The organism is Orenia metallireducens (assembly GCF_003001995.1).
Lineage (GTDB): Bacteria > Bacillota > Halanaerobiia > Halobacteroidales > Halobacteroidaceae > Orenia > Orenia metallireducens_B.
The window spans coordinates 1-57,671 of the sequence record NZ_PVNB01000010.1; the positions used below are offsets into that span (position 1 = coordinate 1).

Consider the following 57,671-nt stretch of genomic DNA (forward strand, 5'->3'; position numbering starts at 1 on the left):
AGAGCATAATTAAAATTAATAAGGGCTTATGTTAGATATAGAAAAAATCAGGGATAGGTATATCTATGAGACGTCGTGAAACTCTGATACGTTAAATTAATAAGGGCTTATGTTAGATATAGAAAAAATCAGGGATAGGTATATCTATGAGACGTCGTGAAACTCTGATACGTTATGCGAAATGCTAAGATTTTGATATATTGAGTTAATTAAAGAGGAGGAATATTTTTATGGATGTAATAAGTGAAATTTATTGTTCTATTAAGGAACTTTTTGGTCCTAAAATTAATGTTGAAATTTTAAAGACAGACCAGAAAGAGTTTAGTCATATTATTGGAAAAGAAATTTATCAAACTGTTAAAAATAGAAAGGAGCTTAATGAGAGAGAATTAGCCAAGATACTAGGTGGTGATAATTATAAAGAAGAAGACTTACCTATTAATATAAAAGATATTAAGCCAAATGAAATATTTAAAAATGCTTTAAATTTCAATGATTTTATTTTAATAAATTTAGAACAATTTCCTTCCTTTTCTAGACTTATTAATTTTACTTATAATTCCAATAGATATCTTATAGTATTATCATCACCATTATTGAATCATCAGGAGAATATAGAGTTATTAAAAATTTATATTGCGAAGGTTAAAGATAGAATAAAAAATAGAAATAATAATATAATGATAGAATATTTAAAAACTTTTATTCCATCAAATTTTTGTGATAAATTTGAATTGATATATAATTTATTGATTAAAATGAGTATGCAAAAAATAGAAAATAAAAATGCAGATTTTGGATTAATATTTGTTAATCGATATTTGGATTTTAAAGAGCAATATAGTGATAGATTATTTTTTGATTTAAATGATGATTATGATATAAGAAACATTGAATTAGTAAAACAGCCTTTTATGGAAGTTGCAGGAGGAGAAAAAAGTTTTTTATTGGTTAATAATGAATTTAAAATCAAGGGAATTTTCTTTCCGAATAAATCTTTAAAAGGATTAAAGTTTATAGATAGAGATCCTAAAGAATTACAGAATTGCTTAATTGCTAGAATTAAAGGAATAAATTTAATTAGAATGGTTTGTAATAATAAAGTTGTTTTTGATATGCAGAATGGTTTGACAAGAACAAGAGATTATAATTCATTTCATAGAGCTATTAAAAAGGTATTAATCTCACTAGGATTTAAAAATAATTACAATAATTTCCTTAGCAATCTTATTGAAATTTCAAATTTAAAAAAGGGAACTATATTAGTCATTGGTAAACAAGTAGAAGACAATAAATATTCAAAGTGTATTTCTGGCAATATAAGCTTGGTTAATAATGATGTTTATCGTAAATCTGTGCTTACTCAACTTTCTTTAACTGACGGTGCTGTATTAATAGATAATAGTTTTAATATATACGGTTTTGGAGCTATATTAAATATTTATGAAAAAAATGATGATATTAATAATTCCGGAGGATCAAGAAGTTATATTGCTAGACAATTTGCAAAAGAGAATCAAGAATTAGCAGTTATAAAAATATCAGAAGATGGACCTATATCTGTCTATTATAAAGGAGAATGTAAAATAGAAATTTAGTTTTATTGTAATTGTGCACTTCGCATAACATGAGATTAGCAACATCCCAATTGAGGTGTATAAATGAAGGTTTGGCTGACTTATGTGAGACTTAGAGTTTATATAAGAATATGAGCATTGGCGGGGACGTCGCGAATCTCAGGGACGTTATGCAAAATTAAGGCACTAGGGAGAGTGGTAAAATGAAAGGATTAGAATTAGCTGAGAAATTTTTTAATCAAGTAGTATCAAAATTAATTGAAGATAATTTTCCTTTTTTAAAAAATAATTATGCAGGAGGATTATTAGGGTATGGTTCAGATATATTAGGGCATGATGATGAGTTATCAAAGGATCATGAATGGGGACCAAGATGTAATATATGGCTTAGCAATGATGATTATAATAAGTATGCGGAAGATATAAGCAAGATGTTAGATGAAAAATTGCCAAAAAAGTTTTTAGGGTATTCTACAAGATATGTGCTTGATAAGGAATTGGGAGCGTTTGTTTCAACTGATGATTTAGAAGATTCAATTCATCATGTTGGTATTAGTACTGTTTCTAGATATTTAAAGATTCAGCATGAAATAGAAAAAGACTTTAGTTTATATCAATGGTTATGTATTCCTGAACAAAAACTATTGGAGTTAACTCGAGGTAAAATATTTTATGACCCAGTCGGTGATATAACAAGAGTTAGAAAAGAATTTGAATATTTACCTGATGAAATTTGGAAATTTAAAATGTTGTATGCATGGAGTAGTTTAAATGATCTTGATATAGTTTGGGTTTGCTCAGTAAGAGATGAGATGCTTTCATCAAGGTTAGTAGTGAGTAAAATTATAGAAAGAATTGTAAGATTGACATTTCTACTTAATCGTAAGTATTATCCTGGAACTATGAAATGGTTTTCTAGAGAATTTTATAACCTACCAAAATTAGCAGAAGAAATAGGACCTCAATTAGAAAAGTGTTTAGTTATGTCAAATATGAATAAGGTTATAGAGATACTTGAGAATGTATTTAAAATATTATTAGACGCACATAATGATCTTGAGATAACAGATACTATTAAATTGACAGAAAAAATGTTATCTAGAGGATTTAGAACTTTATCCTTTGATAATATTTTAGAAGCTTTATCTGATAGCCTCCCTACAAAGTTGAAAGAGATGGAGATATGGGGAGGATGTGACCAGTGGATAACAAATAGTGATATTTTAGTATGGTCAGAACAATATATAAAATTTGAAGAAATTTATAAAGCGAAAAGTAATAAAAAAAGAGATGGAGAAGGTGACCGCATTATATAAAGTACGTGCCTTAACTTCGCATAACAGCAGATTAGCTACATCCCAATTGAGAGGATAAATGAAGGTTGGGACTAACTTATGCAAGTCTTAGATTTTATATGAGATTAGGAGTATTAAAGGGGACGTCGCGAATCTGCGGGACGTTATACGAAATCATCAGTCAGATTATATTATTTTTTATGAGAATAATTAAAATTAATGATTTTAAGAGGGGGAGTAGTTTGTGGGTTATTTTAATAAAATAGGTTACTTGTATGTTGATTTACATCTGATGAAAGAATATGTGCAAATGTTTGAAGAAATGTTAGATGAAAAGTTAGAAGAGCTTAATTTGTGGACTGAGAAAGAATTAGCAAAATTAAATAATGATATGGATAGAGAAATTTTTATAGAAAATCATGTGATTGATGAAAAATGGAAGCTAAATAGCGAGTTTCCTAATATGTTTAGAAAATCTTTGTTTGTATCTATATATTCGAGAATAGAGCATGAATTAAATAGAATATGTAGAAAATATGAAGGTGAATATGAAATAGATTTAAAAGATTTTAGAAAAGATAAAGGAATTAAAAGAGCACAAAAATATTTAAAAGAAGTTGTGAATGTAGACTTCCCTGATGAAACTAAAGAATGGAATAAAATAAATCACTATAATTTTATTAGAAATAACATAGTACATAATAAAAGTAAAATAACTAAAATTAAAAAAATACAATCATTTATTAATAGTGAAGCCACTATAGGACTTGATAATTTGAATTATATAAATATAAGAAAAGGATTTTGTTTAAAAGTAATTGAAACAATGAGTAATTTTTTTGAACAGCTAAATAAAAAATTACCCTAACTTATCGGTTTATAAAATTTTATATAATTGTAAAAGAGAAATTAAAGAAGGGGTGCTGAGTGGCTACAATATTATTGTAGGTTCTAGTATTGAATAGTTCTAATTTTTATATGCCTCCTAGAACTCTTTAACAAGACGACAGGCTGAGTCAAAAATGTTTGCATTAGAACCACTCCCCTCTTTGCATTATTATAACATATTAGTAGAAGAAATAAAATTATTTTTATTTAAGATAAGTTAGTTTTTTAATGAGTGGACTAATTTAATGAATATGAAATTGAAAAATATTCTATTATAAAAGATTTATGAAAATCATTTTATTGATATAGAACTTTATAATTGTAATATTAAAAAAATTCAAAGGTAGACTGTTGACTTCGTATAAAAGTTATATTAGAAAATTCAAAGAAAAAATTTATTAACAAAAATTTAATAAGGAGTGATAATTGTGAAGTATATAATTGATGAAGTAGAAGTAGAAGGAATTAAATATAAAAATTATCAAAGAAATAAAAATAGTTTTTATAGCACAATATTTATACAAGTCGATGCAATGGCTGATGAACAACAACGAAAAATATTAAAACAAAATGGACCTATGTCAATATCTTGGACACAAAAATTTGAACAAATTAACTAGCTAACTTTAATTGTTTTTCATACTCATTGGGAGTCATATAATCAATGCTCCCATGAATTCTAGATCTGTTATACCATGCTTCAATGAATTCAAATATAGCTAAATTTGCTTCTTTAAAAGATTTATATAACTTATGATTAACTTCTTCCTTTTTTAAAATGGAATGAAATGATTCTATACATGCATTATCATAAGGGTTTCCTTTACCACTAAATGATTGTACTAAATCTAATTCTTTTACTTTATTTCTGTAAGTATTACTAGTATACTGAGTTCCTCTATCAGAATGAAGAATAACTACTTTGTCGGGTTTGCTATTTGAATAAGCCTTTTCTAGAGCTTTTATAGTTAAATCAGTAGTCATAGATTTATCAAAGGCATAACCAATAATTTTTCGCGTATGAAGATCCATAATTGATGCTAAATAGCACCAACTATCTTTAACAGTATAGATATAGGTAATATCAGATACCCATTTTTGATTGATAGAAGTCGTGGAGAAATCTCTTTTTAAAAGGTTTTCACCACATATGTCTTCAGATTTAGAAGAATAATGTTTAAATTTCTTATGCACAATTGACCTAATATCTAGTTTTTTCATTAATCTTTGTACTCTTTTAATGCTAACATTCCAACCTGTTTTTGAGAGTTTTTTATGAATTTTAATAGCACCATATCGTTTTTTACTATTTAGATATATACCCATAATATCTTTTTCTAATCTTTCATTTTCAAGCTCTCTATTGGACTTGGGTCTTGCCTTACGGTCATAATAAGTACTGCGAGCAACCCCCAGGACTGTGCATAATGATTTAACACCATAATTATCTTTATTATCATCAATAAAAGTATCTAATTGCTTGTCATCTATTTTTTCGCGAATATGGTTAAAGCCTTTTTTAAAATCTCTGCTTCCTGTTTAAGTCTTTGGTTCTCTTTCTTTATAGCTAAAAATTCTTTATAAGTAATAGTATTATTTTCATCAACATCTATTTCTGCATAAAGTTCAATCCAGTTATTTATAGAAGTTCTAGAAACACCATATTCACGAGCAAGCTCTGATTTAGATTTATTATCTGATTGATAAAGTTCTACTATCGTTTGTTTAAAATCTTCTGTATAACTCATATAGACACACCCTTTCTTAATTATATTGTAATATGTTCAATAAAGTGTGTCCATGATTTTATACTAGCATCAAAAACAAATTTTAGGCAGGGAAAAAGGAAGTGAAAAATTTGATTTATTAATTGACATTAAAGTTAACACTTCTGAAAGAGACCTTATTTTTAATCAATCTTCTTATACAAAAAAGAAGGGGGTTACTATGGATATATTAAATGTCGAAAAAATTGATAAATAATTTTAAATTAAACAATATAATAAGGGGGAAATTAATTATGTATTATGAAAAATTTATAGATTTAAAGCCGAAGATTTTTGATGTTGTAAAACTAGCTAAAGAATATATGAGAGATTATGATGCTTTAGAGAAAGAATATGAAAGTAAAAAAGATGTAGATTTTATGGAAGAATTTGATGCTTTTCATGATATAGAATCTAAACAAAAATTGAGAAATTATCTGAAGAGTTTAACTAATGATGAAATAATGATTTTACAGACTGTAATGTATATAGGTAGAGATGAAAGAAGAAAGATTTTAGAATCTAATTTTAATTATATTTTTAAACAAAAATTTGAGGTTTTGGGTTTTGAATTAGGAAAAGAAATTGATAGGTCAGCAGAAATTAGTATGATGATGTCTAAAAGTCCTTTAGCTAGATATTTAATAGAAGGAATTGGAAAATTGAGTTATGAATAATAGCTTCAAAATAGAAAAATTATACAAAATAAGTATTTAATTATGAAATCTGATGACTTCGTATAACATCAGCTTAACGACATCCCAGCTATGAGGATTAATCAAAGTTGGGGCTGACTTATGTAAGATTGTAGCTTTATTAAAGATTGAGGGTATTAACTGGGACGTCGCGAAGCTGAGGGACGTTAGGTGAAATGCTACTTTGCTTGAAAGGAGAGATTATTATGAGTTTAAAAAAATTAAAAAAAGGAGATACAATAGCTTTTTATTCTCCTTCTTCTCCAGCAACTTATACTGCTCCAAAAAGATTTAAAAGAGCTAAGAAATATCTTAAAAATAAAGGGTTTAAGTTATTAGCTGGTAACTTGACTGGGAAAGAAGATTTTTATAGATCGGGTAATATAGAAGAGCGGGCAGAAGAACTAAATCAATTAATTAAAAATCCAGAAATAAAATGTATTATGTCAGTAATCGGAGGAACGAATTCTAATTCAATATTACCTTATATTGATTATCAAGCATTCAAAAAGAATCCTAAGATTATGATAGGTTATTCAGACGTAACTGCTATTTTATTAGCAATATATGCTAAAACAGGAATAATGACTTTTTATGGACCAGCGTTAGTTCCTTCATTTGGAGAATTTCCACCTTTTGTTCATGATACATATAACTACTTTAGTGATATTTTAATAGAAGAGCAAAGGTTACCTTATATTTACAATCGGCCAGAATATTGGACAGATGAATATATAAATTGGGAAGAGAAGGAGAGAGAAAAAACTAAAAATAAAAATGAGTGGATAACAGTTAATAAAGGTAAAGTAGTTGGAAGAGTAATTGGTGGAAATTTAAATGCTATGACAGGAATTTGGAAAAGTGAATATATGCCTGAAATAAAAGAAGGAGATATTTTATTTATAGAAGATACAATGAAAACAGCTGCACATATGGAAAAATTATTTTCATTACTTAAAGTAAGTGGTGTATTTGATAAAATATCTGGAATTATTTTAGGGAAGCATGAGTTGTTTGATGATCAGGGAACTGATAGAGAGCCTTATGAGATATTAAAAGAAGTTCTAAGGGAAAAAAACATACCATTTCTAGCTAAGTTTGATTGTTGCCATACGCATCCAATGTTCACTTTGCCGATTGGTTCAAGAATTGAATTAGATGCTACTAATAAGAAGGTTAGCATATTGGATAGTTGGATAAGGTAGCACTTCACCTAACAGTAGCTTAGCGACATCCAGTTGTAGTGCATAAATAGGTGCTGGGAATTACTTATGAAATTCAGGTTGCATTATTAGGTTACATAGCATTGATGGGACGTCGCGAAGCTGCGGGACGTTAGGCGAAAGACCATAAATATAATACAGGAGCGTGAAAGATATGAGTGAGGGTTCTATAATTTCTGAAACAAAGGAACCAATTACAATAAATAGTTTATACCAAGATTTAATAAAACTTGGGGTTAATCGTGGAGATATCTTATTAGTTCATTCATCCTTATCAAGTTTAGGGTGGGTATGCGGTGGTGCACAATCTGTTATAACTGCAATAATGAATGCCTTAGGAAAAGAAGGGACATTAGTTATGCCAGCTCATAGCGGAGATTGGAGTGATCCAGAAGAATGGGAAAATCCTCCTGTTCCCAAAGAATGGATAGATATGATATATGAAAATATGCCAGCATTTGAACCTGATAAAACACCAACAAGAGGAATGGGATGTATTGCAGAATTATTTAGAACATTTCCTAATACATTAAGGTCAGATCATCCACAAGTATCATTTTCTGCTAATGGTAAGTATGCAAAAGAAATTGTTGAGGAACATCTTTTAACACCACAGTTAGGTATGAAATCACCTCTAGGAAAGATACATGAATTAGGAGCAAAAGTTCTATTGTTGGGAGTGGGATATGATTCGTGCACTAGTTTTCATCTTTCAGAATCATTTATAGAAGAAATGCCAATGAAACGCGTAGGCACTGCAATGTTAGATAAGGGTAAAAAAGTTTGGAAATGGTTTGATGACTATGATTATAATTCAGATGATTTTGAACTAATTGGGCAAAATTTTGAAGAAAATATTATAGTACATAAAGGTAAAGTTGGTAATGCAAACTGTAAGTTATTTGATATAAAAGATGGGGTGGATTATGCAAAATCATGGTTAAGAAAATATAGATTTTCTAAATAGATATTAGATTAAAACTTTTTTATGGATTTTTAATGTGGGCCATGGTCCATCGCCTAACAAAATATTGCCGGTTCCATTCCTCACGTCATTACACCCAAATTCCTCAACCTAAGATAGACATATCTAAGGTTGAGGAACTTCGGCAATACGGTTAAGTTATGTGCAATTGGGCTAGATGCTGTGTTAAAAGATTTTAATGTGATTATAAATTCAAAAAATAAAGTTTTGTTGAGAGGAGTGAGAGGAGAATGAGTTTTATGATAAATGGGGTAAACCATATAACTTTTGCAGTTAGCAATTTAGATATATCTATAGAGTTTTATTCAGAATTATTAGGATTAAAATTAGTAGCACATTGGGATAAAGGAGCATATTTAATGGCAGGGAATATATGGATTGCTTTAAATTTAGACGAAAAAATCATATCAGAACCTAATCAAGATTATACACATATTGCATTTAATGTACTTTCAACAGAATATCCTAAGTTAATAGAAAGACTTAAAAAAGCAGGGGTAAAGACTTTTAAAAATAATACATCAGAAGGTGAATCTTTTTATTTTCTTGACCCTGATGGACATAAGTTAGAATTACATTATAACACTATAGAAGACCGTTTGAAGTGGGCAAGGGAAAATGATTGGTCTTCTTTTGTTATTGGATAATAAAAATTCAAATAACTGGGTGATGATATGTATTCATTAAAAGAAATTGTATGTGTTTATTATCTGGGTTTATCTAGTGGATATTTTGAAAAAGAAGATGTTATAAACTGGGCTGATAATTACATTGAAAATAATGATGTTGAGGAAATTCCTTATAAAATGTTTGAAATATCTTTATCTTTAAGTGAATCTACTGTAGATTTAGCTTCTATGTTAAAAGAAATTTTTATAGGTGATTTTTCAGGTAAACCTCTAATGGTTATTCTAGGATTTTGTTATAAAGATTTAAAAGATAATTTAAAAACATATGATGAGATTTTTAATATAATTTATAAATTGTCTTTACAATCAAGTTATTGTAATAATAATTATGAATTAACAAAATTAAATTATTTGAGCCAGGAGTATTATCTAGCAAAACAACAGATATATGGAAATTTAAAAGAAATAAAAGATAAAACTTTAAGTTTTTTAGAGGAATATGAAAAATATGCTAAAGTTAATTATCTAGAGTAAGACCGCCCAACTGCACATAACAGCACCTTAGCGACATCCCAGTCATGAGCATAAATAAAGAGTCGGGGCTGACTTATCTAAGACTTAAAGTTTATTTGAAATTAGGAGCATTAAAGGGGACGTCGCGAAACTCAGGGACGTTATATGACATAAATAAACTAGTGCTTAGCTTTAATGAAAGGAGCTTGAGAATAATGATAATAAGTGAAGATGTGTTTAGTTTATCTATTCTTGTTGTTATAGGAGCAGGAATGTTAGTATATTATATTTACCAAAAACTAAATGAAATTTCTTCTGCTTCTTTAGAAGGATTTAAATCGAAATATCAAATAATAACCTATTTTAAAGAAACTAAAAAATTAATATTAAAAAAGAAATGGTTATTATTAGGTCCCTTAATGATTTATTTGTTAGAGTATTTAATTAATTCAATATTTTTTATTTATAATATAATATTTCAATATGGAATTGATTTTCTTTTTAATATGAGAACTATTAATTCGGCTGAAAAAGCAAGATCTATTTTTAAGTTTAAGAATATTTTTGGTTATATTAATGATTTGGTTAGCAGACCGATAAATTTCAACTTTCTATATTATGGCAGATTAATTAATAATATATTTTTTATATTTGGAGCGTTATTGTTTGTTATTTTATTTAAAGTAGTTATTAAGAAGATAAAAAAGTATATTACAAGAGAAGATGAAGAGAAGATGAATTTTTTAAGAATGATTTTAAAATACACTTTAGTTTTTGGACTAGTTATTTTGGGGTTTAGGTTGTTTTTAATGAATGCGAGAAATGGAATGAGTTCTATAAGTGAATCTACTAGATATTTTCTTGGTTTAGGGTTGATAATGAATGTAGCCTCTATAATCTTGTTTTCATTTTTGCAAGGGTTGATTTTATTTGAGATAAGGGAGGGAGAGAAGGAATTAGATGGTCTGGATTTAAGAATAAAAAAATCATTAGGGAGTTTTGATCATTTGTTTAAATTTAATTTAATTTTATTTTTAATATTAAATATTCGAATGACTATGTATTTGATTCCTTTATTAGGAAATATAATATTTAATTCTTTACCGTGGCTCAAATATTTATTTATTTTAATTAATTTGATAATAGTTCTATTAACAATGTTTACTCCACATATTATTGTTTTTGAGGATAAAAATGTTGTAAAGGCATTGAAGGGAAGTATAGAATTTATAACCTTTAATTTTTCAAGGTATATTTCCTTGATTATTGTACTTACAATTATTGAGTTTGTTTTTAGAAGTCTTTTAAGTAGTATCAATGTTTCAATTTATGGATATATGTATAGTCATGTTTTAAATGGAATTTTTGGATTTATAAATATTGTCTTTCGTGTTGTTTTCCCTATAATATTGACTAAATTTTATTTTGATTATAAGGATTATGAAAAGAGGATTTGATTTTTCGACGTTTATTTACATCATATAACATGAGATTAGCGGTACGTCCTGGCAGGGTATATATTCTAGTGAGTGTGAATCTCATCAGAGTAAAGGTTAGCCACCAGCTCTGTATCGAGTCTTGGAGGGATTGCGGTAACGTAATCCTTTAAGTGTAGACAGAAAGTTAGCAAGGTAGAATCGACTGAATTGGTTTGTCAGCGGTGGATGGTTTTATCACGAAGTGGTTTTTAAATTTTAAAACCCGTAGGAATTGTATTGAGCTCCGAAAACGATGCAACTGAGAAGGGTCGAAGCTGTCGCTAAAGTGGAAGACAGAATTTAATTATGCGTAAAAGGGCAAGTATAATTAGACATCTCCGGAGTCTAAGGCACTACCTCGCTAAACATTAAGAATATATAGAAACCCAGGGAGATCCTATCTGGTCTCTCCGCAAGGAGAGTATGCCCGATGAGCTGAAGAGGTGAAGAAGGCAAAAGCCAATAGGAAGTCGGATACTCTCATAGTACCAAAGAAACTGGGTAATTCTAGTGGAGGGAAGGAGTAGTAACAGATGAAACTGCAAGCAAGGGACACATCTATCGGACACAGAACCGAAGAAGGGGTGAGAACAAAACTTGTTCGCATAGCACAAAGAGCGAAAAGAGACAAAGCAGCAAAATTTTGCTCATTAAGCCATTTGCTTTACAAGAGCACATTAATAGAAGCCTTTTGGAGACTTTCTCCAAAAGCAGCTCCAGGAGTAGATGGTAAAAGTAAAGAAAGTTATGCAGAAAATTTAGAAGAAAATATTACAGACTTATACAGCAGACTTAAAAGTAACTCTTTTATGCCTAATCCAGTAAAACGTAAATATATAAAGAAGATAGGCAGTAATAAAATGCGACCTCTTGGTATACCTGCAATAGAGGATAAGATAGTCCAGACAGCCTTAGTAATTATCTTAGAAAATATTTATGAACAAGATTTTCTACCATTCTCTTATGGATTTCGTCCTAATAGAAACTGTCATGATGCCTTAAAGAATCTAAGCAGAGACATAGGAACAAAGAAAGTTGGATATATCATAGATGCAGACATCAAAGGATTCTTTGATAACGTAAATCATGAATGGCTGGGAAAATTTCTTCAGCATAGAATAAATGATAGTAAAATATTAAGGCTAGTTAAAAGATTTCTAAAAGCAGGAATATTAGAAGAAGGCAACTATTACGAAAGTAAAAGAGGTGTTCCCCAAGGTGGAACTTTATCTCCATTATTAGCAAATATCTATCTTCACTATACTATCGACTTATGGTTTGATAGAGTAGTTACTAAATCCTGTAAAGGAGAAGCATATATTACAAGATATGCTGATGATATAGTATTCTGCTTCCAATATAAATCCGATGCTCAAAAGTTCTATTCTTCATTAAAAGATAGACTTAATAAATTTGATTTAAAACTATCAGAAGATAAGAGCAAGATGATAGAATTTGGGAGATTTGCTCAAAGAGATGCTAAGCGAAGAGGAGAAACCAAAGCAGAAACCTTTGATTTTTTGGGATTTACCCATTATTGCAGTAAAAGCCGGAGGGGAAGGTTTAAGCTTAAATGGAAGATAGCACGAAAGACATTTACCGTTAAGGTAAATGAATTTGGTGAATGGATTAAGGAAAATAGACACTTAGCAATAGATGAAATATGGAGAAAAGTAAATCAGAAATTAAGAGGACATTATCAATATTATGGAGTAAGTGATAACTGGAAAGGGTTAGAGAACTATAAAAGAGAAGTGATAAAACTACTGTATAAATGGCTTAATAGAAGAAGCCAACGAAACAGCATAACTTGGGAAGAATTAAGACAATTAATTAAAGTCTTCCCATTGGCAGAACCAAAGGTTAAGGTAAATCTTAATTCGGCTTTTGTGTAAAGAGGTTCATTTGGGGAGCCGTATGCTTAAATTGGGCACGTACGGTTCTGAGAGGGGTATACATCAACTTAATAAGGAGCAAATATTGTGACACTCATAGACGAAAGGGTGAGCAAACGGGGAAAACAAAGGGATTCCTAAGTTTAGAAGATGTATATATCTACTTACCACATCACAGCTATGAGGATGAATCAAAGTCGTGGATGACTTATATAGGATTGTATTTTTATTAGAATTGGGAGTATTAACTGGGACGTCGCGAAGCTGAGGGACGTTATCTGACATATGCCAAATGGTAATTTTTTCTAAATCGAGAAGGAGAATAATTAATGGAAAAAACAGAAAAAACAATAACTGCTTACAATAAGAATTCAGAGGATTACACAAATAAGTTTATGAATTTTCCGCTATATGAAAAGAAAATTAAAGAATTTATTTCATTTCTTGATTGTGGGAATGAAGTTTTAGATTTAGGTTGTGGTCCGGGTAATGTATTAAAATGGCTTTGTTCTTCAGGGAAAGAATTTTCGATTACAGGAGTAGACTTTTCGGAGAAAATGTTAAAAATAGCCGAAAAAAATATTCCAGAGGGTAAATTTTACTGTGAAGATATAACAAATATTAGTTTTGATGAAAGTACTTTTGATGTTATAATATTATCTTTTTGTATTGTTCATTTAGATGATAATGAGATGAAAGTTGTTTTAGAGAAAGTATCTAAATATTTAAGAAATAAAGGGAAAATTTATTTAAGTTTTATGGAAGGAAAAGAACCCGGATTTGAAACAACTAGTTTTTCAAAAGAAGAAATTTACTATAATTATTATGAAGCAGATAAAGTTAGAGATTTATTAGCAAATTACGATTTTGAAATACTTAAATTATCTAAGCAAGATTATCCAGAACCAGATGGATCAGTAACAACAGATGTTTTTATTTTTGCAGAAAAGAATGAGTAATAAAAGTTACAGAAGGGAGTTTATTTGATGAAATTAGCAATTTTATATCACAGTAAAACTGGAAATACAAAAGAAGTAGGAGAGATAATTGCCGTAGGAGCAAGAGAAGTAACAGATGTTGAAGTAAAATGTATGAGCATTAATGATATTGATTATGAATATTTAAATGAAGCTAAAACTGTTATTTTTGGTTGCCCGACTTATTATGCAGATTTTTCTTGGCAGATGAAAAAATGGTTTGATGAATCATGGGGTTGTAAACTTGGAGGTAAATTAGGAGCTATGTTTGCTACAGAGGATTATTTGGGTGGAGGAGCAGATTTTACTTTGTTAACTTTAGCTGGACATATGTTAGTTAAAGGAATGTTAGTATATTCGGGAGGTTCAGCTGAAGGACAACCCTATACTCATTATGGAGTTGTATGTATTAAAAATGGTGATTCTGAGCAAAGAGAAAGAGCAAAGATTTTTGGGAAAAGAATAGCTTTAAAGACTATAGAACTTTTTAAATAAAAATATGTTAGTTGATGTAATCACTATGTTAGGTATACGTCAGATAACAGCAGATTAGCTACATCCCAACTGGTGACCATAGATGAAGGTACAGATGAATTATGTTAGACTTAGTTGTTTAGTTTGGAGTTAGGAGCATTAGATGGGGACGTCGTGAATCTGCGGGACGTTAGACGACATTTGAAATAAGTTAATATAAGGAGGTATAAAATATTGAATCCATTTATAGTTAAATATTCTTCTAATTATGAATCTGATGAGAGTAGGGAATTTAATTTATGTAAATTTGATTATGAACGTGATGTAATGACATTAAAAAGTAATGGACAACCTGTTATTTATAGTAATATTTCATTTAAAATGACAGGCTCTAAAGGAACAGCCGCGAAACATGATCCGACTAGTGATGAATCTACAGACAGGGGGGGGATATAATGAAGTTACCTTTTATATTAAATTATAGTGAAGATAATTTGCAAATTGAAAACGGAAATAATGATTTTGTATATCATTATGAGAAAGATGTATTAGTTTGGAATGATAACAAAAAAGAACCTGTTGTGAATGGAGATATACCAATACAATTATCTGGTTCTTATATAACTAAAGCAAAAGAAGATTCAACAAGTGATGAAAGTACTGATAGATAGAATATAAGAAAGGGTGGGTTATTTATAATGGAACCATTTATTTCAAAATATAGTATATCTAAAGAAAAATCTTATGTTGAACAAAATTTATATAAATATGACTATGTTAAGGATATATTAGTTTATAAAAAATCAAATGATCCTGTTATTGAAGGAGTAATACCGTTATATTTGAGTGGGTCTTATATAACAGAGGCAGGAAAAGATTCAACAACTGATGAAAGTACTGATAGATAAAAATATAAATTAAAGGAGACATTAATATGATCCTTATAATTACTAATAAAGAAGATATAACTGCTGATTATGTAGTGTTAGAATTACAAAAAAGGAATATTGAATATATTAGGATAAATACAGAAGATTTTCCTACAAAGAGTTTTAGTAGTGTAATTTTCAATAAGAATACAGAATTGATTTTTAATACCCCAAATAAAAAAATAAATTTAAGTAAAATTAAAAGTGTTTGGTATAGAAGACCTATTAAGCCGAATATAGATTCATCAATAAAAAATGAAGCTGTTAGAGAATTTTGTTTAAATGAAGCTAGAGATTTTTTAAGGGGATTATGGTATTCGCTTGATTGCTTTTGGGTAAGTGATATGGAAGCTATTAGGAAAGCAGAACATAAAATATATCAATTAAAAATTGCTAAAGAGCTTGGTTTAAATATTCCTAAAACTATAATAAGTAATAATCCAGAAAAAGTTGAAAGATTCTATCATAATTGTAATGGCGAAATGATTATAAAACCTTTGTTTGTAGGTTTTATAGATGATGAAAAACCTAAGGCGATATATACAAGCCAAGTAAATTTAATGGATTTACAAGAAAAAGATTCTATCAAGTATATCCCATCAATATTTCAGAAAAAAATAAATAAAAAGTTTGATATTAGAGTTACTATTATAGGAGAAAAAGTTTTTGCAGCTGAAATCCATGTAAATAGAAATAATAAAGAAAAAGTTATTGATTGGAGGAAATTAAAAATAGAACAGTTAGATCATTTTGAACATGATTTACCTATAAATTTAAAAAACAAACTGATTAAATTAGTGAAAAAATTAGGGTTAGAATTTGGAGCGATTGATTTAGCTGTTACTGAAGAAGGAGAATATATTTTTTTCGAAATAAATCCAAATGGGCAATGGGCATGGTTAGAGGAAACTATGGATTGGCCTTTAAGTAAAGAAATTGTAGATTTATTAATTAGAGGAGATAATAAATGATTAATTTTGAAAAAATAAAGGGAAAAGCATTAGATTTCAAGCATAAATTGCCTTTTGAGGGTGATTGGTTATTTGTCACTTTCTCTAATACTAGTGACGATTTAGCCAGAGAAGATGGAGAAAAAGTTAAAGAAAAGATTAGAAATGGTGGGTTAAGAAATAATAACTATAAAATAATAAATCAGCTTAATAAATTTTCAAATGATCGGATGGCTAAAATTGACGGAAGGAGTAAATTAGTTAGAGAAAAAGCTAAATTAATTTGGCAATCTGCAGGAGTTATTTTTACTGTTTTTTTTACTATTACAGGTTTATTAATTAAAAATTTTAATCATCTAGCATTTAGCATAAAAGCAATTATTTTTGTATTGACTATATTTATGATATTTCATTTAAGTAGAGCATTAAAAGTTTCTATAAATGTTATTACCAGAGAAGAAGATATTATTTTCGCTAGTGATAATCTGATAGAAATAGCTGAGGAATCAGAAAATGAATCAGATTATTTAGAAAAGATGACCTTAGAGGAAATAAATAATTCAAATTTTAAAAATAAATTTATTACTAAAAGAGTGAATAAAGTTATCAAAGCTCAAATTTCTCTTGTTTGGGGTATTATATATTTAGCTTCAATTTTAATATTAATTATTGGATGTTTATTTTTTTATGATAATAATCCTAGCGATAGTCACTTCCTTAATAATAAAAAGAATATTTCTGTATTATCTAATAATGAAAAAGAAAAGACTAAAAGTAATATAAAAAAAATAAAACTGAATTTAAAAAAGGATAATATTATAAATAAAACAGATTTTTCTTTAAGTAATTTTAAATTTAGATTTGATGAAGACACTGGAAAGGTTGTAATTATTAAAGAAAGTAAATAACATAAATTACTGTAAATTTCAAACATCGTCTAAACCAGCTAATAAAAGTCAAGAATAAATTAAAAAATATTTACATACCTAAAAATGAGCATGATAAAATAAGCTTACTTTTCAGCAAACTTTGAAAATTTAGCAAAATATTAAACTTTTAATCTAATAGTTATTATTTTATTTTAAACATCTCGTTATTCTTCCAAACCCCATAAATTGTTCTTAAAAGCTTATTGGCAGTAGCGATAATAGCAACTTTATATGGTTTTCCTTGTTCGCGTTTTTGGTTATAATAGTCATATAGGAGTTGATTATTAGGTCTTACTTTAACTTTTCTCACAGCAGCAGTAGTTGCTTGGTAGAGTGACTTCCGAAGGTAAGTTGAGCCTCGTTTAGATATCTTATTATTGGTCGCTTTAAATCTACCTGATTGATAGACGCTGGGGTCTAGACCAGCATAAGCAGTTAACTGTTTAGTAGTAGGAAATCTATGAATATCACCAATCTCTCCTGTAATACTGGCTGCTGTTAACTTTCCTACTCCTGGTATCGACAGGAGTAAAGGAAAGGCATAAGAAAGCTTAGCATACTTTGTAATTTCAGTTTTTAAATCTTTTAAAATAGCTTTCTGGGTCAAGAGTAATTCTATATAATGCTTTAGAACCCGAATACTAGAGCTTTGAGCTACTTTATAGGATAAGCTTTCTTTAGCAGCAGCCATTAATTCTTTAACTTTATTATCTATCCATTTTTGATTATGATTACTTATCTTTAAAATAGATTTAAGCTGATTAATATCAGCATCTAAGATATCTTCAGGTGTAGAAAAAGCAGAGAGAACCTTTAAGGATGTAATACTACATAACTTAGCAAAAACTTCATTATATTGAGGAAAAATTAAGTCAACTAGGCTCATAAATTTAAGTTGAGTCTCTCTGTGAAGTTCATTAAAGCTCTCATATTGGCGAGTAAGATTCTTTAGTTCTGCAGTTTCTTCTGGGATATTGGCTTGTGGTTTAAAGTTATTCAGGTAATAAACCTGTGCAATTCTATGGGTATCAATAGGGTCTGTCTTGATCTTACGGATGTTTCTCTTCTTCTCTTTATGAGTTTGAATAGGATTAAGCTCTATTACTTCATACCCACCTTTCATAAAAGAATATTTAAGGGGTTTAGAGAAGTTCCCTGTGGCTTCTAAAACAACCCTAGGCTGTTTACCACTTGCTTTCTTTAAATCTTTGAGTAATTTAAAAGCAATTACTATTTCTTGGCGAGTATTAGCAAAGGAAATAGGAGAAGTAAAGACCTGTCCATAAGCTAAAAAAGCTGTAGCATAACTATTAGATTTTGATACATCAATACTTAAAATAGGTTGATTCATTTGAGTCCTCCTTGTTAACCAGGTTTCTTAACCAACGACTTTCCACAGGTTCGTGTTGTGATACGAGTTCAAAGACTCAACCAGCTCAATTGTGGTATAAGTGTTGACTAGGAATTGAACAGTTTATGCGACGAAATCAAAGCTCCAACAGCAGATGCGTTCTTTATCCTGGTTTCTATTTACTCTTATTATAATAATAAATAAGAGTACATACCAGATTGAACTGGCTATGTACCCTATTATACGAACAGCACCTTAGTGACATCCTAATTGAGGTTTTGACTTATGTAATACTTAGAGTTTATCTGAGATTAAGAGTATTATCGAGGACGTCGCGAAGCTCAGGGACGTTACACGACATGCTTATTCGCTAATATAGTCTTCACCATAGCAAACGCACTCATTTCTTTTATTTTTGAATATGTTTATAGTAAAATAACTATGTTTATGTTATAATAAACATGGTCATAAAAAAACAAATGAATATATTAATAAGGAGAGTGAGTATATTTATGATGTCTTTTAGAAATGAGAAGTTAAAGAATAAGAATATTCCAATGAATATAGTGAGGTTAGTAGGAAAGATAAATGAATATAAAGGAAAACAAGATTTATATATGAATCAGTCTCCACAAATATTAGAAAAGTTAAAAGAAGTAGCAATTGTTCAAAGTACTAAAGCTTCTAATAGTATAGAAGGAATAGTTGTTACTGATCAAAGATTAAAAAAGATAATGGAAGACGATACAAATATTAAAGATCGTTCTGAAGGAGAAATTGCTGGGTATAAAGGTGTTTTAAATACAATCCATACTTCTTATGATGCTATTCCAATAAATCCTAATATAATTTTGCAATTGCATAGAGATTTATATAAATTTGTTCCCGCAGATGGAGGAAGATGGAAGAATCAAGATAATATTATTGGTGAAATATTACCTAATGGAGAGAGGTATATAAGGTTTAAGCCGTTATCAGCATATCAAACTCCAAAAGCCATGGAGGAATTATGTAATTACTTAAATAAAGAAATGAGAGAGGAAAATATTGACCCTTTAATATTAATAGGAACTTTCATATTGGATTTCTTATGTATTCATCCCTTTAATGATGGAAATGGTAGAATGTCAAGGTTATTAACACTATTATTATTATATAAATATGACTATAAAGTTGGAAGATATATTAGTTTAGAGAAAATAATTGAGGAGAGCAAATCTAGTTATTATAAAACTTTGAATCAATCTTCTACAGGTTGGCATGATAGTAACCATAACATTTTTATTTGGTTAGATTATTTTTTAGGTACTTTACTTGTTGCTTATAAAGAATTTGAAGATAGAGTAGGCTTAGTAAAAAGCAAAAAAGGAAATAAAAGTTTTCGAGTAGAAGAGGCTGTTAAAAGTGTATTAGGAACTTTTACTAAAGAAGACATAAGAAATGCTTGTCCTGATGTTTCTGATTCTACAATTGATAGGGTGTTTAGAAAGTTAAAAAAAGAAGGGATTATAGAAGTACTAGGAAAAGGAAGAAGTGCAGAATGGAAGAGGTTAAAGTAGCTAAGAGTATTCGGCACGTCGTGTAAACAAGAGTTACACGACATGCTAAGTTCTGTGTGTTTTTTGTAAGAGTGTATTACTTTTAATTTCTCTAAAAATACGATATAATATTGTTAAATTGAAGCAATTATAGTAGTTACTGAGGGATATTTAATATGAAAAAAGAAATGTTAGACCCTAAAGTTGATTTTGTATTTAAGAAGATATTTGGTTCTGAAAAACATCCAGAAATATTAATTGCATTTTTGAATAGTGTTTTTGGAACTAAGGGAACAGAAGAAGAAATTATAAGTGTAAAAATAGAAAATTCAGATATAAATAAAGACTGGGAAGATGATAAGTTTAGCCGATTAGATATAAAAGCAACAGCTAATAATAATGCTAAGATAAATATAGAGATTCAATTGAAAAATCAATATAATATGAAGAGAAATTATATTATTGGAGTAAATTATTTGAATCAAAAATGGAAGAAGGAGACTCTTATCGAAAATTACAAAAGACTGTAACAATAAATATTTTGAATTTTAATTATTTAAGGGAGAATAGTAGGTATCATAATACTTATTTATTGAAGGAAAAGAGGCTAATGAGGTATTAACTGATTTGCAAGAAATTCATTTTATAGAGTTGCCAAAACTAAATGCAGATAGGTTTAAAAGTGTTGATGAGGTGGAAAGTAAGAGAGATGAGGATAACTTAATTCCTTGGGCACTATTTTTGAAAAATCCTGATAGCGAGGTGATAAGAATGCTTGAGGAAAGAATAAAAGAGTTGAAAGAAGCAGCGGAAGTATTAGAATTATTAAGTCATGATAAAAAAGCTAGAGAATTATATGAGAGTCGTCAAAAAGCAATTCATGACCAAGTTACTAATATAATAGGTGCCACAGAAGAAGCGAGAGAAGAAGGAATAAAATTAGGCGAAGAAAAAGGAAGAATGAAAGAGAAAATTGAAACTGCTAAAAATTTATTAAGTATGGGATTAGATATAGAAAAAGTAGTTAAGGCAACAGGTTTAAATAAAGAAAAGGTAGAAAAATTGAAATAAAGTTAAATCCCTGAGTAGTTATATTTTAAGCTCAGGGGTTATTTTTTTATCTTGCCAATGGAAATAAAATGTTAAAATTATTAAAAATAGTAACATTGGATTAAATGTTTAAAAAGAGCATGTCGGATAAACCAGCTAATAAAAGTCAAGAATAAATTTTAATTTATTCAAATAATTAAAATAGGCATGACAAAATAAGTTTACCTTTCAGCAAACTTCAAAAAATTAATAAATTATTCAGTTTTTAATCTAATAGGCATTACTTTGTTTTAAAAAATTCATTATTATTCCAAATCCCATAAATTGTTCTTAAAAGATTATTGGCAGTAGCGATAACAGCGACTTTATATTGTTTTCCCTTAACTTTTCTCACAGCAGCTATTAATTATTCAATTTTATTGTCTATCTATTTTTGATTGTGATTACTTATCTTTAAAATAGATTTAAGCTGATTAATATCAGCAACTAAGATAGCTTCAGGTGTAGAAAAAGCTGAGATCATCTTTAAAGATGTAATACTACATAACTTAGCAAAAACTTGATTATATTGAGGAAAAAATTAAGTCAACAATGCTCATGAATTTAAGTTGAGTTTCTCTGTAAAGATCATTAAAACCTTCATATGGGCGAGTAAGATTTTTTAGTTCTGCAGTTTCTTCTGGAATATTGGCTTGTGGTTTAAAGTTATTTACTTAATAATATACGTTCTTCTTATTATAATAATAGGGTACACACCAGATTGAACTGGTACCCTATCATACGAACAGCAGATTAGTAACATCCAAATTCAGGTATATAACTAAGGGATGGGCTGATTTATGCAAGACTTAGAATTTATCTGAGAATAGGAGTAGTATCGACACCTTGGGAAGCTTAAGGACTTTATCCCAAATTTGAGGTCTATATTATAGATATTTTAAGATTAAAGATTTTATTTTAAAAAGAGTAACAGTATAAATATTGTTAATCTTATAGAAGAAGTAGTTAATATTATTAGAAATAAGGAAAACAATTATTAGAAGTTATTTGCTATTTAAATTATAATTTTTCTAAACAATCAAATCTAAGCGATTAGAAAAATTGGATATATTTGTTTTTTATGAGTGGAGGGGTACATAATGGTTGATTATTACTAATCAGTAAGGAGGATCACATTGAAAAAACAACTAGAAAGGAAAGAGATACTTAAGTTATACTTGTGGACATTAAGCTATTTCAAACCAGTTATATTATTAACCCTCTTTTATATATTATGTGGAGGGATTATGATTTGGGGAGAATTAATGATTCCACGTCGGATGGGATATGTAATTGATAATGTACTTCCATTAAAAGAGATGGTACCTCTAAGAAATCAAATTCTGATTTTATGTGGGATTGTTGTACTGATTTTAATTTTAAAAGCAATCTTCTACTTCTTGGAACAGATTATAGCTAATAAAATTACTAAGAATCAACAGACTGATTTAATGGTGAAGTTACAAAAGTTAGGATTTTCTTACTATGAGAAGGTGCCAACAGGACAGATTATATCTTTATTTGAGAATGCAGTAAAAGAGACACAGCAGACTTATACCTTCTTATTCCCACAATTTATTTACAATTTAGCCAAGTTTGTAGTACCTTCGATTGTTCTAATTTTTGGTGAGCCTATATTTTTTATTGCTGCAATGATTGGAAATATCATTTATGTATTTGTTAATCAATTTGCAAATAAAAAAATACATTATTATTTAGGTGTTGAAACAAAAGCTGCCCATGCATCACAGCAGTCTTTATATGATGCTATTGTAGCTAAAACTGAATTAAAAGCAATGGGCAGCAAAGACTGGTTTATAGAAAAGACGATAGAAGATTTTAATCAATTTAGGATTCCACGAATGTGGTCAGTATTTTGGCGACATTTTCGTTATACAACTGTTGGACTGACATTAACAATTTCAATTTTTCTATTTTATTTTTATGGTTTGGATTTAGTAAAAAGTGGTGAGTTATTACTAGGAGAATTTATTGGCTATAGCTTTCTGATGGGACTTGTATCACGAGGCTTTTCAGTCTTTTTTTATATTATTCCTGCTCAATATCATGCCCTAAATTATGCGAAATATCTACATGACTTTTTAAAGTTAGAGCCAGATGTTAGAGAAGATAATAACTGTTTAAAGGTTGAACTTGATCAATTCGATATTGAATTCAAAAATGTCTCCTTTGCTTATAAAGATAGTCAGCCAATTATCAATAATCTCTCTTTGATAATTCCAGCAGGAAAGAAGACTGCCATTGTAGGAGAAAGTGGTAGTGGGAAGTCCACATTATTAAAGCTGATCGGGCGATTTTATGACGTTAATCAGGGTCAAATTTTAATGGGAGGATATGACATTAAAAAGCTTAAATTAGAGCATTTAAGACAGAACTTTGGCTATGTGTTTCAGGATACTTATTTATTTAATATGTCCATTAGAGATAATATTAAGTTTGGCAATCCTGATGCAAGCGATGAAGAAGTCATTAAGGCATCCAAACTTGCCAGTGCCCATCAGTTTATTATGGAGACAGAAGATGGCTATGATACCATAGTTGGTGAAGGTGGTGTGCGTTTATCTGGTGGTCAAAAACAACGGATTTCAATAGCTAGAATGCTGCTTAAAAAACCCCCGATCATTCTATTAGATGAAGCGACATCTGCTCTAGATAATGTCACTGAAGCAGCTGTTAAGCAATCCTTAGAAAAGTTAGCAGTTAATAAAACAGTTGTTACTGTAGCACATCGACTTTCTACAATTATGGACTATGATTCAATTATAGTGCTTAAAGCAGGCAAAATCGTTGAAGAAGGTACATATCAAAGCTTAATGGATCAGAAAGGACTATTTTATCAACTAGTAATTAGAGGTGTTAATGATGAACTCTAGTCTATTATTTATGTTTAAATATATAAAGCAAAAACGCTGGTTTCTGTTAGGATATTTGGCACTAGTTTTAGAAAGTTTAACACCAATTATTGCAATCTTATTACAACGTGACTTGATCGATAAAGTTTTTATCGACAAGCAGTATCAGCAATTTCATAGATTAATCGTTCTGTATGCTATTTTCTTCTTTGGACCTAAATTATGGTTTACTGTTAGAAGAGTGACTTTTTTCCATATCAGTTATCATCTTCAAATGTCTTTAACCAAGGAGTTCTTGTTAAAAATCTATGATCTACCAGCTGTAATTTTTAATAAGGAGCATGTTGGCAAACTATTAAACCATATCAGAACTGATATAGCTGAAGCCAGTGATTTAGCTATTAATAAGCTACTGTCAGATTTGGTAAAAAGTATTGTTACTATTCTATTCTTAGCCTATTTATTAGCACAACTTAGTCTGATAATGTTAGTAGTGGTAATAACAGTAGCAATTATTTATTATCTTTTGCTCAATAAATTTGGTGATAAAACTAAAGAATTTTCACAGCGAGTTAAAGAACAAAAAGCTAAAGTTTCTATTACTATTGAAGAAAGTATTTCAGCAGTTAGAGAGATCGTAGCCTATAATCGTCAGGATTGGCAGCTTAAGAATTATGAGCAAAAGTTTTCAAACTATTTTAAGGCGATTATCAAGGAGGCATTATTTAAAGTCAAAATATTATTTATCAGTGAACCTTTTCTTTATGGAACCAAGCTTGTTGTTATTTTCTTTGGAGCTATGAGTGTGATTTCTAATCAAATTTCACTAGGTGAATTTGTGGTAAGTTTTACTCTAGTTAATCAATTAGTAACAGAGCTTGGACAAGTATTTGAACAGACTTTAATAGGTAGAAGACTAGTGGCTTCTGTTGAATGTATTCAGTCTATAATGGGGCAGGAAAGTACTAAGTTTGGTTTAATTGATTTCAATGGTGAGATTGAGTCAATACAATTTAAAAATGTAACCTTTAGCTATTTGGCTGATTCTGCTCCTGTACTCAATAATCTATCCATTGATTTTCCAATCGGTAAGAAAATTGCTATTGTTGGTGAAAGTGGTAGTGGGAAGTCAACTATTGCCCAGTTATTACTTCGAGTCTATTCACCTAATCAAGGAGAAGTTTGTATTAATGGTCTTCCAGTTACTAGTTATGGCGAGCAATATCCAGATAAAATTTCAGTAGTCTTTCAACAGCCACATTTTATACCTTCATCAATCAAAGAAAATCTGGTATTTGATCAAAAATATGATCAATTGCAGATTGAAAATGCCTGTACTGAAATGTTGTGTCATAATTTTATTGTAGGATTTCCAAGTCAATACGAAACTCAAGTTGGTGAGCGTGGAATTAGCTTATCTGGTGGACAGAAGCAAAGACTTGCACTATCAAGAGCAATTTTAAAAAATACAGAAGTGCTTATTTTAGATGAAGCAACCTCAGCCTTGGATACTGAAACAGAATTTAAAGTTCAACAGAATCTAGATAAATTAAGAAAAGGAAAGACAACAATTATTATAGCTCATAGAATATCAACTATTCAAAATTCAGATCTCATCTATGTTTTAGACAAAGGTAAGGTTGTTGCCCAAGGTACACATGAAAAGTTAATAAATGAATCTCCTATATATAAGAAGCTATATACTGTTCAACTAAGTTGATCATTTTATAAATTTTATGAGATAGAGGATAAAGGAAAGTATAGCTAACTTATGTGAGGTTGTTAGTTTTAATTAGAGGTTGGACGTAGCGAAGTTGCAGAATGCTAGCTGACATGGTCTTATAGCTATGAAAATAAGGGGAGGGAAAACACTATTTATGATTGATAATGCTGTGTTAAAAGAGGTAGTTGATAAATTTGGTGGAAATTATTCAACTTTAAAATTGTTAGGTGGTTTTAATGATAGCGTTTATGAGGTAAAAGTCAATAATGAAAGTTTTATAATAAAATTCTTCTTACCTTCTCAGACTAATAAATCTCTAATTAGAGGAGAGTTAAATTGGATTAATTATTTAGCAGAGAATGGGATGAATGTAGCTAAACCAGTTTTTTCACTTCAAGATAACCTTATTGAGGAAGTTAAAGAGAACAATACTTTATATTATTATGTTATATTTGAAAAAGTAGGAGGAGACTTTATTGATGAAAAAGATTGGGAAAAAGACTTAATTGTGAAGTGGGGACGTGCCATGGGCAAAATGCACAATCTAGCCAAGAGTTATGTAGTATCGACTGTAGGTAAAATCAAAGATTGGAAAACAACTGATATTTTAATTAATCCTCCTAGAGAAGTAAGTGATTCTATTTTAGAAAAGTGGGAGGAGTATGTGGAAAAACTTAAATCTTTTCCTACGTGTAAAGAATGCTATGGAATTATACATAATGATTTACATCAGGGAAATCTTTATTTTGATAATGGAAAAGTTCAACTATTTGATTTTGGAGACTGTGAATATAATTGGTTTATTTATGATATTAGTATTTCTTTATATCATGCAATTCAAGGGATTTCTTTAAATCAGAAAGAAGATAACTTGAACTTTGCTACTAAATTCATGAAAAATTTCATGCAAGGGTATAGACTAGAAAATAATATAGCTGATAAATGGATTGAGAAAATACCATTTTTCTTAGAGTATAGACAGATATATTCTTATCTATATATATTAAAGCACTTAAATAGATATAATGTTGATGAGAGGGTTAAGGAGATATTAGAAGAAATGAAATATCGAATAGAAAATGGTATATCCTATTTACAAGGTTTTGACATCGAGCAGTTTATATAATAATGGATTAGCAACATTCTAGTTGAGGTGCATAAATGATAGTTTGGACTAACTTATGATATATTTTTACATATTTACTTGAAATAAAGAAGGAAATTACTAATTCTATATTAAATATATAGTGTAAGTTCAAAATAAGAAGTGTATAAAAATATGATGGGAGGATTAGTGTAGTATATGGAGAATAAAGAATTGCGGGAACAATTTAAAAAGGCATTAGATAGTACAATTGAAAAATTTCAAGATGAAAAGAAGTGTTTAGCAGGATTTCTTATAGGGAGTATGAGTCATGATTTAATCTGGGAATGGTCTGATCTTGAAATATTATTAATCTTTGATGAGAGTTATCAGGGTTCTTCCTCTTATCATCTTTTGGAACATAATGTTCATGTAGCATTAAATATCAGAACAATTAATGAATTTAAAGAATATCTGGCAAGCACTAATGTTGCTGATTATTGGTTTTGTGCTCTTTCAAAGAGTACTCTTCTTTTTTGTAAAGACATAACTTTGGAAGAAGACTTTGAAGATATCTTTTATTATGGAGAAAAAGATAGAGAGATTGAGATGCTACTGGGCTTTTCTAATGCTGTATATTATTTAAATAAGGCTGAAAAGAATTTTCGGGTGAAAAAGAATAGTGAGAATGCTATTTACTTTATTCCTCAAATAGCAGAGGGGATAGCCTGGTTGGAAGTTGCTCGAAATCGTTCTATTCCGGAAAGAGAAATTATAGCTCAGGCTCGCAAGATAAATCCTGATATATTTAAGAGAATATATGATCTTCTATTTTATGAAGAAGTAACAGCAGAACTAATTGACCAGATTCTTAAAGACTGTTATCAGTATCTTAAGGAGAATACAGAAGAGGTATATCGCCCGATAATATCTTATTTAAACGAACATGGTACATTAAAGGATTTCTCTTTAAAAACAAGAGAACATGGATTTGGGATAAACTATAATTGGTTATATCGAGTGGGTATAGCTGATAGATACATAGAGCCTATAAAGATAAATAATCAAAAAGAAGAGTTCTATCAGATAGGTTATAGATTGAATAAATAATTTGTTTAGAGATTAGTTTCTTTATTATAAAATAAGGAAGGTGTTTTTATATTGGAGAACCATATTAAGATAAATGGAGCTCGAGAGCATAATCTTAAAAACATAGATGTTGAAATACCACATGGCAAGCATACAGTGATAAGTGGTGTCAGTGGTTCGGGAAAATCAACCCTGGCTTATGACATTATATATGCTGCTGGACAAAAACGTCTACTGGATTGTCTTTCCGAGCAGGTAAAAATGTTTAGCAGTCAGCTTAAACAGCCCGATATTAATTATATTAAAGGACTTACCCCAGTAGTCAGTTTGAAGCAATATAAACCGCGGAAAAACCCACGAGCAACAATAGGAACTTTATCAGAGCTCAGCACATATCTTCGCTATTTATATTCTCTCATAGGTCATGGTAGCTGTCCTTACTGCAACAAGAAATTTCCTGTCAGGTCACTAAGCTATCTTATTAAAGAACTACAAAAGCTGCCAGAAATGACTATAGTAGAACTCCAGTTTCCTGTATATAAAAACAAGTCGAAAAAATATGATCAATTTTTTGCTCAGTTACGTGCTAGGGGTTATAAAAAGATAGAGATAGATGGAGAACGAAAAGATCTGCGTGACTGGATTCAGATAGATCAAGATCCAGAATCTATAATGGTAGTTGCCAGTAAAATTCAAATAAAAGAAGAGTTTAATAGAAGTGATATTAAGGCTGTACAAAAGTCCATTGAAGAGGGACATGGTTTTATTAGGATTGTAATACCAGATCTTGAAGAGCGGAGAAAATGTGAATCGTTTTTCCAGAAACATGGATGTCCAGAACACGGAATCTTTGTTGCTGATATCTTACCTTCATTTTTCTCCTTCAATGATTTGAATAGTGCATGTGATGAATGTAATGGAACAGGGATAACCAAGACTGCCTATCCTACTATGGTGGTGAAAGATAAAAAGAAAAGTCTTAAGGATGGAGCTTTATTTCCCGACTTTTGTAACAAAAGACAGGCATTTAAATATCTGCGTATGTATAGTCTAGCTAAACATTATGGTTTTTCTTTTGAGAAACCATTTGACGCCTTACCTGATTATGCCAAAGATTTAATCTTTTATGGAACAAAGAAGGAGACCTTTCCACTCTTGAGACCTGATGACTATACTAAGGAGCTACCTCGATATATTGCACAGCTAGGTGAACAAGTAGAGTTTGAGGGGATAATAAATCAGATAAATCGAGAATATCAAGAGAGTAAGGGCAGAGAACTGAAAAACTGGGAAAAAGATTTTTATGATAGGTTTATGGTTAATGAAAGATGTCAATCCTGTCATGGGACAAGGTTAAAGCCACAGAGACAATACATACATATAAATGACTATAGTTATTACCAGCTGGGGAATATGGAACTTAAGGATTTAAAGAATTTTATTGAAGATATAGAAATCCCAGTAGAGAAGGAAGAGGCTCTTCTACCAGTAATAGATGAGGTGAGATCAAGACTGAATTCTTTAGTAGAGATTGGTCTGGATTATATTAGTTTAAATAGAAGAGCAGATACACTTTCAGGTGGAGAATATCAGAGGGTGCGTATGGCAGGACAGATAGACTCTGATCTGATGGGACTAACTTATATAATTGATGAACCTACTGTTGGTTTACATGGTACAGATAATGAAAAGGTAATTAATTTATTGGAAAAAATGTGTGCACAGGGTAATACTGTTATTACCATAGAGCACGACCTGGATATAATTAAAAGGGCGGATTATCTTATTGAAATGGGTCCTGCTGCAGGTGTGAATGGCGGTCAAATAATAAGTAGTGGAACAGTTGAAGAGGTTATCAAAAACGATAAATCGGTGATAGCTACTTTCTTAAATTCAGAAGATAATAGTATAGATGATAAAAAGTTTTCTTTTGAGAAAAATAATTCTATTAGGATAGTTTGTGCCAAAGAAAATAATCTCAAGAATATAGATGTGTCCATACCTTTAAACAGTCTGGTCTGTTTAACTGGCATTTCAGGGTCAGGTAAGAGTTCATTAGGGATAGAAATTCTGTATAAGGCCCTTTGGTCTAAGTTACATGATCCTAGAGTTATACCAGGTAAACATAAACATATTGAAGGTCTGGAAAAGATAAAGGATGTTTACTGTATTGATCAGTCATCAGTAGGGAACTCTCCAAGATCTACACCAGCTACTTATATTGGTATATTTGATCGAATAAGGGATATTTTTGCTGCTACAGATGATGCCATAAAGTATAATCTCGACCATAAATCATATTACTCTTTTAACTCCAAGGGGGGATGTCCATCATGTAAGGGGATGGGATATCTTGATTCCCATATTCATTACTTAGGAGATTTACAGACAACTTGCCCTGAATGTAAAGGTAATCAATATAGTGAAGAAGTTCTGGAGGTTTTTTATAAGGGTAAGAATATTAAGCAGGTTCTTGAACTTGATTTCGCAGAAGCACTTTCGTTCTTTGAGGATAATGAGTATATACATCATAAGATAAGTTATGTTTGTGATCTTGGTCTTGGATATATGAAACTAGGTCAACCAACCAATACCATATCTGGGGGAGAGGCACATAGGCTATGTCTGGCTAAAGAGATAGGTAAGGTACGCGGGACTAAAAATATGCTATATATTATGGATGAGCCAACGACAGGTTTACATTCCAAAGATATAAAAAGGTTAATCAAAGCTATTCGATCCCTGATAAGAAATGGAAATTCTGTATTAGTTATAGAGCATAATACTGATGTAATCAAAGATGCAGATTACATTATTGATATGGGACCAGGAGCTGGAAAGCATGGAGGAGAGGTGGTAGTTGCTGGAACTCTTCATGATATAATAGCTTGTCCTGAATCTAAGACCGGTCAGTATATAATAACAACATAAATCGATGAAGTAATAACTGGTTTAAGGGGACTGTTTAAAAAGATACTTAGATAAAATGTATTTATTGATTATAATAGTGAGACAAAAAATTAAGTATTTTCTATGATTATCATTACATATACTTAACAAGAAGACTAATTGTTTTTCGATTGGTCTTCTTTTTTATGTTATAAAAGTAATAAAATACAAAATATTTAACACAACATTAATATAAAATATTAAGTTTTGAAGATTTATAGCAATCAATCTAGAATTTATAGTATTAAACATGATTTATTAATTTCACTTTGTATTATGCCTTCGTTAGTAGATGTGGCTGATTGTTATCATACCAAAATAATTACTACTTCTGAAAAAGCAAAGATGCCAGGGGCAGAACATATTGAATTTTGTCCATAGCAGGCAGATGAAATTGCTAGAGAAATTATTAAAACAGCTATTGAAAATTATCCTGTTAGAGTAAAAGATAGGATTAAGGTATCTGACGAAAAAATGGATGGGATTGTAGGCTGTAATAATCCTAAATTAGAGCAAGATAAAGCTCATATTGAAGTTGCTAAAGAATGCACTTATAAAAAAACTGCTAAAACATTATTTAAATAAGTCTGAGTATACTCTGATTATGGATATGGAAGCTGGAATTGAGCATTTAGGTAGAGGAACTACAGAAAATATAGATGTCTTAATCGCGGTTGTAGAACCTAATTTGCGTTCAGTAGAGACAGTAGAACGAATAAATAGATTAGCTCAGGATATAGGGATTAAAAATAATGTAGCTGTATTAAATAAGGTTAAAAGTCTAAGAGAGAAACAAATTATTGAGGAGAAATTAAGTGTCCCTCTTATTTATACTATTCCCTATAGTGATGGTGTTGGTGAAGCAGATATTAAAGGGACTTCTGCCTATGATGAAGATGAAGAATTAATGAAGATGATGCTAGAATTAAAGAAAAAATTATAAGTATAATAAGTATAAGTTGTTGGAATTGATATCTTATAAATTAGCTAATAAGGCTTATATTTATCATAGATCTGATCCGATATTTAGTTTCTTTTTAGTATTAAAAAGTAAATATGAAGGGCTTTATAGCTAAATGATGAAAATAATTATAGTAGTATATTTAATTTTTTATCAGTGCCAGGAGGTCTAATAATGAACAAAACAATCGGAGTTATAGCCCACGTCGATGCAGGTAAGACGACATTTTCAGAAGGGCTGTTATATCATACTAATACAATTAGAGAACTGGGTCGAGTAGATCATCAGAGTTCTTATCTGGATACTCATCAGCTAGAAAAAGAGCGAGGTATCACTATCTTTTCTGAACAGGCTGTGATGGATTATAAAGGAGATACTTATTATTTAATCGATACCCCTGGTCATGTGGATTTTTCCCCGGAGATGGAAAGAACGATCATGGTGATGGATTATGCTATCATCATTGTTAGTGCTGTCGAAGGTGTACAGGGGCATACCGAAACAGTTTGGGAGTTAATAAAGAAGCATCAGATACCAGCCTTCTTCTTTATTAATAAGATTGATAGAATTGGAGCAGATGTAGAAAGAGTTATGGAAGAAATCAGAGTTAATTTGACTGAAGATGTCTGCCTTCTTAACTCTTCTGTAAATGAAGACTTGGAGGAAGAGGTAATAGAGTTTGTAGCAGAGAGAAATAATAAACTCTTAGAACTATATCTTGATGGTGACTATAGTAAAGAAATCTGGTTAAATCAGATAAGAAAAATGATTGAAAAGAACAGATTAGATCTAGCTAGCAGTGGTTCAGCTTTACAGGATCAAGGAGTTATTGAATTTTTTGATAACTTTCATCAGCTGACAGAAACTAACTATACTGACCAAGATTTTAAAGCAAGAATCTATAAAATAGGTCATGATGATCAGGGGAATAGAATCTCATTTATGAAAATATTAGGTGGAAGTATAAATGTTAGAGATGAGCTGAGTTATCTAGCTGGTGATGATGAAATCAGTGAAAAGATAACTCAGCTAAGAGTCTACAATGGAGAAAAATATGAAACAGTAGAATCTGCTAGGGCTGGTCAGCTAGTGGGGGTGATGGGATTATCCAAAAGTAGAGCTGGATTGGGGTTAGGAAATGTTGATCAAGCACCAGCTTATAATATGATAGCTACTTTAAGATCGAAGGTTATTTTTGATGCTTCAACAAATATCAAGGAAGTCCTAAGAGTTTTCAAGGTTTTAAATGATGAAGATCCTTCTCTGCAAGTTGCTTGGCAGGAAGAGCTACAGGAGCTTCAGATTAATGTAATGGGACCGATTCAGCTTGAGATATTAAAGGAAATTGTTAAGGATAGATTTGATTTGAATATAGATTTTGGTGAGCCTGGGATTATCTATAAAGAGACAATCACTGGTGAAGTTTTTGGCTATGGTCACTTTGAGCCTCTGAGACATTATGCTGAGGTTCATCTCAAGATCGAGTCAGAAGAGAGAGGGAGTGGGATAGTTTTTGAAAACTTATGCCATGTCGATGCTTTAAGCAGAGGAAATCAGAATCTGGTTAAGCAGCATATCTTTGAGAAGGGGCACAAAGGCTTACTGACAGGAAGTCCTTTAACTGATCTAAAGATTTCCTTAATAACAGGAAGAGGACATAATAAGCATACTTCGGGAGGAGATTTTAGAGAAGCTACCTATCGAGCTTTACGACAGGGGCTGGAAAAGGCCGATAATATCCTCCTTGAACCTTACTATGGCTTTAAGATAAAAGTAGATTTAGATGATCTGGGCAGGGTTTTAGCGGATATTCAGAAGGCTAGTGGCACTTTTGAACCTCCCAAGATTATAGAAGATAAGGCTATAATTAAAGGGAGAGCCCCTGTAGCTACTTTTATGAATTATCCGACTGAATTATTAGCTTTTACCAGTGGTAAGGGAATGATAAACTTAACATTTAGTGGCTATGATATTTGCCATAATCAAGAGGAGGTTATTAAGAGAATCAACTATAATAAGGATGCAGATAAGGAGTATAGTTCATCCTCTATCTTTTGTTCTAAAGGTCAAGGCTATACAGTGCCATGGTATGAAGCAGAGGAGCAGATGCATTGTGGCTAATGAAAAATTATTCTATAATAATATAGAAATAATCGTAAATATTTAAGTAAAAGATAAAGAGTAGAAATAGAGAGTAGAAATAGAGAGTAGAAATAGAGAGTAGAAATAGAGAGTAGAAATAGAGAGCCGGGGTATTTGCCCCGGCTTTTTTATGTAATAATATATTTTCACAGTTATTTTTGGGATTTTAAAGAACTAAAGTGGAATACTAATTTAAGACTAAAGACTAAAGACTAATCAACTAATAATATCGAATTTATTAAGGAGCTGAAATAAATGATACAACCATCATATATAGGTTTATATAAGTCAGGAGAATTAGAAGAAAGGGTAGAGAAGGCTTATCAAATATTGGAAGATTGTACTCTCTGCCCCCATCACTGCCATGTTGACCGTAGCAAGGGGGAGCTTGGTTATTGTAAAACAGGGGATAAGATTAGGATTGCTAGTTTTGGACCGCATTTTGGAGAAGAAGGACCATTAGTTGGTAGTTATGGGTCAGGTACTATCTTTTTTAGTGGTTGTAACTTAAGGTGTGTTTATTGTCAGAATTATGATATAAGCCAAGTTCCTGCTGGAGATGAGATTGATAAGAAGAAATTAGCTCAAATTATGCTTTCATTACAGAAACAGGGTTGCCATAATATTAACTTTGTTACTCCAAGCCATATGATTCATGCTCTCTTAGCAGCAATCTTAGAAGGAGTAAAGAAAGGTCTTAGGATTCCAATTGTTTATAATTCAGGAGGATATGATGACTTAGAGGTATTACAACTCTTAGATGGGGTGGTTGATATCTATATGCCTGATCTTAAATATGCTGATGAAGAGACTGGGTTAAAGTATTCAAAGGTTGAAAGATACATGACAATTGTTAAGACTGCTTTAAAGGAGATGCATCGACAGGTAGGAGATTTACAGATAAGAGATGGTTTAGCGACCAAAGGATTAATTATTCGTCATTTAATATTACCAGAAAATCTAGCAGGTACTGAAGAGGTTATAAACTTTATTGCTCAAGAATTATCACCAAATACTTATGTGAATATTATGGAACAATACTACCCAGCATATAAAGCTAAAGAGTATAAGGAACTTAGCCGCTCTATTACCTCAACAGAGTTTGATTATGCTATAAAGCTTGCCAAAAATGCTGGGCTTAACTTAATTTAGAATTAAGTATGTTAAGTAAAAAAATTATTAGGAGAAGAGGCTTAGCAGAGCTAGAAGTAGTACCTAATATTGCTTCTGCTGAAAATGATGAAATTTATATTATGTTGACGTGGGTGTTGTTTTAAATGTCTTATGGAATTGAGAAATGTAAGAATCAATTTTAAGAATTCGAATATATTTTACATAAACTTAACACAAAAAGTATTGTTCCAGTATTTTTTAACACAAACTTGACATATAATGATAAAAGTTATATAATTTCTCTTATAGTTAACATGTAGTTCACATTGACGTTTAGTTAATAATTCTTTAAATTTTTAAAATATATTCAAAAGGAGGGAAAGATATGCTCAAGGTTAAAGAAGCTGTCAAAGAATTCAATGGATTTAGAGCGGTTAATCGCTGTTCAATAGATGTTCCAGCCAATAAAATTACTGGTTTAATAGGTCCAAATGGTGCAGGTAAGACTACCTTATTTAATCTGATTTCTGGAGGACTTACGTTAGATACAGGCGAGGTCTGGTTTAATCAAGAACGAATCGATCAATTACCAGCCCATAAGATTGTCCATAAGGGATTATATCGTACCTTTCAAATTCCTAGGGCTTTAGAGAAGATGACAACTATCGAAAATCTAATGCTAGTACCAGCTAATCAGCTAGGGGAGAAGATTTGGAACTCATGGTTTAGAAATAAACAGGTTAAGGCTGAAGAACAAAAGATTAAGGCTAGGGCAGAGGAGGTTTTAGGATTTTTAGAGTTGACCCATGTTAAGTATGAACTTGCTGGAAATTTGTCGGTAGGTCAGAAGAAGCTTTTGGAATTGGGAAGGGCTTTAATGTCTGATCCAGATATGATTCTACTAGATGAACCAGCAGCAGGAGTCAATCCTACTTTGATGAAAAAAATTGCTGAGAATATTCGTAAGCTCCAGCAACAAGGTAAGACCTTCTTGTTAATCGAACATAATATGGATTTAATCATGGATATATGTGATAAGGTGATTGTAATGAATAATGGCGAGCATTTAATTGAGGGAACACCTCAGGAGGTTCGCAATAATAAAGAGGTTTTAGAAGCCTATCTTGGTGTAGAGGAGGGTCACAATGATATTGCAGGTTAAGGATGTAGTCTCTGGCTATGGAGATATGGATATCCTCCATGGAATCTCTATAGAGGTCAATCAAGGGGAGATTGTTTCTATTGTCGGTCCCAATGGCTCAGGTAAATCAACTACCCTGAAGACAATCTTTGGTTTAGTCAATTTAAAGCAAGGAGAGGTTCTTTATTATGGTGATTCAATCAATCAAAATACCCCAGATCAGCTAGTAGGATTAGGATTATCCTTTGTACCCCAAAGTGATAATGTCTTTCCTTCATTGACAGTCCATGAGAATCTGGAGATGGGGGCTTTTATAAGTAAGACCAATAAGAAGTATAGATTTGATTTAATCTATGATCTCTTTCCACCATTAAAGGAGAAGAGAAAGACCCAGGCTGGTAACTTAAGTGGTGGGCAAAGGCAGATGGTAGCCTTTGGGCGAGCCTTGATTATGGAGCCTGAGCTACTCTTATTAGATGAACCAACAGCTGGTTTATCACCACTTTATATCGATATGATCTTAGAAAAGGTGGCTGAGATAAATAAGGAAACTGGAGTATCAGTTCTAATGGTAGAGCAGAATGCTAAGAAGGCTTTAAAGATGTCAGATAGAGGATATGTCTTGGCAGCTGGACAGAAGAAGTATGAAGATACAGGGCAAGCTTTATTAAATAATGAAGAGGTAGCACAACTTTTCCTTGGGGGGTGATGGTATTGTTATTACAATTAATCAGTAATGGGATTATCTTAGGATGTATAATTGCTTTAGGTTCGATTGGTTTATCATTATTATATGGAATTTTAAAGTTTGGTAACTTTGCTCATGGTGATATGATGACTTTAGGGGCATATTTTGCTTTTTTATTTAAGGTACAATTGGGGATGCCAATGTGGGCAGCTTTTGTGCTGGCAATGGCTCTAACAGCATTTGTGGCTATTATTGTAGATCAGATTATCTATAAGTCATTAAGAAAGAGTGACTCGATCATACTCCTAATCGGTTCAGTAGGTATTGCCTTGATTTTAAGGAACTTTATCCAATTAATCTGGGGACCACAGAATCACTTTTATGATAAAGGGATTCAGATGCCTATCAAATTAGGTTTAGGTGTTAGAGTCAAACCAAATCAGATTTTAATCTTAGTGGTGACAGTAGCTTTGGTAATCTTGGCACATTTATTCTTAAGGAAAACTAAGATGGGAAAAGCAATGAGAGCAATGTCTGATAATATGGATTTGGCTAAAGTAACAGGAATCAATACTGAGCAGGTCATCAAATGGACTTGGGTTTTAGGTGCAGTGTTGACAGCTGCAGCAGGAATCTTATTAGGAATCGATACTCATCTATCACCTAGTATGGGGTGGAATTTACTGTTACCTTTATTTGCTGCAACTATCTTAGGAGGGATAGGTAGTCCCTATGGAGCTATGCTAGGTGGTTTAGTGATAGGAGTTTCTCAGGAACTTTCTACATTGATTATTCCTCCAACTTATAAACCAGGTGTTGCCTTTCTGATTATGTTACTGATGTTATTAATCAAGCCAACTGGTCTGATGGGAAGGAGTGTTTAACTATGATATCCTATTTAATCTTCTTTTTAATTATCTGTGGTATTTATGGGATTATGACCTTAGGATTGAACCTACAATGGGGCTATACAGGTCTATTTAATATAGGAGTTGCTGGATTTTGGGCAGTGGGGGCTTATACCTCAGCTATTTTGACTAAACCACCAGTCCCAGAGCATTTAGGAGGCTTTAATCTACCTTTTATTGTTGGGATTTTGGCAGCTGCTGTAGTCAGTGGAATAATAGCCTTTTTAATTGGGATTCCTACCTTACGCTTACGTGAAGATTATTTAGCGATTGCTACAATTGGCATAGCTGAGATCATCCGTTTAATTGTTAAAAATGAAGAGTGGTTGACCAATGGAGTAAGGGGTATCTCAGGTATTCCCAAACCTTTTCACTCACTGTTAGGTAATGCTTATAACTTCTTCTATCTTATCTTGGTAATAGTGGTTTTAGCGATAATCTATTTTATCATTCAACGCGGGATTCAATCTCCCTGGGGTAGAGTCTTGCGGGCTATTCGTGAGGATGAAGAGGTGGCTACAACTGCTGGAAAGGATGTCTTTCGTTATCGTTTAGAATCTTTGATCTTAGGAGCGATGATTATGGGAGTAGGTGGAGCGATCTATGCTCATTTCACTTCTTTTATCAGCCCGGAAGCCTTTAAACCGATGCAAGGAACCTTTCTAGTCTGGGTAATGTTGATTATAGGCGGTAGTGGCAATAGTCTAGGTGCTTTGCTAGGGGCATTAATCACTTGGAGTATCTGGTCAGGTACAGAGATTTTAACTTCATTTCTACCCTCAGCAATTACAACTCAAGCTGCAGCCTTTAGAGTTATTTTAATTGGAGTACTATTAGAGGTAGTCTTGTTGACTAAACCAGAAGGATTATTGGGGGAAGATCCTCATGTTTCATCAGTACTTAAAGAGTAGAGTTTTTTCTATTATTTTAATCTGTGCTGTTAATTGATACTTTTACTTTATTATTGAAAATATTTTTCGGGAAAGCTTATCAGCTTTTTTCCCGAGTGACTTTTAGCATTGCCCTAAAAGTAACCAAAAGGTCTAGAAAAAAATTAAACTCACTCAGCAAGCAATATAATGAATAATATCATTTGTTAGATTCTTTAATAATTAAAATTTGATTTAATCTAAATTTTCTGTTCAATTTTTGCTTCGTTCAAACATTAATTTTTTTCACCTTTAAAAAGCTTAACTATTAATTATCAACTATCAACTGATTTAAAAAGGAGGAGTTTCTAATGTTTAAGAAGAGAAAATTCATTTTATCAATAATATTATCTTTGGTGTTAGCTTTATTATTGACTGCTTGTGGAGGTAATGTAGAGAAGACAGCCAAGAAAGAGGAAGCAACAAGTAAAGAGGTTATTAAAGTAGGTACTTTGGTTCCCTTAACAGGTGGCTTAGCTTCTTATGGTCAGTTCTGTCAGCAAGCGACTATCTTAGCTGAAGAGTTGATCAATGAGCAAGGAGGTTTACTTGATGGTAAGAAGTTAAAGTTAGTACACATGGATACTCAAACTAATCCTCAAGCGGGAGTTGATGCAGCTCAAAAGTTAGTTTCAATCAATAATGTACCAGCCTTTGTAGGTGCTTTATCTAGTGGAGTAAGTATTCCAGTAGCTGAGAGTGTAGCAGTACCTAACCAAGTTGTTCAAATCTCTCCTTCATCTACTTCACCAGTCATTACAGGCTTAGATGATAATGATTTTGTCTTTAGAACTGTACCATCAGATAGCTTACAAGGTATTGTAGCTGGAGATTTAGCAGTTGATCTAGGTTATAAGAAGATGGCGATTATTTATGTTAACAATGACTATGGTAAAGGTTTATCAGAAGCAGTTACAGCAGAGTTTGAACAGAAAAGTGGAACAATAACTTCATCTATTGGATTTGAGCCAAATAAGGCTTCTTATCGTGGGGAATTACAGAAAGCTGCTGAAGGTGATCCAGAAGTCTTATACTTGATTGCTTATACCGATGATGGAGGGACTACTATCATTCGTCAATCCTTAGAAGGAGGATTCTTTGATAAATTCTTATTCTCTGATGGTTTAAAGGCTCCTGAAGTTGCTGAGGGAATTGAAAAGTATTTAGAAGGTACTTATGGAACTGCTCCAACCTCTATGCCAGGTGGAAATGGACCAGAGTTATTTAAGGCAGCTTATAAAAAAGAGTTTGGTAAAATACCTCCAAAACCTTATATGGATACTTCTTATGATGCTACCTTTGTGATAGCTTTAGGGATAGAGAAGGCTGGAAAAGCTGATGGTCCTGCTATTCAAAAGGCACTTAGAGAATTATTATCTTTAGATGGTGTTCCAGTAACAGTTAATGAATGGTCAAAGGCTAAGCAGCTGATTAAAGAAGGAAAGAAGATTAGATATGAAGGGGCTAGTGGACCAGTCTTCTTCAATGAGGCAGGAGATGTACAAGGTGCCATTGGTATCTGGAAGATAAGTAATGGAGATATTGTTAGTGAAGATGTAATAGTAAAATAAACTAACTGCTAAAGACCGAGCAAATGCTCGGTCTTTATTTAGTGGAGATAAAAGGATTTTTATTAAGGTGATTTTAAATAAAGCTATCATTTAATATAATACTTAAATTTACTAATTATCTCTAATTAATGTTTTATAATTAATTAGACATTGTTAGGATATGTTGATATAATTATTTTGTTATGTTAGTATTTTGGTATCGATGGAATTTATTAAAAATTTAAATTTAGCTAGAGATCCTTCTTATCTACTTGTGATTTATAGCTGGATTTAACTTTAATAATTATATTTAAAAATGAAAGGAGAAAATTATGAAGAATTATATCAAGAATTTCGTATTAGTAGTTATGGTAGCTTTAGTTGGACTAGTATCTGTAAATGTAACTGCCTATGGAGAGGGGATAGAGGAGGTTTCTTTACTCGATAAGATAAAAGATATATATATGGTTGATGCCGATGCTGAGAGTAAGAATGTTCCTTTTGTATACTACATAAATGAAGCAGGGTTTATGATAGGTGATTTTTATTATAATACTAACCTATTTGATAATGAAACGAAGCTTACTTCAGTTATCATGTATGCTCCAGGGAGTGATATGATTACTTCCTTTAATGATTTAAGGGATTATCCTTTAACGGAGAAGTTGTCTTTAGGTGCAAAACTTAAGGTGATTAAATATAATGATATTAAAAATGGAGCTATCGGTAATGATAGTTCTAATGAAGAGATTCCTGAGGAGTATATGAATGCTTTGCATAAATTTAAAGGTTTAGAAGGTGGAGAAAGAGATTTTGTGTATGGTGTAGCCACTGGACAAATAACAGAGAAGATGATAAATGATAATCCAACATACCAATATCTATATAATAAAAATAAAGATTTAATAAATACACTAGAAGATGATAGAGATAAATTAGATGGATATCAATTATACCATGGTTGGAATAATAGCTTAGGATTTAATTTAACTTATGATATTAATGAAAATAATGCTATTATTAGTGAGTATAATTATGAGGAATTGACCAGTCAGGTCAGGGATTATAAATCAGATACAATCTCTGTAGCTTGGGAGAATAAAGATGTAGATAATGAGAATAATCCAAGAGAGGGTCATCGAGTTATCACTAGGGTTAAGAAGAGTTTAGACCTATTGGGTCATGATAATGAGAATAACTGGGACTATATGAAGTATACCTTAGATTTTAGAAAGTACTTCCCAGTATTTAAAAATTCAACTCTAGCTGTTAGAATGAGAACTCAATCTACCACTGGCGAGAAGAGAATTGATCAAGAAAGAAGTGCTTTACTAAAGTTCCAGACTGGAGATCCAACAGCTGCAGTCTATACCTATGCTCCTTTCTTTGATATGTCATTATTAGGGGATCTAGATACAATGAAGGGCTACAATTATTATCGCTTTTATGATAATAACTCTGTCTTATACCAGACAGAGTTAAGAATACCAATGGATCATATTCTGACAGGCCTACAAGGTAATATTTACTTTGAAGCAGGTAGGGTAAGTGCTGATTTTGATAAGGAGTTATTTACTAAAGATATGCATTATTCGGGAGGTTTAGGAGTTAGATACTTCTTTAATGAACATGTGATAATCCGAACTGATGTAGGTGTCTCTGAAGAGGGGACACAATTTAGAATGAATATCGGTCAAACTTTCTAGTAAATAATATAAGAGTTATGATAATATATATTATCATAACTCTTTGTTTTTTATTTTTATAGTTTTAACAGTTTGCTTATACTTAAACTAGATAGGAGGATTAACCTAAAAAATAGAGAATTATTATTTGGTATCTAAGTATAGTCAGGAGGACTTATAATGAAGATAAAAGGGATTGCTACATCAATTGTAGATAGATTGGTTGCTAAGACTGTAGAGTTAGGGCAAGGAAGAGTAGCAGGATTGATTGCTTTTGTCAATTCTAAAGGTTATATAGATTCAGCTGCAGAGATGGTCTTTGGAGAAGGTGTTTCTTTGCGGAAGGTCTTATCTAAGATTACTACTGAGCAAGATTTGACTTTATTTGAATTAATCAACCTTTTACCTGAAAATGCAGTCTTGGTCAAGACTGATCCAGGTTCTACAGGGATTATTGAGCATCCAATAGGAGTCGATTTATTGAATACTCCTATTGTGAAGATTGGGGTTAAAATGGGAAGAAAGTCTGGTATAGGAATTGTTTATCCAGATAGTAGAATCTTTGATTTAATCAGTTATGAAGAGGATTTAGAGTTAAAGAAGTTGACAGTTAAGACTATGGAAGAGGAGCATGCTTTAGTAGAGGAGATTTATGATTTGAGTCATGAGTTCTTAAAGTTTTATCAGAAATTAGCTGAAGTAGAGATTTCAGAGGTGGAATTTAATCCAAAGCAGATCAAAGCTTCACTAAAATTAGATACTATAGAGATTAAATCTATTGATAAGGGTCTAGTAGAAGAGCTAGTCAATAAATCTATGGAGATAGAACAGGGTGTAGAGGTAGGTACTATAGCCAAGGTAATAGATGGTCATGTGCTAAGAGCGGGTGAGCTAGTAACTGGTGGAATTGGCTATGTTCCAAGTAGGAAACTCTCTTCTAGCTATACCGATATCACTGGAATATCATCCTTAGAAGTCTATAGTAAGCATATCCCCCTAGATACAGTGATCGTTCATACCCATCCTGGAGGGACTGGGGTGATGCATAGTGGTGATGCTGAGAATGGTCCAGATTTATTTGGTAGACCTATCATTGCTATTGGCCATGACCAAAAGGGTCAGATTAAAGGTGCAACAGTTATTGAGGTAAGTGATAAATTGGCCAAATTAGATGGAGAGTATAGTTATGCCAATGATATGTATAGTGAAGCAGAGACTGTAGATGAGGAGATCAAGTATAGGAATATGATGCATGATATCGATAAAGAGTATACTAAGCTTTCTAAACCTATTAAGATTTTATAAGTCTATTAGGTTATATCCTATTTAAGAATTAATTTAGGAATTGAATAATATTTACCAGAATAATGGTCAAGGTTCTGGATAGAATATTAATGGAGGTGGTTAGATATGACTTCATTATTCCTAAAAGAGAGTCTGTTTTGGAGCAATGCCGAATAGATTTTCAATAGGTCTATAGTGAAGGTTCTATTCTTTAACCATCTAACAGTTGGGTTATTTATAAACAACTCAACCACAGCAGTAGGAGCTGAGAAGTTCCTGCTGTTTTTTTATTATCCATTAGATTTAATTGGAATTCTAGTATTAAGATAGAGGTTTTTCTATAATTATAAAGAAGTAAATTTAGAAATAAGTCAATATTAAGTTGCTCAGCCAATAACTGCTTTTAAAGTAGTAGAAAGTCACTTATTTTAAGTTTGACCAGCTAAAGGATAAAGTAAAATAAGTTTGGTCGTCATTTATAAGGAGGAATAAGGCTTGAAAAGAGAAGAGATGTTAAAGTTGTTTAAACAGTACACAGAGGGATGGAAAGAGTGGAATAAAGCCATGATTCTGGGTTGTTTAGATACTAATTCTATAATTACAGAATTTAATGGGAAATGCTTTAGTGGAATAGAGCAGATAAGAAGATGGTTAAGTGATTGGGAGAAGGAAGGCAATAGGGTAAGCCAATGGGATATCAAGAATGAATATTATGATTTAGACTCTAAGGTAGCAGTATTTGAATGGGAATTTAGTTGTATGATAGGTAGTGATAAGCATCATTTTAAAGGAAGCAGTATAGTTAAGTATCATAAAAATTTAATAAAAGAGATGAGAGAGTATCAAATGGAAGCAGAGTGTTATTATCCATGTGAATAATTAATATTAAAGGTTATTTGGTTGTTTATACTAGAATAATTAAAGAATATTAAATTCAGATTTGAGATAATATTTAAAGTTGAAAAGGTGAGAATGAGTTTATATTAGCAAAATTTGTATCTGTATATCTCATAAATTTGTGGAGCATTATCGGAGAGAGCAGTCTATTTCTCTTAACATTAAAAAATGTCATCATAAAAATATGATTGAAAGGTATGTTAATAATGAAAAAATTTATACTGCTAACATTATTCATAATTTTGTTCTCTACTAGCATTAAAGCTGAAGAAGACTATTTAGGGCAAGATTTATCTTGTTTAAAAGATTCAAATGGTAAAATAGTAGAATTAAATAGTGATATTATCAAGTTAGAAGATTATGATTCTAATATTGACACTAAAAAACGAGTTGAAAATTTATTGGATAAATATAATTTTTATAGAATAAATTATTTAAGTGATGGTTTAAGAGTTGTAGGTTACATGGTTAAACCTAAAAAAGAAGGAAAATACCCTGTTATCATTTGGAATAGAGGAGGGAATAGGGAATTTGCTAAAATAACCAAAAATGAACTGGTTTACTTTTCTCAGTTAGCCTCCAGAGGTTATGTTGTTATAGCTTCTCAATATAGAGGTAATGATGGTGGAGAAGGAAAAGAAGAATTTGGAGGAAAAGATATTAATGATGTATTGAATTTGATACCATTGGTAAAGAGTTTACCTTTTACTGATAATAATAAGATTGTGATGTTTGGAGTTTCTAGAGGAGGAATGATGACCTATTTAGCAATAAAAAAAGGTGCAGATATCAAAGCGGCTGTAATAGATTGTGGACCTACAGATTTAATTCAAACTTATAATGAAAGAAATTATGTAATGAGAAAGGTACTTGAAGAATTAATTGGGGGGAGTCCAAGGGAGATGAAGGATGAATATATAAAACGTTCTGCATATTATTGGCCTGAAAAGATTGAAGTACCCGTATTAATCTTACATGGTAAATTTGATCAAAAGGTTAAAGTAAGTCAAGCAGAAAAATTAGCAAAGAAATTAGAAGAGCTGGATAAAGAATATAAATTAATATTATATAATGACTCTCATGGAATTATTATACCAAGCAATTGGAAAAAATGGAATAAAGAAATGTTTAAATGGTTCGATAAATATTTAAATGATTAAAAACTACTACGATCATATAATATATGATTAAAGAGCATAGATGAAATTTAAGATGACTTATGTAAGATTACAATAAAAGTTTTACCCTAAATTAGCAGAGTTAATTTTCATTATATATTGAATGGCAAATATCCCAGTTGAGAGTATAAATCAAAGTAGTATTGGCTTATCCAAGATTGTAGTTTTAATAAGGGATTGGGAGCACTAGTGGGGATGTCAAAAATTTGCATGATATTATGTAAAACCAGTTTTTAAATTATAGGTAAATAGATTATTATGGAGTGATTAAAAATGATATCAGATATTTATTATCGTAAGAAGATAAATACACCGTATTTGTCATTAATATTTATTTTTACTTGTTTATTAGTATCTATACCAACCTATTTCTTTCCTGAATTATATCAAATTTTTAATGGAAGTAGTCAAGAAATTTATTTATGGCAACATATTACTTTTATTTTTGAACATGGCTCTAATACTTTGCCACTTTTCGTTCATTTACTAACTAATATATCAGTAATAGCCTTTTTTGGAGTTATATCAGAACGTATATTAGGAGTTAAAAGATTTTTGATTTTATCCTTAAGTTCATTTGTAATATACTATATTTATTTTCATATTAACAATTTATCTGGAAATGGGGCTTCTGGAGTGATATGGTCTTATACTTCTGTGAGTTTTTTCTCAATAATTTATATGTATAAATTTAATAAAAATAAATTAAAAGAGGATAGACTTTATTATTTGGCTATATTACTATTAATATTTACTTGGGTAGGTGTTACAATAGCAGATTTTATTATAAATAAAGAACTTTCTTATGGAATTGGGTCTCATATTATCAGCGTACTTGTTGGTTTTGGATTTGTGCTAATTTGGAAAAATCATATAGAAAAACGTATAGATAAAATCATAAGTAAAGATATAGATATTAAATTAGATTTATCTAAATTAGAGAAAATAATTGTTAAAATTAGCTTAGTAGTACCAATAATGATTTTAGTAGTTTTATTAATGTTTTTCAATGGCTTGTTGACCAGTCATATATCTCCTTCTAAAGTCGAAAGTATTAATCCAGTAAGTAATAATATAACAGCTATAAATAAGTCAAATAATCAAATTGAAATTAAGTTTACTTATCCAATGAAAGAGATAAATTCGATACATAGTAGTATTATAGGACGCAAAAAGTGTTCAATTAAATCTAAATGGATTGATAATAAGACTTATATAATAAAATTTAATAGAAAACTTTATTCTGATGAAAAAGTGAAGATTATTTTAAGTGAGATATATGATTCTAAAGGCCGTGTTTTTAATGATGATATAATACTTGAATATGATTAATTACTAAGTATGGAGGGGTAATAGATGAACAAAATTGATATAGATTTTATTATGGACTCATATGAGGGAGCAATTCCTAATTATAGTAGTGCTGCCAAGGAGCTTGGAATGTGGGAGTCTGAATAATATATCTTTGATAAATATTTTGAGAAGGATAAAGATATTTTAGATATTGGTTGTGGAGCAGGTAGAACAACATTTGCTCTATATAATAGAGGATACAAAAATATAATTGGCTTAGATTTATCTCAGAATATGATAGCTGCTGCTAAAGAAATCAATAAGATAAAAAAGTATGATATAGAATTTGTACAAGGTGATGCAACTAGTTTAGAGTTTGAGGATAATTCCTTTGATTATGCTTTGTTTTCTTTTAATGGGATAATGCAGATTCCTTATAGTAAAAACAGAATAAACGCCTTAAAGGAAATTAGAAGAGTATTAAAATATAATGGCACATTTATATTTACAACCCATGATAGAAATGAGGAGGAAGAGTTCAAAGAATTTTGGAATAGTGAAAAAGAAAGGTGGAATAAGGGACTGCAGGATCAGCGTCTATATGAGTATGGTGATAGAATAACTGGCTCTAAAAATGAAAAGGGTGAAATATATATTCATATTCCTGATAGAGAGGAAGTCTTAGAGAGTATAGTTGCAGCAGGGTTTAAACTTGTAGAAGATTTTTATAGACGGGAGTTATTTGCTGAAAGTGATAAAGTGAGAGAGTTTTCAGGTGAGTGTAGATTCTGGGTGGTAAAGAAATAATTTGAGATAGATAATATGGAAGTATTCAAGCAATAATGTCAGAAGATAAGGTCTGAGATATTAACAGAGATGGATTTAGTCAGACACCAATGAAATAAGTATCTTAGAGATGATGATAAGCTTTCTTTAATTACTTTTACTGTTCTTATTTGTGTCTATTTGTGACCATTCGAGGTTTCAAAGTTTTGGCTTATTTTTATTTCACTTTAGACTTGGACATCTATATTTTCAGTAGATATCAATAAAATTTTGAATAAAGGATATAGGAGCTTAGGAGATTATAATTGTTTTAGTTAAATGAATCCTAATTCCTATAATTAAGGATATTAAAGGAATAATGATATTTTTTATCCATAAAACACTTGAAATTCCCAAAACTTTATTATAGTATATATATACGCCAAATTTTTGTAAATATATTGCAAGGAGGTGTATTAATGAATTTAAAGATAAATAATCGTAGGTAATGGTTATTATAATCAGTAAAGGATTTTTTAAACAGTAACTTCTAACCGATTAGAAAAACTGTTCAGTATTATTGATATAGGAGAAGATAATAGTTAAAAGGAGGTCTAGATGGAAAAACTACAAATTCACGAAAAAAAGAGTGATTATAGACCTGAGGATGTAGATTTTTTGCCAGAAAAGATTGCTATACTCGATCAACACTTTCAAAGCTTAATCAAAGAAGATAAGCTACAAGGTGCCAGTTACTTAATCTCAAGAGATGATAAAATTTTTGCTCATAAGTCAATGGGTAAGTTACGTGCTGACAAGAATGATGATAGAGATTTAATGCCTGATTCTATTAGGGAAATTCAATCTATCACAAAACTATTTACTACAGTGGCTATCATGCAGCTAGTTGAGAAGGGTGCAATCAGACTAGATCAACCTGTGATGGAGATATTAGAAGAATTTAATAAACCATTATTTGCTAAGATTACAATCTTTCATCTTCTAACCCATACCTCAGGTTTAGCTGCTGATCCAGGTGCATATTTTGAGCCATATCCAAGTGATTGGAGTTGGTCTAATAAAAAAGAATGGATTAAGGAAATTTTAAGGGGGCATACCAGAGTAGAACCAGGTAAAGAATGGGGGGATTTTTCAGCTGGTTTTGCAATATTGGCAGCAATTATATCTAAAAAGAGTGGTATGATTTATGAAGATTATATAATGGAGAATATTCTTAAACCTCTCGGTATGAAAGATACTAGTTTTGGAATTAGGGGTATGGATTTAGATAATGTAGAAGCAATAAGAGCTAAGGTTGATAGGACATGTATTAATTATCAAACACCAGATACTGAAGAATTAATAGAATTAATAACCAAAGAAGAAAAAGATAATTTAAAATGTAAAGAGTTACGACCAAGTGGAGGTATATACTCTACTTTAGAAGACTTACAGAAGTTTGGGCAGATGTTTTTGAATAAAGGCAGATACAATAATAAACAGATTATTTCACGTAAAAGTGTAGAGGCGATGACAAGAAATCATTTAAAGGGTGTTAAAGATTATTGTTGGAATGCAGGTGGAGTAGAAAAAGAGTACGGATTAGGATTTAAAGTGCATTCTAATACTCAGTTATTATCACCGGGATCCTTTTCACATGAGGGAGCTGGTCTTTGTGGTTTGTATATCGATCCAGTTGAGAATATGATGATGACTTTTTTCTGTCCTCTTGTTGATGAGTGGGTAGCTGAATCAATTATTAATACTTTAAATATAGTTTGGTCAGGAATATTATAAAGAATTTAGGGATATGTAAAGTAGGTATATTATGAATAAATATTAATGGAGGTTTTAAGATGAGTGAGTTAAAGATTCATAAAAAGAAGACCAATTATACACCTAAAGATGTGGATTTTTCATCAAAACAGATTGATGTACTTGATAGTCACCTAAAAAATTTAGTAAAAGAAAATAGACTCCAAGGAGCTAGTTATCTGATTTCAAGAGATGATAAGATCTTTGTAAATAAGTCAATGGGTAAATTACGTGCTGAAAAGGATGACAATAGAGATTTAATGCCTGGGTCAATCAGAAGAGTAGCCTCAGTTACAAAGTTATTTACTTCAGTGGCTATGATGCAGTTAGTTGAGCAGGGAATAATCAGAATAGACCAGCTTGTAATGGAGATATTAGAGGAATTTGATAAACCTTTATTTAATAAGGTTACAATCTTTCATCTTCTAACCCATACTTCTTGTATATTTCCTGATCCAGACGCATATTTTGAACCATATCCAGCTAGTTGGGGTTGGTATAACGAAGAAAAATGGATTGAAGAAATTTTAAGAGGTCACACCAGACTTAATCTAGGTAAAGAATGGAGTTATTCTTCAGCCTGTTTTGCGATACTAGGAGAAATTATTTCTAGAAAGAGTGGTATGCTTTATGAAGACTATGTAGCTGAAAATATTCTTAAGCCACTTGGTATGGAGGATAGTACATTTTTTGTCAATGATGATTTAGAAGATATTGAAGCAATAAAGATAAAATTTGATAGAATTTGTTTTAATCGCGAGGTTAGTGAGCAAGAGATAGAAAAATGGATTGAAGATATGAAAAATAGACCTAAATGGGCAGTTCCTGCTGCTGGGGGAGGACTTTTCTCTACTTTAGAAGACTTACAAAAGTTTGGACAAATGCTTTTAAACAAAGGCAGATACAATAATAAACAGATTATTTCACGTAAAAGTGTAGAAGCAATGACGAGAAATCAATTAAAGGATGTGAAAGATTATTGTTGGGATGCTGGAGGAGCAGAAAAGGAGTATGGACTAGGCTTTAGAGTTCATTCTAACTTTCACTTGTTATCACCGGGAACTTTCTCCCATGAAGGTGCAGGACTGTGTGGGTTATTTATGGATCCAGTAGAGAATATTGTCTTTGCATATATTTGTCCTCTTGTTGATGAATGGGTGCCTGAAGCGGTTAATAATCAAGTAAATATAGTCTGGTCGGGAATTTTATAAAGTATATAAAGAATACAAGGAGTAGAAATATGTTAAGAACAATCAAAGGAGTTGCTTTTGCTACATATAAAGAATGGGCTGCCTATAGAAGTCATATGTTAGTATCTTTATTCGTTGGTCCTCTTTATTTTTTAGTACAGTATTATATTTGGAGTTCAGTTTATACAGGACAGGATCTTATCAATGGCTTTAGCTTAATTCAGATGCTGACCTATTATGGGATCACAACACTAATTAATTATTGTATAATGGATTTTGCTGGTTGGAATCTACAGATGTTAATCAGAACAGGGCGTTTTATTACTTTTATGCTACGCCCTGTTTCTCATAGGTTATTTGCTTTTAGTCAGAAGATTGGTCATCGAATGCTAGGCTTTTGTTTAGAATTACTGCCTGTTTATTTAGTATTTACTATAGCATTTGATATTCATCTTATTCCAGCTAATATTCTCTGGTCAATCTTATCGATATTTTTAGGCTTTATGATGATGTTTTTAGTCAATTACTGTATTGGTATCACTGGATTTTGGTTAACTAGAACCGATGGTATTAGAAGTATTATCCTTTTGTTTAGGAATGTATTTGCGGGAGTATTCATTCCTCTTACTTTTTTTCCAGAGTTATTACAGAAGATATTATTCTTTCTTCCCTTTCAATACATCTCCTATGTACCAGTAAGAGTATTTATAGGAGATTATCAACTAGGAGGTATGGAATTTACTATAGCTCAAATTGTAGGTATTCAGGCTATTTATGTGATTATGATGTTATTGCTCTCTGAACTAATGTGGAGAAAGGGAATTAAGAAGTTTACGGGGGTGGGAGCATGATTCATGCTATCAAGATATTTTTAAGCGGGGTCAAGGTGGCTCTTGCTTCTAGGATGGCATATCGGGGAGATTTTATTATTCGGCTGATTGTAATGTTAATAGGTGATTTATTATTTCCTATGATTACATTATTGATATATCAATCTGGTGCTTCCTTTCCAGGCTGGAATCTTTATGAAGTACTTTTGATTCAGGCTGTATTTATGATTGCTAAAGGGATCTCTTTTCCCTTCTTTTATGGAATGGTTTATAATATATTGAATAAGGTTAGAGAGGGTACCTTTGATTTGATGTTAATCAAGCCTTGTTCCATATTATATTTCTCTGTAGTCAGTAGTTTTAATATAGAGTATATTGGAAGTTTTTTTGGGGGAGTAACTATACTAATCTATGCATTAGCAAATCTACAGATAGGTATTAGTCTAATTTCTTGGATGAATTTTTTAGTTTTATTTGCTTTCTCTATCTTAGTATTATTATCCTTCACTTTGATCATGTCAGGTACTTTATTCAAGTGGGTTGGCAATAGTAGAGTTTATGAAATCTTTAATGCAATTTCTACTTTTAGTTTATATCCAAATACAATCTATTCAAAGGCTTTTCAAAATTTAATTTCATATATTATCCCCATTGCTATGATTGCATTTTATCCAGCAGCAGCTTTGTTGAATAGATTAAATAGTGGTGTTTTTTATTCAATTATTGTCTGTTGTCTATTCTTTTTAATCAGTAGGGCTTTTTGGTACATGATGTTAAAAAATTATACTAGTGCAGGTGGTTAATAGTGATACATGTTAAAGATTTAAAAAAAACATACAAAAGTTATCGAAGAGGAAGTAATTTTTTAGAAACATTAAAGAGTATTTTCAAGAGGAAAACAGATTATGTAGATGCAGTTAAGGGTATTTCCTTTGATATAGCGAAAGGTGAATTGATAGGATTTATAGGCCCTAATGGGGCTGGTAAGTCTACTACTTTGAAAATGCTAACTGGAGTATTACATCCTACATCAGGAGAAGTTGAGATAATGGGATATACTCCATGGCAGGATAGAAAGAAGTATGTAGCTAATATTGGAGCTGTTTTTGGTCAAAAGTCACAGTTAATCTGGGATATTCCTCCAATAGATGCCTTTTATATGAATAAGGCTATTTATAACATTCCTGATGATGAGTTTGAAGAGACTAAGAATAAATTAGTAAAGTTGCTTGAGGTTGAGGAGTTAATCAAAAAGCCAACTAGACAATTATCTCTAGGTCAAAGAATGAAATGTGAATTTATTATGGCTATGCTCCATAATCCAGATATAGTCTTTCTTGACGAGCCCACCATTGGTCTTGATGTGATAGCTAAAGAAACCATTAGAAATTTTATAGAAGAGATGAATAAAAGAGGCGTTACTTTTATTTTAACTACCCATGATTTAGGGGATATAGAACACCTAGCTCGTAGAGTTATTTTTATCAATAATGGAGAGATTATCTTTGATGATTCAATAGAGTATCTACGAAAACAACTAGGGGATAAAAAATATATTAAATTAAAGACTGATAACAAGATGGAGCAATTATCAATTCCTGGTATTGATTACAAAAAGATAATCTCTAATCAGGAATTTGAGATAGAATTAGATAATTCAGCAATTAAACTCAAAGATTTTATAGAAATTATCAATCAGAAGGCAGGGATATTGGATATGAATATACAGGAGTTGCCTATAGAAAGTGCTATTAAGGTACTCTATGGGAAGAGATGAAAAGATAGAATGGTTTGGTGAAGAGAAGACAATTTATGCTCATTTAGCGGCAATGATCTCCCATGAAGCTACGCATGTGGGACAAATTGTTGCCTTCTGTTATGCAGAAAATATTCAGATTCCTCAGGAGATTGTTAATAGAATGGCATTATCAAATTAGAGAATAAACTAAAATATTTTAATGAAAGTTTAAGTTATGTTAAATTTAGGATCAATCTAATTAGAAATTTATAAACTATAAAGGATTATCTTAATTAAATTGTTAAAACTTACAAAAAGTTCTTGACATAATATGTGAATCATAGATATACTATATATAGAATTGAAAAATTAAATAATAAATATAAATTAGAAGGGAGGTCGTAAAGAATGAGAATTTCAACTATAATTCGTTTATTGATTAATGTTGTTGAAGTATTAAAAATCAAAGATAATTTTGCGACCTGCCCAGGGATTAGTATATAAAGTTATGGTATATATTTCTATTGCCATAGATCAATATCGAAAGGCGCAGGTCATAGTGACCTGTGCTTTTTATTTTCAATATAATGATTAATTTTATTCATTATTATTAAAATAATCCAAATTTTGATTATTTAGCCACAGGTAATTATAATTACCTGTGGCTATTTTTTTTGATAAATGATTTGGTTGTAATAGGGTTGTGATTTTAGCAAAGGAAGGTGATTTAGTTATGTATAACTTAAAGCAAAATCAGTATTTTGAAATTAAAAATTTAATTAAAGAGGGAATACAATCACCTGATATTTTAATTATATTAGAAGAAAATTATACAGATTGTATATTAAGGAGGAATTTAGATTAAGGTGAAGATAAAAGGTTTAATTAAAGAGAAAGTAGCAGTGATTGATAGTATTAACAATCCTATAAAAACAGAGGAGAGAATAGAAGAAGCAATTAATCTAGGCTATGATGTGATTGTAACCTTTGCAGATTATGATTATTCATTAAGCTAGATGGTATTGGAAGGAAAATGTTGAAGGCTTTATTAGATTGGGCTGATAAGAAAGGATTTGTAAAAAATTTCTTTAAGGATCGATGTTAGTAATACAAGAGCAGTGAAATTATATTAAAAAACGGTATTTAAGGAGTTGTTTGAAAATGAACCTTAATAAACTTATAAATCTTTCGCAAAAACCTAAATTATTTGAAAGAAGTGAGACAGTATTTTGGGATGACCCACATATCTCAAAGAAGATGTTAGAGGCTCATCTTAATCCTGACTTAGAAGGAGCTAGTAGAAAATTTGCAACTATTGATGCCTCAGTTAAATGGTTGGATGAAGATATCTTTCCTAATAAGGATATTAAGATTCTTGATCTAGGGTGTGGACCAGGATTATATACATCTCGTTTGGCTAAATTAGGCTATTCTATCACTGGAATCGATTATTCCCAGCGTTCCATTAATTATGCTAAAGAGAAAGCAGAGGAAGAAAACTTAGATATTGAATATATTTATCAAAATTATCTGACTATTGACTATGAAGAAGAATTTGATGTAATTATGCTAATTTATTGTGATTTTGGAGCACTGACCAATGAAGAAAGAGATCTTTTACTTAAGAAAATCTATCAAGCTTTAAAAGCAGGCGGTATCTTTATTACTGATGTATTTAGTGATAAAAATAAAGGTAACAGTGATTTAGGTAGACATTGGGAGCTTACAGATGATGGATTCTGGAATAAAAAACCTCATCTAGCATTGACAGAAACCTTCTTATATTCAGAAGATGATACCTTCCTAAATCAGACACTAGTTATGACTGAAGATAAAGAGATTAGTGTTTATAGACTTTTCAATCATTGCTATACTAAAGCAACTATAACTGATGTATTAAACGAGTTTGACTTTAAAGATCATAGCTATTATTCTGATGTGACAGGAAAAGATTACTCTGAAGAATCGAAAACTTTAGCGGTAGTTACAAAGAAATAATATCAACTTTGATATAAGTGGTTGTAAGAAGGAAGTATTAACGACACATGTTAAATAGTAAGAATTCATGATGTCGTTAATACCTCTTATTTAAGGGGTTAAACGAAAGATATTGTTAAGATATGAGTTATCGGAAATCGTATTTTGAAAATAAAATATTAAAAGAGGTGTACTATATATGAAGTTAAGGTTTGAAATGCTAAATAAGAAGCATGTAAAAGTAGCAGCAGATTTGGTTATGGCTGCCTATCAAGAAGAAAATAAGTTAGTACCGTATCTTCCAATGGAGAATAATTACTTTAATATCTTTGAGGAAAAAATAAAAGATTTGTTTGTTAATGGTTCAGGTGTTGTTGCTATTTCTGGTAATAAAGTAGTGGGTTTTCTTGCTGGATATGAAATTGAGCAGTTATGGGGAAAATGTAAGGGGATTTATACTCCTTTATATGGGAATGGAGCTATTTATAAAAATCGTAGGAAAATATATCAAGAATTATATAAACATACATCAGATTTATGGGTAAAAAATAACTATACCCAGCATGCAATCACCTTATATGCACAAGATAAAGAAACTATTGATACTTGGTTTTGGTTAGGCTTTGGACTTAGATGTGTTGACGCTATTCGTGAGGTTTCTTCTATTAAGAAAATTAATCGAAATATTAGTATTAAAAAAGTTGAAGAAAATGACATATCATCTTTAGCAAATGTTCAAAATGACCTTCATATGTATTTTAGGAACTCACCAATGTTTATGCCAGCTCAGAAAGAAGATCCCATTCAATATTTAAAGGAATGGTTAAGTAAAGATAACCATCATTTATGGATTGCATATGATAGTGAGCAGAAAAAAGCTTTAGGATTAATGAAAATTGAGCCATCAGGTGAGAGATTTATTACTGAACATCCTAAAATGAGGAATATAACTGGTGTATATGTTGATAAGAAATATAGACAAAAAAAGATTGGTGTATCCTTGCTAGGAGCAATACAAGAATGGCTATTAGAAAATGATTACAAGCTTTGCGGAGTAGATTATGAGTCTTTCAATATTTTAGGAAGTAATTTTTGGAATAAGTATTTTACTCCTTATACTTATAGTTTAGTAAGGCGTATAGATGAAAGAATTTTAGAGTTATAATATAACTTGAGGTGTTATGGGACTTCCGATAACAGGTCGTTAGTGACGTTCAGCTTGGCGGTTAGAAATGGGGCAAGAGGTGACTTATGAAATTAAGCAGTTAGAAGGTTATAAATTATATTATAAGGTATCTGATAAAGGTGATCCATTGATACTAATTCATAGGAGTTCGGTATAAAATTGAATATGATAAGTGGTTAATAGTTATTTTAGGTAATTCTGATTATAAAACAGAAGAAAATAAAGATCAATAAAAACAATAATATAATTAATAAATAATTAAAGATATTTTTGGTGATAGAAAGAAAATAATAGAAAATGTTTTTGGTAAGGCTGTAAACGATGTGAAAGAGATCCATACTTTATCTGAGATTATCGACATGCTATTTAGATGATAAATAGATCTTACAGTAGAGATATTAGTTGCTGAAAATACAAATAACTTTATTAATCATATGAAGTATATTCATGGATAGCTTGTTTATATATTGATAAGAAATAAAGAGGTGATATAGATAATGTAAAAAAACATCTCCTGTAGTTAATGTTAGAAATAACAGTTTAGGTTAAATATAATAAAATATATTTTTGGAAAGGAGAACTATATGAACTTAGATTTATCATTTATTAAAAGTGCTGTTAAATTTAGTAAAAAGATTTTTGTTTTAATTTTGAGCTACATATTAATTAATATTGTCAACGATTGGGGGGATTTTTTAAAGTATAATAACTATAAATTTGAATTTATCTTAATAGGTTTATTCAATATAATAATTATTATTTTCTTTTATCCTGGCATGTATTATTTAATTAAGGAAAAATTATATGGAAATCTTATAAACATAAAAGTATTTTTAAGAGGGGTAAAAAAATATTATAAGAGATTATTGTTAGTGAGTTTAGTTCTTGGAATAATAGGAACAGTAATATATTTTCCTATAATGTTAATAACATATAAAAATAATCAAATTGTGGGTGAAATCTTTAAAGCTATTTTTTTCACTCTGTTCACATATTTTACTGCGTTTGCGGCTCCTATTATAATTCTTGAGAATTATAATAGTTGGGACTCAATAGTATATACATTTAGATATTCTATAAAAGAAATTAGAAATAATCTACAAATATTTCTAATAATTATTTTAAAATATATTATCACATCATTACTTACTTTGATATCTTTTAACTTTGCTTATAGCTCTTATCGGTACTGGGTATTAAGCTTTATAAAAGATGGGGTTGATTCTTATTTTAATATATTAATATTCATAATTGCGTTATTGATGTTAAAAGAAAATTTAATAAGAACAGATTCAATAGCTGATAATAAAACGCCGTCCTTCAAATAATAGCGATAAGCTATATCTTAATAAAGTTAACAGTACAATTTTCAAAGTTAAGATACTGGTTTCTTGAAATACAATAATTAAATTAAAAGAATGGCTTTTATATTGGCTGAAATAAGATCATATTTAAAACTTATGTTAGAAATAATAATTTAGAAAGTAAAAGAAAATAGGATT

51 protein-coding genes and 1 pseudogene are annotated in these 57,671 nt (G+C 30.7%); 50 read left to right on the forward strand and 2 right to left on the reverse strand.

Features of this window, described 5'->3' with window-relative positions; genetic code table 11:
• Positions 1 to 230: 230 nt before the first annotated feature.
• From BX659_RS08355 to BX659_RS08370, 4 genes are all read left to right on the forward strand, one after another.
• Positions 231 to 1,598 carry a diadenylate cyclase gene (locus BX659_RS08355; protein WP_097018970.1) on the forward strand — a complete coding sequence of 456 codons (1,368 nt, stop codon included), beginning with the start codon at positions 231 to 233 and terminating at the stop codon, positions 1,596 to 1,598.
• Positions 1,599 to 1,780: 182 nt separating this feature from the next.
• Positions 1,781 to 2,893, forward strand: a complete 1,113-nt coding sequence (locus BX659_RS08360) for a DUF4037 domain-containing protein (protein WP_097018971.1) — start codon at positions 1,781 to 1,783, stop codon at positions 2,891 to 2,893.
• Positions 2,894 to 3,116: 223 nt separating this feature from the next.
• The gene (locus tag BX659_RS08365; RefSeq protein ID WP_097018972.1) at positions 3,117 to 3,740 is read left to right on the forward strand and encodes a hypothetical protein; all 624 of its coding nucleotides are present in this window, start codon (positions 3,117 to 3,119) and stop codon (positions 3,738 to 3,740) included.
• Between the two features lie 448 nt (positions 3,741 to 4,188).
• Positions 4,189 to 4,380: a hypothetical protein gene (locus tag BX659_RS08370; RefSeq protein WP_097018973.1), complete on the forward strand. Its 192-nt coding sequence runs from the start codon at positions 4,189 to 4,191 to the stop codon at positions 4,378 to 4,380.
• On the opposite strand, the gene BX659_RS08375 is transcribed toward BX659_RS08370, so the two are convergent.
• A protein-coding gene (locus BX659_RS08375; RefSeq protein WP_374956481.1) for an IS3 family transposase occupies positions 4,373 to 5,508 on the reverse strand; the annotation gives its coding sequence in 2 pieces (ribosomal slippage) (positions 4,373 to 5,274 and positions 5,274 to 5,508; 1,137 coding nt in all). The genes BX659_RS08370 and BX659_RS08375 overlap by 8 nt on opposite strands.
• A 272-nt stretch (positions 5,509 to 5,780) precedes the next feature.
• On the opposite strand from BX659_RS08375, the gene BX659_RS08380 reads away from it, so the two are divergent.
• The 14 genes from BX659_RS08380 (at position 5,781) to BX659_RS08445 (ending at position 17,182) form a co-directional block, all read left to right on the forward strand.
• Positions 5,781 to 6,203: a DUF3775 domain-containing protein gene (locus BX659_RS08380; protein ID WP_097018975.1), complete on the forward strand. Its 423-nt coding sequence runs from the start codon at positions 5,781 to 5,783 to the stop codon at positions 6,201 to 6,203.
• Positions 6,204 to 6,424: 221 nt separating this feature from the next.
• Positions 6,425 to 7,426: a S66 family peptidase gene (locus tag BX659_RS08385; RefSeq protein ID WP_097019014.1), complete on the forward strand. Its 1,002-nt coding sequence runs from the start codon at positions 6,425 to 6,427 to the stop codon at positions 7,424 to 7,426.
• A gap of 172 nt (positions 7,427 to 7,598) precedes the next feature.
• Positions 7,599 to 8,411 (forward strand): aminoglycoside N(3)-acetyltransferase, encoded by an 813-nt coding sequence (locus BX659_RS08390; protein ID WP_097018976.1) that lies wholly within the window; start codon positions 7,599 to 7,601, stop codon positions 8,409 to 8,411.
• 257 nt (positions 8,412 to 8,668) lie between these two features.
• On the forward strand, positions 8,669 to 9,076 hold the full coding sequence (locus BX659_RS08395; RefSeq protein WP_097019015.1) for a VOC family protein: 408 nt from the start codon (positions 8,669 to 8,671) through the stop codon (positions 9,074 to 9,076).
• 27 nt (positions 9,077 to 9,103) lie between these two features.
• On the forward strand, positions 9,104 to 9,592 hold the full coding sequence (locus tag BX659_RS08400) for a hypothetical protein (protein ID WP_097018977.1): 489 nt from the start codon (positions 9,104 to 9,106) through the stop codon (positions 9,590 to 9,592).
• Positions 9,593 to 9,786: 194 nt separating this feature from the next.
• On the forward strand, positions 9,787 to 11,028 hold the full coding sequence (locus tag BX659_RS08405) for a hypothetical protein (RefSeq protein ID WP_097018978.1): 1,242 nt from the start codon (positions 9,787 to 9,789) through the stop codon (positions 11,026 to 11,028).
• 554 nt (positions 11,029 to 11,582) lie between these two features.
• Positions 11,583 to 12,944, forward strand: coding sequence for a group II intron reverse transcriptase/maturase (gene ltrA, locus BX659_RS08410; protein WP_097018979.1), 1,362 nt, complete (start codon positions 11,583 to 11,585; stop codon positions 12,942 to 12,944).
• Between the two features lie 329 nt (positions 12,945 to 13,273).
• Positions 13,274 to 13,903 (forward strand): class I SAM-dependent methyltransferase, encoded by a 630-nt coding sequence (locus tag BX659_RS08415; protein ID WP_097018980.1) that lies wholly within the window; start codon positions 13,274 to 13,276, stop codon positions 13,901 to 13,903.
• 27 nt (positions 13,904 to 13,930) lie between these two features.
• A complete protein-coding gene (locus BX659_RS08420) occupies positions 13,931 to 14,416 on the forward strand; it encodes a flavodoxin family protein (protein ID WP_097018981.1) in 486 nt (161 codons plus the stop codon).
• Between the two features lie 213 nt (positions 14,417 to 14,629).
• Positions 14,630 to 14,851 (forward strand): hypothetical protein, encoded by a 222-nt coding sequence (locus BX659_RS08425; RefSeq protein WP_097018982.1) that lies wholly within the window; start codon positions 14,630 to 14,632, stop codon positions 14,849 to 14,851.
• Positions 14,851 to 15,066: a hypothetical protein gene (locus BX659_RS08430; protein ID WP_097018983.1), complete on the forward strand. Its 216-nt coding sequence runs from the start codon at positions 14,851 to 14,853 to the stop codon at positions 15,064 to 15,066. Before BX659_RS08425 ends, BX659_RS08430 begins: the two co-directional genes overlap by 1 nt.
• A gap of 27 nt (positions 15,067 to 15,093) precedes the next feature.
• Positions 15,094 to 15,303 carry a hypothetical protein gene (locus BX659_RS08435; RefSeq protein ID WP_097018984.1) on the forward strand — a complete coding sequence of 70 codons (210 nt, stop codon included), beginning with the start codon at positions 15,094 to 15,096 and terminating at the stop codon, positions 15,301 to 15,303.
• 26 nt (positions 15,304 to 15,329) lie between these two features.
• Entirely contained in the window at positions 15,330 to 16,295 is a 966-nt protein-coding gene (locus BX659_RS08440) for an MvdC/MvdD family ATP grasp protein (protein WP_097018985.1), read from the forward strand.
• Positions 16,292 to 17,182, forward strand: a complete 891-nt coding sequence (locus BX659_RS08445) for a hypothetical protein (RefSeq protein WP_097018986.1) — start codon at positions 16,292 to 16,294, stop codon at positions 17,180 to 17,182. Before BX659_RS08440 ends, BX659_RS08445 begins: the two co-directional genes overlap by 4 nt.
• A gap of 163 nt (positions 17,183 to 17,345) precedes the next feature.
• Here the strand turns inward: BX659_RS08445 and BX659_RS08450 are convergent, their stop codons facing one another.
• Positions 17,346 to 18,554 carry an IS110 family transposase gene (locus BX659_RS08450; protein ID WP_097018987.1) on the reverse strand — a complete coding sequence of 403 codons (1,209 nt, stop codon included), beginning with the start codon at positions 18,552 to 18,554 and terminating at the stop codon, positions 17,346 to 17,348.
• 512 nt (positions 18,555 to 19,066) lie between these two features.
• Here BX659_RS08450 and BX659_RS08455 point away from each other — a divergent pair.
• From BX659_RS08455 to BX659_RS08600, 32 genes and pseudogenes are all read left to right on the forward strand, one after another.
• Positions 19,067 to 20,113, forward strand: coding sequence for a Fic family protein (locus BX659_RS08455; protein ID WP_097018988.1), 1,047 nt, complete (start codon positions 19,067 to 19,069; stop codon positions 20,111 to 20,113).
• Between the two features lie 155 nt (positions 20,114 to 20,268).
• Positions 20,269 to 21,163, forward strand: a pseudogene (locus BX659_RS08460) (Rpn family recombination-promoting nuclease/putative transposase).
• Between the two features lie 1,154 nt (positions 21,164 to 22,317).
• Positions 22,318 to 24,075: an ABC transporter ATP-binding protein gene (locus BX659_RS08465; protein WP_097018989.1), complete on the forward strand. Its 1,758-nt coding sequence runs from the start codon at positions 22,318 to 22,320 to the stop codon at positions 24,073 to 24,075.
• 10 nt (positions 24,076 to 24,085) lie between these two features.
• Positions 24,086 to 25,774: an ABC transporter ATP-binding protein gene (locus BX659_RS08470; protein ID WP_219884429.1), complete on the forward strand. Its 1,689-nt coding sequence runs from the start codon at positions 24,086 to 24,088 to the stop codon at positions 25,772 to 25,774.
• A 157-nt stretch (positions 25,775 to 25,931) separates the two neighbouring features.
• Positions 25,932 to 26,903: a phosphotransferase enzyme family protein gene (locus BX659_RS08475; RefSeq protein ID WP_172431967.1), complete on the forward strand. Its 972-nt coding sequence runs from the start codon at positions 25,932 to 25,934 to the stop codon at positions 26,901 to 26,903.
• Between the two features lie 177 nt (positions 26,904 to 27,080).
• Positions 27,081 to 27,971, forward strand: coding sequence for a hypothetical protein (locus tag BX659_RS08480; protein WP_097018992.1), 891 nt, complete (start codon positions 27,081 to 27,083; stop codon positions 27,969 to 27,971).
• A 51-nt stretch (positions 27,972 to 28,022) separates the two neighbouring features.
• Positions 28,023 to 30,881, forward strand: coding sequence for an excinuclease ABC subunit UvrA (uvrA, locus tag BX659_RS08485; RefSeq protein WP_172431968.1), 2,859 nt, complete (start codon positions 28,023 to 28,025; stop codon positions 30,879 to 30,881).
• Positions 30,882 to 31,175: 294 nt separating this feature from the next.
• A complete protein-coding gene (locus tag BX659_RS19275) occupies positions 31,176 to 31,280 on the forward strand; it encodes a hypothetical protein (protein ID WP_219884430.1) in 105 nt (34 codons plus the stop codon).
• 148 nt (positions 31,281 to 31,428) lie between these two features.
• Positions 31,429 to 31,842, forward strand: coding sequence for a hypothetical protein (locus BX659_RS08495; RefSeq protein WP_219884431.1), 414 nt, complete (start codon positions 31,429 to 31,431; stop codon positions 31,840 to 31,842).
• A gap of 192 nt (positions 31,843 to 32,034) precedes the next feature.
• The gene (locus BX659_RS08500) at positions 32,035 to 33,981 is read left to right on the forward strand and encodes an elongation factor G (RefSeq protein WP_097018994.1); all 1,947 of its coding nucleotides are present in this window, start codon (positions 32,035 to 32,037) and stop codon (positions 33,979 to 33,981) included.
• Between the two features lie 276 nt (positions 33,982 to 34,257).
• A complete protein-coding gene (locus BX659_RS08505) occupies positions 34,258 to 35,154 on the forward strand; it encodes a radical SAM protein (RefSeq protein ID WP_097018995.1) in 897 nt (298 codons plus the stop codon).
• Positions 35,155 to 35,500: 346 nt separating this feature from the next.
• On the forward strand, positions 35,501 to 36,277 hold the full coding sequence (locus BX659_RS08510; protein ID WP_097018996.1) for an ABC transporter ATP-binding protein: 777 nt from the start codon (positions 35,501 to 35,503) through the stop codon (positions 36,275 to 36,277).
• Complete coding sequence (locus tag BX659_RS08515; protein ID WP_097018997.1) at positions 36,261 to 36,965, forward strand: ABC transporter ATP-binding protein; 705 nt, start codon at positions 36,261 to 36,263, stop codon at positions 36,963 to 36,965. The genes BX659_RS08510 and BX659_RS08515 overlap by 17 nt, the downstream gene beginning before the upstream one ends.
• The gene (locus BX659_RS08520) at positions 36,965 to 37,828 is read left to right on the forward strand and encodes a branched-chain amino acid ABC transporter permease (RefSeq protein WP_097018998.1); all 864 of its coding nucleotides are present in this window, start codon (positions 36,965 to 36,967) and stop codon (positions 37,826 to 37,828) included. Before BX659_RS08515 ends, BX659_RS08520 begins: the two co-directional genes overlap by 1 nt.
• A 2-nt stretch (positions 37,829 to 37,830) precedes the next feature.
• A complete protein-coding gene (locus tag BX659_RS08525) occupies positions 37,831 to 38,763 on the forward strand; it encodes a branched-chain amino acid ABC transporter permease (RefSeq protein ID WP_097018999.1) in 933 nt (310 codons plus the stop codon).
• 329 nt (positions 38,764 to 39,092) lie between these two features.
• Positions 39,093 to 40,352, forward strand: coding sequence for an ABC transporter substrate-binding protein (locus tag BX659_RS08530; protein WP_097019000.1), 1,260 nt, complete (start codon positions 39,093 to 39,095; stop codon positions 40,350 to 40,352).
• Between the two features lie 311 nt (positions 40,353 to 40,663).
• Positions 40,664 to 42,037: a BamA/TamA family outer membrane protein gene (locus BX659_RS08535; protein ID WP_097019001.1), complete on the forward strand. Its 1,374-nt coding sequence runs from the start codon at positions 40,664 to 40,666 to the stop codon at positions 42,035 to 42,037.
• 159 nt (positions 42,038 to 42,196) lie between these two features.
• A complete protein-coding gene (locus BX659_RS08540) occupies positions 42,197 to 43,321 on the forward strand; it encodes a peptidase S7 (protein WP_097019002.1) in 1,125 nt (374 codons plus the stop codon).
• Between the two features lie 474 nt (positions 43,322 to 43,795).
• Positions 43,796 to 44,179: a hypothetical protein gene (locus tag BX659_RS08545; RefSeq protein ID WP_097019003.1), complete on the forward strand. Its 384-nt coding sequence runs from the start codon at positions 43,796 to 43,798 to the stop codon at positions 44,177 to 44,179.
• Between the two features lie 224 nt (positions 44,180 to 44,403).
• On the forward strand, positions 44,404 to 45,357 hold the full coding sequence (locus tag BX659_RS08550) for an alpha/beta hydrolase family protein (protein WP_172431969.1): 954 nt from the start codon (positions 44,404 to 44,406) through the stop codon (positions 45,355 to 45,357).
• 291 nt (positions 45,358 to 45,648) lie between these two features.
• Positions 45,649 to 46,707: a rhomboid family intramembrane serine protease gene (locus BX659_RS08555; RefSeq protein WP_097019005.1), complete on the forward strand. Its 1,059-nt coding sequence runs from the start codon at positions 45,649 to 45,651 to the stop codon at positions 46,705 to 46,707.
• Positions 46,708 to 46,836: 129 nt separating this feature from the next.
• Positions 46,837 to 47,475: a class I SAM-dependent methyltransferase gene (locus BX659_RS08560; RefSeq protein ID WP_258176126.1), complete on the forward strand. Its 639-nt coding sequence runs from the start codon at positions 46,837 to 46,839 to the stop codon at positions 47,473 to 47,475.
• Between the two features lie 576 nt (positions 47,476 to 48,051).
• Positions 48,052 to 49,230, forward strand: coding sequence for a serine hydrolase domain-containing protein (locus BX659_RS08565; RefSeq protein WP_097019006.1), 1,179 nt, complete (start codon positions 48,052 to 48,054; stop codon positions 49,228 to 49,230).
• Between the two features lie 59 nt (positions 49,231 to 49,289).
• A complete protein-coding gene (locus BX659_RS08570) occupies positions 49,290 to 50,459 on the forward strand; it encodes a serine hydrolase domain-containing protein (RefSeq protein ID WP_097019007.1) in 1,170 nt (389 codons plus the stop codon).
• 29 nt (positions 50,460 to 50,488) lie between these two features.
• Entirely contained in the window at positions 50,489 to 51,289 is an 801-nt protein-coding gene (locus tag BX659_RS08575) for an ABC transporter permease (protein ID WP_097019008.1), read from the forward strand.
• Complete coding sequence (locus BX659_RS08580) at positions 51,286 to 52,071, forward strand: ABC transporter permease (protein WP_097019009.1); 786 nt, start codon at positions 51,286 to 51,288, stop codon at positions 52,069 to 52,071. Before BX659_RS08575 ends, BX659_RS08580 begins: the two co-directional genes overlap by 4 nt.
• On the forward strand, positions 52,071 to 53,045 hold the full coding sequence (locus BX659_RS08585) for an ABC transporter ATP-binding protein (protein ID WP_097019010.1): 975 nt from the start codon (positions 52,071 to 52,073) through the stop codon (positions 53,043 to 53,045). Before BX659_RS08580 ends, BX659_RS08585 begins: the two co-directional genes overlap by 1 nt.
• Entirely contained in the window at positions 53,032 to 53,205 is a 174-nt protein-coding gene (locus BX659_RS18990; protein ID WP_172431970.1) for a hypothetical protein, read from the forward strand. Before BX659_RS08585 ends, BX659_RS18990 begins: the two co-directional genes overlap by 14 nt.
• Before the next feature lie 667 nt (positions 53,206 to 53,872).
• Positions 53,873 to 54,022: a hypothetical protein gene (locus BX659_RS18995; RefSeq protein ID WP_172431971.1), complete on the forward strand. Its 150-nt coding sequence runs from the start codon at positions 53,873 to 53,875 to the stop codon at positions 54,020 to 54,022.
• 145 nt (positions 54,023 to 54,167) lie between these two features.
• Positions 54,168 to 55,004 carry a class I SAM-dependent methyltransferase gene (locus tag BX659_RS08590; protein WP_097019011.1) on the forward strand — a complete coding sequence of 279 codons (837 nt, stop codon included), beginning with the start codon at positions 54,168 to 54,170 and terminating at the stop codon, positions 55,002 to 55,004.
• Positions 55,005 to 55,182: 178 nt separating this feature from the next.
• Positions 55,183 to 56,148 carry a GNAT family N-acetyltransferase gene (locus tag BX659_RS08595; protein ID WP_106231791.1) on the forward strand — a complete coding sequence of 322 codons (966 nt, stop codon included), beginning with the start codon at positions 55,183 to 55,185 and terminating at the stop codon, positions 56,146 to 56,148.
• Between the two features lie 605 nt (positions 56,149 to 56,753).
• Entirely contained in the window at positions 56,754 to 57,497 is a 744-nt protein-coding gene (locus BX659_RS08600) for a hypothetical protein (RefSeq protein WP_106231793.1), read from the forward strand.
• The last annotated feature ends 174 nt before the right edge of the window (positions 57,498 to 57,671 follow it).

What these genes read in the sequence shown, in the direction of transcription:
- BX659_RS08355 (WP_097018970.1), top strand. Translation starts at nt 231, where the DNA reads ATGGATGTAATAAGTGAAATTTATTGTTCTATTAAGGAACTTTTTGGT.
- BX659_RS08360 (WP_097018971.1), top strand. Translation starts at nt 1,781, where the DNA reads ATGAAAGGATTAGAATTAGCTGAGAAATTTTTTAATCAAGTAGTATCA.
- BX659_RS08380 (WP_097018975.1), top strand. Translation starts at nt 5,781, where the DNA reads ATGTATTATGAAAAATTTATAGATTTAAAGCCGAAGATTTTTGATGTT.
- BX659_RS08390 (WP_097018976.1), top strand. Translation starts at nt 7,599, where the DNA reads ATGAGTGAGGGTTCTATAATTTCTGAAACAAAGGAACCAATTACAATA.
- BX659_RS08395 (WP_097019015.1), top strand. Translation starts at nt 8,669, where the DNA reads ATGATAAATGGGGTAAACCATATAACTTTTGCAGTTAGCAATTTAGAT.
- BX659_RS08400 (WP_097018977.1), top strand. Translation starts at nt 9,104, where the DNA reads ATGTATTCATTAAAAGAAATTGTATGTGTTTATTATCTGGGTTTATCT.
- BX659_RS08405 (WP_097018978.1), top strand. Translation starts at nt 9,787, where the DNA reads ATGATAATAAGTGAAGATGTGTTTAGTTTATCTATTCTTGTTGTTATA.
- ltrA (WP_097018979.1), top strand. Translation starts at nt 11,583, where the DNA reads ATGAAACTGCAAGCAAGGGACACATCTATCGGACACAGAACCGAAGAA.
- BX659_RS08415 (WP_097018980.1), top strand. Translation starts at nt 13,274, where the DNA reads ATGGAAAAAACAGAAAAAACAATAACTGCTTACAATAAGAATTCAGAG.
- BX659_RS08420 (WP_097018981.1), top strand. Translation starts at nt 13,931, where the DNA reads ATGAAATTAGCAATTTTATATCACAGTAAAACTGGAAATACAAAAGAA.
- BX659_RS08430 (WP_097018983.1), top strand. Translation starts at nt 14,851, where the DNA reads ATGAAGTTACCTTTTATATTAAATTATAGTGAAGATAATTTGCAAATT.
- BX659_RS08435 (WP_097018984.1), top strand. Translation starts at nt 15,094, where the DNA reads ATGGAACCATTTATTTCAAAATATAGTATATCTAAAGAAAAATCTTAT.
- BX659_RS08440 (WP_097018985.1), top strand. Translation starts at nt 15,330, where the DNA reads ATGATCCTTATAATTACTAATAAAGAAGATATAACTGCTGATTATGTA.
- BX659_RS08445 (WP_097018986.1), top strand. Translation starts at nt 16,292, where the DNA reads ATGATTAATTTTGAAAAAATAAAGGGAAAAGCATTAGATTTCAAGCAT.
- BX659_RS08450 (WP_097018987.1), bottom strand. Translation starts at nt 18,554, where the DNA reads ATGAATCAACCTATTTTAAGTATTGATGTATCAAAATCTAATAGTTAT.
- BX659_RS08455 (WP_097018988.1), top strand. Translation starts at nt 19,067, where the DNA reads ATGATGTCTTTTAGAAATGAGAAGTTAAAGAATAAGAATATTCCAATG.
- BX659_RS08470 (WP_219884429.1), top strand. Translation starts at nt 24,086, where the DNA reads ATGTTTAAATATATAAAGCAAAAACGCTGGTTTCTGTTAGGATATTTG.
- BX659_RS08475 (WP_172431967.1), top strand. Translation starts at nt 25,932, where the DNA reads ATGATTGATAATGCTGTGTTAAAAGAGGTAGTTGATAAATTTGGTGGA.
- BX659_RS08480 (WP_097018992.1), top strand. Translation starts at nt 27,081, where the DNA reads ATGGAGAATAAAGAATTGCGGGAACAATTTAAAAAGGCATTAGATAGT.
- BX659_RS19275 (WP_219884430.1), top strand. Translation starts at nt 31,176, where the DNA reads ATGCCTTCGTTAGTAGATGTGGCTGATTGTTATCATACCAAAATAATT.
- BX659_RS08500 (WP_097018994.1), top strand. Translation starts at nt 32,035, where the DNA reads ATGAACAAAACAATCGGAGTTATAGCCCACGTCGATGCAGGTAAGACG.
- BX659_RS08505 (WP_097018995.1), top strand. Translation starts at nt 34,258, where the DNA reads ATGATACAACCATCATATATAGGTTTATATAAGTCAGGAGAATTAGAA.
- BX659_RS08510 (WP_097018996.1), top strand. Translation starts at nt 35,501, where the DNA reads ATGCTCAAGGTTAAAGAAGCTGTCAAAGAATTCAATGGATTTAGAGCG.
- BX659_RS08515 (WP_097018997.1), top strand. Translation starts at nt 36,261, where the DNA reads ATGATATTGCAGGTTAAGGATGTAGTCTCTGGCTATGGAGATATGGAT.
- BX659_RS08520 (WP_097018998.1), top strand. Translation starts at nt 36,965, where the DNA reads ATGGTATTGTTATTACAATTAATCAGTAATGGGATTATCTTAGGATGT.
- BX659_RS08525 (WP_097018999.1), top strand. Translation starts at nt 37,831, where the DNA reads ATGATATCCTATTTAATCTTCTTTTTAATTATCTGTGGTATTTATGGG.
- BX659_RS08530 (WP_097019000.1), top strand. Translation starts at nt 39,093, where the DNA reads ATGTTTAAGAAGAGAAAATTCATTTTATCAATAATATTATCTTTGGTG.
- BX659_RS08535 (WP_097019001.1), top strand. Translation starts at nt 40,664, where the DNA reads ATGAAGAATTATATCAAGAATTTCGTATTAGTAGTTATGGTAGCTTTA.
- BX659_RS08540 (WP_097019002.1), top strand. Translation starts at nt 42,197, where the DNA reads ATGAAGATAAAAGGGATTGCTACATCAATTGTAGATAGATTGGTTGCT.
- BX659_RS08550 (WP_172431969.1), top strand. Translation starts at nt 44,404, where the DNA reads ATGAAAAAATTTATACTGCTAACATTATTCATAATTTTGTTCTCTACT.
- BX659_RS08555 (WP_097019005.1), top strand. Translation starts at nt 45,649, where the DNA reads ATGATATCAGATATTTATTATCGTAAGAAGATAAATACACCGTATTTG.
- BX659_RS08565 (WP_097019006.1), top strand. Translation starts at nt 48,052, where the DNA reads ATGGAAAAACTACAAATTCACGAAAAAAAGAGTGATTATAGACCTGAG.
- BX659_RS08570 (WP_097019007.1), top strand. Translation starts at nt 49,290, where the DNA reads ATGAGTGAGTTAAAGATTCATAAAAAGAAGACCAATTATACACCTAAA.
- BX659_RS08575 (WP_097019008.1), top strand. Translation starts at nt 50,489, where the DNA reads ATGTTAAGAACAATCAAAGGAGTTGCTTTTGCTACATATAAAGAATGG.
- BX659_RS08580 (WP_097019009.1), top strand. Translation starts at nt 51,286, where the DNA reads ATGATTCATGCTATCAAGATATTTTTAAGCGGGGTCAAGGTGGCTCTT.
- BX659_RS18990 (WP_172431970.1), top strand. Translation starts at nt 53,032, where the DNA reads ATGGGAAGAGATGAAAAGATAGAATGGTTTGGTGAAGAGAAGACAATT.
- BX659_RS08590 (WP_097019011.1), top strand. Translation starts at nt 54,168, where the DNA reads ATGAACCTTAATAAACTTATAAATCTTTCGCAAAAACCTAAATTATTT.
- BX659_RS08595 (WP_106231791.1), top strand. Translation starts at nt 55,183, where the DNA reads ATGAAGTTAAGGTTTGAAATGCTAAATAAGAAGCATGTAAAAGTAGCA.
- BX659_RS08600 (WP_106231793.1), top strand. Translation starts at nt 56,754, where the DNA reads ATGAACTTAGATTTATCATTTATTAAAAGTGCTGTTAAATTTAGTAAA.